Annotated in this window: 48 protein-coding genes (2 of these 48 running past the window's edge); 21 read left to right on the top strand and 27 right to left on the bottom strand. The window is 66.0% G+C overall.

Annotated features, from left to right (window positions below):
• A protein-coding gene (locus U0042_RS05165) for a DUF5666 domain-containing protein (protein ID WP_114813049.1) crosses the window boundary here: on the top strand, positions 1 to 446 show its 3' portion. 169 nt of this gene lie to the left of the window's left edge; the window shows 446 of its 615 coding nt (coding positions 170-615); its start codon lies beyond the left edge, outside the window; the stop codon is at positions 444 to 446.
• A gap of 271 nt (positions 447 to 717) precedes the next feature.
• Positions 718 to 1,974 carry a 3-(3-hydroxy-phenyl)propionate transporter MhpT gene (mhpT, locus tag U0042_RS05160; protein ID WP_114813047.1) on the top strand — a complete coding sequence of 419 codons (1,257 nt, stop codon included), beginning with the start codon at positions 718 to 720 and terminating at the stop codon, positions 1,972 to 1,974.
• A gap of 97 nt (positions 1,975 to 2,071) precedes the next feature.
• Here mhpT and U0042_RS05155 read toward each other — a convergent pair whose 3' ends face one another.
• The 4 genes from U0042_RS05155 to U0042_RS05140 all read right to left on the bottom strand — a co-directional run bounded on the left by U0042_RS05155 (position 2,072) and on the right by U0042_RS05140 (position 6,196).
• Positions 2,072 to 2,539 carry an MEKHLA domain-containing protein gene (locus U0042_RS05155; protein WP_114813045.1) on the bottom strand — a complete coding sequence of 156 codons (468 nt, stop codon included), beginning with the start codon at positions 2,537 to 2,539 and terminating at the stop codon, positions 2,072 to 2,074.
• Between the two features lie 231 nt (positions 2,540 to 2,770).
• Positions 2,771 to 3,574, bottom strand: a complete 804-nt coding sequence (locus tag U0042_RS05150) for a sulfite exporter TauE/SafE family protein (RefSeq protein ID WP_114813043.1) — start codon at positions 3,572 to 3,574, stop codon at positions 2,771 to 2,773.
• Between the two features lie 37 nt (positions 3,575 to 3,611).
• Entirely contained in the window at positions 3,612 to 5,267 is a 1,656-nt protein-coding gene (locus tag U0042_RS05145; RefSeq protein WP_114813041.1) for a TIGR01244 family sulfur transferase, read from the bottom strand.
• 47 nt (positions 5,268 to 5,314) lie between these two features.
• Positions 5,315 to 6,196: an MBL fold metallo-hydrolase gene (locus U0042_RS05140; protein WP_114813039.1), complete on the bottom strand. Its 882-nt coding sequence runs from the start codon at positions 6,194 to 6,196 to the stop codon at positions 5,315 to 5,317.
• 313 nt (positions 6,197 to 6,509) lie between these two features.
• Between U0042_RS05140 and U0042_RS05135 the strand changes: the two genes are divergently transcribed.
• Both U0042_RS05135 and acnB read left to right on the top strand, forming a co-directional pair.
• Positions 6,510 to 7,913 carry a sigma-54 interaction domain-containing protein gene (locus U0042_RS05135; protein ID WP_232833478.1) on the top strand — a complete coding sequence of 468 codons (1,404 nt, stop codon included), beginning with the start codon at positions 6,510 to 6,512 and terminating at the stop codon, positions 7,911 to 7,913.
• A gap of 207 nt (positions 7,914 to 8,120) precedes the next feature.
• Positions 8,121 to 10,706: a bifunctional aconitate hydratase 2/2-methylisocitrate dehydratase gene (acnB, locus tag U0042_RS05130; protein ID WP_114813037.1), complete on the top strand. Its 2,586-nt coding sequence runs from the start codon at positions 8,121 to 8,123 to the stop codon at positions 10,704 to 10,706.
• Positions 10,707 to 10,814: 108 nt separating this feature from the next.
• Here acnB and U0042_RS05125 read toward each other — a convergent pair whose 3' ends face one another.
• The 4 genes from U0042_RS05125 to U0042_RS05110 form a co-directional block, all read right to left on the bottom strand.
• Positions 10,815 to 11,009: a hypothetical protein gene (locus U0042_RS05125; protein ID WP_114813036.1), complete on the bottom strand. Its 195-nt coding sequence runs from the start codon at positions 11,007 to 11,009 to the stop codon at positions 10,815 to 10,817.
• Positions 11,010 to 11,777: an alpha/beta fold hydrolase gene (locus U0042_RS05120; RefSeq protein WP_232833480.1), complete on the bottom strand. Its 768-nt coding sequence runs from the start codon at positions 11,775 to 11,777 to the stop codon at positions 11,010 to 11,012.
• A 93-nt stretch (positions 11,778 to 11,870) separates the two neighbouring features.
• Positions 11,871 to 12,389, bottom strand: coding sequence for a cytochrome P460 family protein (locus U0042_RS05115; RefSeq protein WP_114813032.1), 519 nt, complete (start codon positions 12,387 to 12,389; stop codon positions 11,871 to 11,873).
• A gap of 67 nt (positions 12,390 to 12,456) precedes the next feature.
• Complete coding sequence (locus tag U0042_RS05110; protein WP_114813030.1) at positions 12,457 to 12,777, bottom strand: DUF4148 domain-containing protein; 321 nt, start codon at positions 12,775 to 12,777, stop codon at positions 12,457 to 12,459.
• A gap of 236 nt (positions 12,778 to 13,013) precedes the next feature.
• On the opposite strand from U0042_RS05110, the gene U0042_RS29950 reads away from it, so the two are divergent.
• Positions 13,014 to 13,250, top strand: a complete 237-nt coding sequence (locus tag U0042_RS29950) for an alpha-hydroxy-acid oxidizing protein (RefSeq protein ID WP_419150491.1) — start codon at positions 13,014 to 13,016, stop codon at positions 13,248 to 13,250.
• A gap of 149 nt (positions 13,251 to 13,399) precedes the next feature.
• Here the strand turns inward: U0042_RS29950 and U0042_RS05105 are convergent, their stop codons facing one another.
• Positions 13,400 to 14,983, bottom strand: a complete 1,584-nt coding sequence (locus U0042_RS05105) for a Na+/H+ antiporter (RefSeq protein WP_114813094.1) — start codon at positions 14,981 to 14,983, stop codon at positions 13,400 to 13,402.
• A 254-nt stretch (positions 14,984 to 15,237) separates the two neighbouring features.
• Here U0042_RS05105 and U0042_RS05100 point away from each other — a divergent pair, with 254 nt between their 5' ends.
• From U0042_RS05100 to U0042_RS05090, 3 genes are all read left to right on the top strand, one after another.
• Complete coding sequence (locus U0042_RS05100) at positions 15,238 to 15,924, top strand: hydrolase (protein ID WP_114813028.1); 687 nt, start codon at positions 15,238 to 15,240, stop codon at positions 15,922 to 15,924.
• 95 nt (positions 15,925 to 16,019) lie between these two features.
• Positions 16,020 to 16,934: a glyoxalase gene (locus U0042_RS05095; protein WP_114813026.1), complete on the top strand. Its 915-nt coding sequence runs from the start codon at positions 16,020 to 16,022 to the stop codon at positions 16,932 to 16,934.
• Entirely contained in the window at positions 16,931 to 18,418 is a 1,488-nt protein-coding gene (locus U0042_RS05090) for an alginate export family protein (protein WP_114813024.1), read from the top strand. The genes U0042_RS05095 and U0042_RS05090 overlap by 4 nt, the downstream gene beginning before the upstream one ends.
• A gap of 107 nt (positions 18,419 to 18,525) precedes the next feature.
• Here U0042_RS05090 and U0042_RS05085 read toward each other — a convergent pair whose 3' ends face one another.
• Positions 18,526 to 19,461 (bottom strand): LysR family transcriptional regulator, encoded by a 936-nt coding sequence (locus U0042_RS05085; protein ID WP_114813022.1) that lies wholly within the window; start codon positions 19,459 to 19,461, stop codon positions 18,526 to 18,528.
• Positions 19,462 to 19,647: 186 nt separating this feature from the next.
• Here U0042_RS05085 and U0042_RS05080 point away from each other — a divergent pair, with 186 nt between their 5' ends.
• From U0042_RS05080 to U0042_RS05060, 5 genes are all read left to right on the top strand, one after another.
• Complete coding sequence (locus U0042_RS05080; RefSeq protein WP_114813020.1) at positions 19,648 to 20,820, top strand: MFS transporter; 1,173 nt, start codon at positions 19,648 to 19,650, stop codon at positions 20,818 to 20,820.
• An 18-nt stretch (positions 20,821 to 20,838) separates the two neighbouring features.
• Positions 20,839 to 21,498, top strand: coding sequence for a glutathione S-transferase family protein (locus tag U0042_RS05075; protein WP_114813018.1), 660 nt, complete (start codon positions 20,839 to 20,841; stop codon positions 21,496 to 21,498).
• 27 nt (positions 21,499 to 21,525) lie between these two features.
• Positions 21,526 to 23,010 carry a carotenoid oxygenase family protein gene (locus U0042_RS05070; protein ID WP_114813016.1) on the top strand — a complete coding sequence of 495 codons (1,485 nt, stop codon included), beginning with the start codon at positions 21,526 to 21,528 and terminating at the stop codon, positions 23,008 to 23,010.
• Positions 23,011 to 23,172: 162 nt separating this feature from the next.
• The gene (locus tag U0042_RS05065) at positions 23,173 to 24,645 is read left to right on the top strand and encodes an aldehyde dehydrogenase family protein (RefSeq protein WP_114813014.1); all 1,473 of its coding nucleotides are present in this window, start codon (positions 23,173 to 23,175) and stop codon (positions 24,643 to 24,645) included.
• 85 nt (positions 24,646 to 24,730) lie between these two features.
• Positions 24,731 to 25,648 carry a SphA family protein gene (locus U0042_RS05060; RefSeq protein WP_114813012.1) on the top strand — a complete coding sequence of 306 codons (918 nt, stop codon included), beginning with the start codon at positions 24,731 to 24,733 and terminating at the stop codon, positions 25,646 to 25,648.
• Positions 25,649 to 25,815: 167 nt separating this feature from the next.
• Here U0042_RS05060 and U0042_RS05055 read toward each other — a convergent pair whose 3' ends face one another.
• The 6 genes from U0042_RS05055 to U0042_RS05030 form a co-directional block, all read right to left on the bottom strand.
• Complete coding sequence (locus U0042_RS05055) at positions 25,816 to 27,234, bottom strand: MFS transporter (protein WP_114813010.1); 1,419 nt, start codon at positions 27,232 to 27,234, stop codon at positions 25,816 to 25,818.
• A 106-nt stretch (positions 27,235 to 27,340) separates the two neighbouring features.
• Positions 27,341 to 28,957, bottom strand: a complete 1,617-nt coding sequence (locus U0042_RS05050) for a bifunctional 3-(3-hydroxy-phenyl)propionate/3-hydroxycinnamic acid hydroxylase (protein WP_419150490.1) — start codon at positions 28,955 to 28,957, stop codon at positions 27,341 to 27,343.
• A gap of 2 nt (positions 28,958 to 28,959) precedes the next feature.
• On the bottom strand, positions 28,960 to 29,841 hold the full coding sequence (locus tag U0042_RS05045; RefSeq protein WP_114813007.1) for a fumarylacetoacetate hydrolase family protein: 882 nt from the start codon (positions 29,839 to 29,841) through the stop codon (positions 28,960 to 28,962).
• A gap of 75 nt (positions 29,842 to 29,916) precedes the next feature.
• Positions 29,917 to 30,828, bottom strand: coding sequence for a VOC family protein (locus U0042_RS05040; protein ID WP_198665365.1), 912 nt, complete (start codon positions 30,826 to 30,828; stop codon positions 29,917 to 29,919).
• A 1-nt stretch (position 30,829) separates the two neighbouring features.
• Positions 30,830 to 31,858, bottom strand: a complete 1,029-nt coding sequence (locus U0042_RS05035; RefSeq protein WP_114813003.1) for an amidohydrolase family protein — start codon at positions 31,856 to 31,858, stop codon at positions 30,830 to 30,832.
• A gap of 11 nt (positions 31,859 to 31,869) precedes the next feature.
• Positions 31,870 to 32,295: a GlcG/HbpS family heme-binding protein gene (locus U0042_RS05030; protein WP_114813001.1), complete on the bottom strand. Its 426-nt coding sequence runs from the start codon at positions 32,293 to 32,295 to the stop codon at positions 31,870 to 31,872.
• A gap of 165 nt (positions 32,296 to 32,460) precedes the next feature.
• Between U0042_RS05030 and U0042_RS05025 the strand changes: the two genes are divergently transcribed.
• From U0042_RS05025 to U0042_RS05015, 3 genes are all read left to right on the top strand, one after another.
• A complete protein-coding gene (locus U0042_RS05025) occupies positions 32,461 to 33,195 on the top strand; it encodes a GntR family transcriptional regulator (RefSeq protein ID WP_114812999.1) in 735 nt (244 codons plus the stop codon).
• A gap of 209 nt (positions 33,196 to 33,404) precedes the next feature.
• Positions 33,405 to 34,508, top strand: a complete 1,104-nt coding sequence (locus U0042_RS05020; protein WP_114812996.1) for a porin — start codon at positions 33,405 to 33,407, stop codon at positions 34,506 to 34,508.
• 22 nt (positions 34,509 to 34,530) lie between these two features.
• Positions 34,531 to 35,709: a methyl-accepting chemotaxis protein gene (locus U0042_RS05015; protein ID WP_114812994.1), complete on the top strand. Its 1,179-nt coding sequence runs from the start codon at positions 34,531 to 34,533 to the stop codon at positions 35,707 to 35,709.
• Between the two features lie 44 nt (positions 35,710 to 35,753).
• On the opposite strand, the gene U0042_RS05010 is transcribed toward U0042_RS05015, so the two are convergent.
• Positions 35,754 to 37,031, bottom strand: a complete 1,278-nt coding sequence (locus U0042_RS05010; RefSeq protein ID WP_114812992.1) for an ATP-binding protein — start codon at positions 37,029 to 37,031, stop codon at positions 35,754 to 35,756.
• Positions 37,015 to 37,764 (bottom strand): response regulator, encoded by a 750-nt coding sequence (locus U0042_RS05005; RefSeq protein ID WP_114812990.1) that lies wholly within the window; start codon positions 37,762 to 37,764, stop codon positions 37,015 to 37,017. The genes U0042_RS05010 and U0042_RS05005 overlap by 17 nt, the downstream gene beginning before the upstream one ends.
• Positions 37,765 to 38,084: 320 nt before the next feature.
• Between U0042_RS05005 and U0042_RS05000 the strand changes: the two genes are divergently transcribed.
• Genes U0042_RS05000 through U0042_RS04990 form a run of 3 tightly spaced genes read left to right on the top strand, consistent with a single transcriptional unit; the run spans position 38,085 to position 43,999 of the window.
• Positions 38,085 to 39,359 (top strand): efflux RND transporter periplasmic adaptor subunit, encoded by a 1,275-nt coding sequence (locus tag U0042_RS05000; protein WP_114812988.1) that lies wholly within the window; start codon positions 38,085 to 38,087, stop codon positions 39,357 to 39,359.
• A gap of 12 nt (positions 39,360 to 39,371) precedes the next feature.
• Positions 39,372 to 42,575, top strand: coding sequence for an efflux RND transporter permease subunit (locus U0042_RS04995; protein WP_114812986.1), 3,204 nt, complete (start codon positions 39,372 to 39,374; stop codon positions 42,573 to 42,575).
• Positions 42,572 to 43,999, top strand: coding sequence for an efflux transporter outer membrane subunit (locus U0042_RS04990; RefSeq protein WP_114812984.1), 1,428 nt, complete (start codon positions 42,572 to 42,574; stop codon positions 43,997 to 43,999). Before U0042_RS04995 ends, U0042_RS04990 begins: the two co-directional genes overlap by 4 nt.
• Before the next feature lie 243 nt (positions 44,000 to 44,242).
• On the opposite strand, the gene U0042_RS04985 is transcribed toward U0042_RS04990, so the two are convergent.
• Entirely contained in the window at positions 44,243 to 45,934 is a 1,692-nt protein-coding gene (locus U0042_RS04985; protein ID WP_114812982.1) for a methyl-accepting chemotaxis protein, read from the bottom strand.
• A gap of 425 nt (positions 45,935 to 46,359) precedes the next feature.
• Here U0042_RS04985 and U0042_RS04980 point away from each other — a divergent pair, with 425 nt between their 5' ends.
• Complete coding sequence (locus U0042_RS04980) at positions 46,360 to 48,054, top strand: methyl-accepting chemotaxis protein (protein ID WP_114812980.1); 1,695 nt, start codon at positions 46,360 to 46,362, stop codon at positions 48,052 to 48,054.
• 96 nt (positions 48,055 to 48,150) lie between these two features.
• Here the strand turns inward: U0042_RS04980 and U0042_RS04975 are convergent, their stop codons facing one another.
• The 4 genes from U0042_RS04975 to U0042_RS04960 form a co-directional block, all read right to left on the bottom strand.
• Positions 48,151 to 48,708 (bottom strand): hypothetical protein, encoded by a 558-nt coding sequence (locus U0042_RS04975; RefSeq protein WP_114812978.1) that lies wholly within the window; start codon positions 48,706 to 48,708, stop codon positions 48,151 to 48,153.
• A gap of 22 nt (positions 48,709 to 48,730) precedes the next feature.
• Positions 48,731 to 49,450 (bottom strand): hypothetical protein, encoded by a 720-nt coding sequence (locus U0042_RS04970; RefSeq protein WP_327205035.1) that lies wholly within the window; start codon positions 49,448 to 49,450, stop codon positions 48,731 to 48,733.
• A 188-nt stretch (positions 49,451 to 49,638) separates the two neighbouring features.
• Entirely contained in the window at positions 49,639 to 51,006 is a 1,368-nt protein-coding gene (locus U0042_RS04965; protein ID WP_114812976.1) for a sigma-54-dependent transcriptional regulator, read from the bottom strand.
• On the bottom strand, positions 50,991 to 52,484 hold the full coding sequence (locus tag U0042_RS04960; protein ID WP_114812974.1) for a sensor histidine kinase: 1,494 nt from the start codon (positions 52,482 to 52,484) through the stop codon (positions 50,991 to 50,993). The genes U0042_RS04965 and U0042_RS04960 overlap by 16 nt, the downstream gene beginning before the upstream one ends.
• A 265-nt stretch (positions 52,485 to 52,749) precedes the next feature.
• On the opposite strand from U0042_RS04960, the gene U0042_RS04955 reads away from it, so the two are divergent.
• The gene (locus tag U0042_RS04955) at positions 52,750 to 54,042 is read left to right on the top strand and encodes an MFS transporter (RefSeq protein WP_114813091.1); all 1,293 of its coding nucleotides are present in this window, start codon (positions 52,750 to 52,752) and stop codon (positions 54,040 to 54,042) included.
• Between the two features lie 99 nt (positions 54,043 to 54,141).
• Here U0042_RS04955 and U0042_RS04950 read toward each other — a convergent pair whose 3' ends face one another.
• The 4 genes from U0042_RS04950 to U0042_RS04935 all read right to left on the bottom strand — a co-directional run.
• The gene (locus U0042_RS04950; RefSeq protein WP_114813089.1) at positions 54,142 to 54,825 is read right to left on the bottom strand and encodes an SDR family NAD(P)-dependent oxidoreductase; all 684 of its coding nucleotides are present in this window, start codon (positions 54,823 to 54,825) and stop codon (positions 54,142 to 54,144) included.
• A 39-nt stretch (positions 54,826 to 54,864) separates the two neighbouring features.
• Entirely contained in the window at positions 54,865 to 56,202 is a 1,338-nt protein-coding gene (locus U0042_RS04945; RefSeq protein WP_114812972.1) for an NAD(P)/FAD-dependent oxidoreductase, read from the bottom strand.
• Between the two features lie 27 nt (positions 56,203 to 56,229).
• A complete protein-coding gene (locus U0042_RS04940; RefSeq protein WP_114812970.1) occupies positions 56,230 to 57,030 on the bottom strand; it encodes an amino acid ABC transporter permease in 801 nt (266 codons plus the stop codon).
• 88 nt (positions 57,031 to 57,118) lie between these two features.
• A protein-coding gene (locus U0042_RS04935; RefSeq protein ID WP_114812968.1) for a substrate-binding periplasmic protein crosses the window boundary here: on the bottom strand, positions 57,119 to 57,671 show its 3' portion. 257 nt of this gene lie beyond the right edge of the window; only the last 553 of its 810 coding nucleotides appear in the window; its start codon lies off the right edge, out of view; it ends in the stop codon at positions 57,119 to 57,121.

Genomic DNA, 57,671 nt, shown 5'->3' with positions numbered 1-57,671 from the left:
ACCTGAAGGACGCCACGCGCGTCAACGCCTTGAAGGCCGTGCAACTCGCGGATATCAAGCCCGGCAGCTACGTCGGCGCGGCAGCGATGCCCGGCGAAGACGGCAAGCTCGTGGCGAAAGAAGTGCTCGTGTTCCCCGAAGCGGCGCGCGGCACCGGCGAGGGCCACTATGCGTGGGACCTTGGCGCAAATAGCTCGATGACCAACGCGAACGTCGACACCGTGGTGCAGGCCACGAGCGGTCGCGAACTCAAGCTTTCGTACAAGGGCGGCACCAACACCATCACCGTGCCGACCACCGCGCCCGTCGTGACGCTCATTCCCGCCACACGCGACGACCTGACCAAGGGCAAGCATGTATTCGTGATCGCCACGCAGGCAAAGGGCGGCGCCTACAGCGGCAATCAGATCGTCGTGGAGAAAGACGGCGTCGCGCCGCCGATGTAAATCGGGCGGCCCCAGACAATCGGCGTCAAAAAAGTCCACAGAATCAAGTATGTGCACGCGATGCACATTTCTCCGAAAAGGTTGAGCGCGCGGCGGGCCGCATCCTAGACTCGGCTCCAATCACGGGCTGCGGCAAAACGTCCGCCCCTCGGTGACGAGTCCCGGCTTGCAGCCGCGACTCCGCGCGCCGCACATCGCCCCTTGGCGGTAAGCGGCATCGCTCCCAACCAGCCGCCGGAAGAGCGGCTCACAACTAGATCTGGAGACTTTTATGACGTCGCGAAACCATCGTGCCGAAGAAGGCGGCACGCTCAGCAAGGCCACGATCGCCCTGTGTCTGGCGATTGCGTTGCTCGAAGGATTGGACCTGCAATCGGCGGGCGTGGCCGGGCCGCGCATGGCGAAGGAGTTTCATCTCGCCGTGGCGCAGATGGGCTGGGCCTTCAGCGCGGGCGCCATCGGGCTCTTGCCCGGCGCGGCACTGGGCGGCCGGCTTGCGGACCGCTTCGGGCGCAAGCGCGTGCTCATGTGGTCGGTGGCGCTGTTCGGATTGTTCTCGCTTGCCACCACGGCGGTCTGGAACTTCGAAAGTCTGCTCGTCGCGCGTCTCTTCACGGGCCTGGGCCTGGGTGCGGCCATGCCCAATCTGATCGCGCTGTGCTCGGAAGCCGCGGGTCCGCAGCAGCGCAGCACGGCGGTGGGCGCGATGTATTGCGGCATGCCGTTCGGCGCGGCCATTGCCGCCGTCATCGGCATGTTCGGTGCGGCGGACGCGAGCTGGCGCCACGTGTTCTACGTCGGCGGCCTTGGACCAATCATCATGGTGCCGCTGCTGGGCCTGTTCCTGCACGAGTCGCAGCAGTTCATCGCGACGAAGGCAGCGAAGGCGTCGGCGGCAACGAAGCAAGGCACGCCGGGCGTGACCGAAGCGCTCTGGCGCCATGGCCGCGCGCGAACCACGATCGCGCTGTGGATCAGCTACCTCGGCACCCTGATCGTGCTGTATTTCCTGATGAACTGGCTGCCCTCCATGGTGCTCGCGCGCGGCCTCTCGCGCGTGCAGTCGAACCTCGTGCTCATGATGTTCAACATCGGCGGCGGCGTAGGCGCGGTTGCCATCGCGACGATCATGGACCGCTTCGGCCGGCGCGGCACCGTGGTCGGCATGTACGTCGGCATCGTGGCGGCGCTCGTCGTGCTCGCGAACGCCGGCGGAGCCAGCTCCACGGCCGTGGGCGGGCTGCTCTGCGGCTTCTTCATCGTGGGCGGTCAGTCGGTGCTGTATGCGCTCGCGGGCCATGCCTACCCGACCGAGGTGCGCGGCACGGGCGTGGGCGCGGCCGTCGCGGTGGGCCGTCTCGGTTCGATTCTCGGACCGCTCGTGGCAGGGCAGCTTTTCGCGCTCGGTCAGAGCCCCTCGATGCTGGTGGGCGCGAGCATTCCGCTCGTGGCCATCGCAGCGGTCGCCGCGCTCAGCGTCGCGGGCTCGTTCGCGCAGCGCCGCGCGCTGGGTGCTCAGGGCGCGTGAAGTTCGTTTCGTGACCGGCGACGTGCGCAGTCGGATCATCGCGGACCGGCACGCGCGAACAGGCACGCGGCATTGCGCCGGTCGCCGAACGTACCGTCTACGCGCCCCCGTCCATGAGCCGCACGTCCGGGATCATCGCGGCCTGGCCGCGATAATTCCCGGCCGCATCGGTGAGTTGCCACACGGTCGCCTGTTCGATCCAGAAGCGCACGCCCGATTTGGTAATGCGCACGCCGCGATACCCGGACACGAAGCCGTCGCGGGTCACCTGGTCGAGGAAGGCCTGACGTTCGCTGCGTTCGACGGGCTCCGCCGAAAGACGCGAAGGCAGTGCCGTCAGTTCGTCCCAGTCGTAGCCGAAAATCGCCTGCGCACGCCGGTTGCCGTAGACGAACACCGGGTCCGGCGCCGTGTTGTGCGCAAGAATGCCGAACGGCGCTTCGCCATACAACCACGCGGCGCCTTCGGCAGCGCTCATGCCGTCGGGAACGAGGGATCGATTTAGAAGACGCCGGTAGCTGTCGGCGAGAAGGCGGAAGAAGTCTGCATCGGTGCTCAACGACATCGGGGAAGGCTCCTGCAATCGACTGCGTACGCGAACGGGGGCACGGCTCGGGGCACGTGATGCTATCGGACGTCGGCCCACAGGTCACCCAGTTGCAGCGCGTCCGGAATGGCCGCCGTCGAGTGTAGGGGAAAAGCCGTTTCCAGGTCGAAAAGCGGCACACGCACGGCCACAGGCCGTTGCCGCCTTTCAAGGCGCTTCTGCCTCCTCCCAGAAGCACGTTCGTGATGATCAGCCAAACGCGGCCTTCGCCGCCAGTCCCAGCGCCACCGCAATGAGGATGGCGGCAAAACCGAGCTGCACGTGACGCCCCGAGAGCCGATGCGACACGATGCGAGCCACCAGCATGCCGCCTGCCGTGGCGAGCGTGAACCACAACACCACGTCGAGCGGAAGCGGCCCGCCGTGCCGCATCGTCGTGACGACGCCGCCCCCGCCCACCAGCGTGATCACCATCAGCGAGGTGGCCACGATGCCGTGCATGGAGACGTCGGTAAGCTTGCGCATCATCGGCACGATGATGAAGCCGCCGCCTACGCCGAGCAGCCCCGTCATCACGCCGGTCACGGCGCCGACAGCGGCGAGCGCGGCACCGGTGGTCCATGACCATACGAGACGGCCGGTCGACGGATTCACGTGCGCCACGCACAGTGCCGACGCGGGCGCGTGCGAATTGCCGTGCGCCAGCGTGTGTCGAAGCAGACGGATCGCAACCACCAGCATCACGAGCGCGAACACCGCGAGCAGCAGACGTTGCGGCAGCACGTGGGCGAGTCGTGCGCCCACGGCCGTGGCCGGCACGCCGATCGCCGCCATGAAGAACGCGGCGCGATAGCGCACGAGCCCTTTGCGAAAGGCCTCCAGCGCGCCCACCGCCGCACTGCCCGCCACGGCGACGAGCGCCACGGGCGTCGCCTGCTGGATCGGCCAGCCCATGCCGAACACGAGCGCCGGCACCGCGAGAATGCCGCCGCCTGCGCCCGTGAGGCCCAGCACCGCGCCCACCATCGCGCCGAGGATCAACGAAATAACCATCAGGATTCCAAATCAAACGTAAGAAGAGCCCTGCCGCTCAGTCGGCGAGCCGCGGATGCGCGAGCCACTCGCGGCCCTTCAACATGCCGCGCCAGTAGAGCGGCGGCAGCAGGCGGTCCTTGAGCAGCCACGCGAGCCGCGACGGTTGCGTGCCGTCGATCAGCCACTTCGGGAACGTGGGCGCCACCTTGCCGCCGTAGAGGAATTCGGCCAGCACGATCTTGCCGCGCTCCACCGTGAGCGGACACGAGCCGTAGCCGTCGTAGTTCGCGAGCTCGCGCCGTCCGCGCAGCGCGGCCAGCACGTTGTGCGCGACGACGGGCGCCTGTTTGCGCGCCGCCGCCGCGGTCTTCGCGTTCGTTGTGTTGGTCGCGTCGCCGAGACCATAGATGTTGCCGTAGCGCTTGTGCCGCAGCGTGGCCGGGTCCACGTCCACCCAGCCCGCCGTGTCCGCAAGCGGGCTCGAGCGGATGAAGTCGGGCGCCTTTTGCGGCGGCACCACGTGAATCATGTCGAACGTCGTTTCGAAGCGCTCGGTCGCGCCGCCGGGCAGCGTGCGCGTGAACATCGCGCGCTTGCCCGGACCGTCGACGGCGCTCAGGTTGAAGCCGAAATTGAGCGCGATGTCGTAGCGCTCCACGTACTTCATCAACGCCGGCACGTAGTCGGCTACGCCGAACAGCACGGCGCCGGCATTGAAGAACTCGACCTCGATCTGCCCGAGCCGGCCCGTGCGCAACCAGTGATCGGAAGACATGTACATGGCCTTCTGCGGCGCGCCGGCACACTTGATCGGCATGGGCGGCTGCGTGAAGAGCGCGCGGCCGCGCTTCAACTGCTGCACGAGCTGCCACGTGTAGGGGGCAAGGTCGTAGCGGTAATTCGACGTGACGCCGTTGGTGCCGAGCGTCTGCGGCAAACCTTCGATCGCGTTCCAGTCGAGCTTCAGCCCCGCGCACACCACCAGTTGCCGATAGCGGATCTTGCGGCAACTCTCCAGCACCACGGCGTCGTTCTCGGGTTCGAATGCCGCAACGGCCGCCTCGATCCACTGCACCTTGTGTGGAAGCACGTCGACCATGCGGCGCGCGGTGGTCTCCGGCTTGAAGACGCCCGCGCCCACCATCGTCCAGCCGGGCTGGTAGTAGTGAATCGGCGCGGGGTCGATGATGGCGATGTCGAGATCCGCGTCGCGCGCGAGCAGGCTGGATGCCGTCGCCACCCCCGCCGCGCCGGCGCCGACAATTACCACGTCGTAGCACTTTTCGGCCCCCGCGCCGCTTTCTCCGAGGCGGGCGGCCACTGCGCCGAGGTCGTAGCCCGCCGCCTTGCCGGCCGCGACGATGTCGCCCGCCGCGTAGCCGGACGCGCCCGAAAGCGCCCAAAGCGAAGCCGAGCGCATGCCGCTGCGGCAATACGCGAGCACCGGCCCCGGCACCGTCCGCAGCAACTCGCCGAACTGCGCAGCCTCGCGGGCGCTGATCTTGCCCGACTCGACGGGCAGGTAGTACGCGGCGATGCCCTCCTTGCGCGCCGCCGCTTCGATCTCCACGAAAGTGGGCTGATCAGGTCCCTCGCCGTCGGGGCGGTTGCAGATCACCGTGCGGTATCCCGCCGCGCGCACCGCCGGCAGATCGGCCACGAGCACCTGCGGCGAAACGGCGACAGCGTCGCTGAGTTGTTTGATGTCCATGAATGTCTCTTCGCTATCTTCGTTAGTTAGCCGATGCCCGCCGCGCCTCACAACACGTTGAGCGGAATCTTGATGTACGACACGCCGTTGCTCTCCGGCTCGGGCAGATGGCCGGCGCGCATGTTGACCTGCACCGAAGGCAGGATCAGCACGGGCATGTCGAGCTTCGCGTCGCGCGCGTGGCGCATGTCGACGAACGCCTGTTCCGTGGTGCCTTCGTGCACGTGGATGTTGTGCTCGCGCTGCTCGGCCACCGTGCTTTCATAGCGCAGCGGGCGGCCGCCCGGCTGATAGTCGTGGCACATGTAGAGCCGCGTCTGCGGCGGCAGGCTCAGGATGCGATGGATCGAACGGAACAGCGTCGAGGCGTCGCCGCCCGGGAAGTCGCAGCGCGCGGTGCCGTAGTCGGGCATGAAGAGCGTGTCGCCCACGAACGCGGCGTGGTCGTCGCCGTCGCTCACGAGGTAGGTCATGCAGGCGGGCGTGTGACCCGGCGTGTGCAGCGCGCGCAGCTGCACGCGCCCCACTTCGAAGGTTTCGCCGTCGGCGAATAGCCGGTCGAACTGGGAGCCGTCGGTCGCGAAGCCGGGGCCGGCATTGAACAGCTTGCCGAACACCTGCTGCACCGTCCGGACCTGCTCGCCGATCGCGATCTGGCCGCCCAGCCGGGCCTTCAGATACGGAGCGGCGGACAGATGGTCCGCGTGCACGTGGGTCTCCAGCAGCCATTGCACGCGGGCGTCCAGCGCTTCGACCCGCGCGATGAGGCGGTCGGCCGAGTCGGTGCGCGTGCGGCCGGACTTCGGGTCGTAGTCGAGCACGCTGTCGATAAGCGCGCACTGCTTCGTCTCGCGGTCGAGCAGCAGGTAGCTGATGGTCCACGTGGCGGGGTCAAAGAATCCTTCGACAGCAAACGTGCTGTGGGTCATGGCGGGGGCTCCAGTTGACGGACGGGGTGCGGCACTTCGCCGGTGTCCGGCAAACTGCGCGAGAGCCAAGACAAGGTCCGTGCCAGGCGCCGGGCAGTATTTGCCGCGCGACATCAAGCCGCTGATTTATATGGAATTATTAGCGCGTCTTTTGCGCTGTTCGAGGTAGCGAAAGCCCTTGGGCGCGTCGCGGGCGGATTGTCACGATCGGTCAACGACTGCCAGATGGCAGTTGGTGGCGGAAAATGGCAGTCGATGGCAGACGTGACCGTTGCCGCGTATAGTGGCGCCCAGTCCGTTGCGGAGCGCCGCCATGCCTCATTCCCTCCCCACGTCGCCGTCCACGGTCCACGCGGATACGCCCGGCGCCAAGTCCAGCCCGCCGGAGATCGCGGCACTCGTCGGCTATCTGGAGTACGACACCCAGCCGGCCATCGTGCTCGACCCGGAGTACCGCATCCTCGCGGCCAACAGCGCCTACCAGAAGCAGTTCGGCATCGCCGGGCAGCCGCACGTGGGGCGGCGCTGCTACCAGGTCTCGCATCACTACGAGGTGCCCTGCGACCTCGCCGGCGAACACTGCCCGATGAAGCAGGCGGCCGCTACAGGGAGTGCCGACCGCGTCCTCCACGTTCACCACACGCCGCGAGGCCAGGAGCACGTGGACGTGGAGCTGCGGCCCATCTTCGACGCCCGCCGGCAGATCATCGCGTACGTGGAGCGTCTTTCGACCGTACGCAGCGCCTCGGCACGGCCGGATGCCGATGGCCTCGTCGGACGCGCCCCCGCTTTCAACGAGGCGATCTCGAAACTGCACCGGGTCGCGACCTCGATGCTGCCCGTGCTGCTGCTGGGCGAATCGGGCACGGGCAAGGAACTGTTCGCGCACGCGCTGCACGCGGCCAGCCCGCGCGCAAACCGGCCGTTCGTGGTGGTGGACTGCTCGGGCATTACCGAAACGCTGTTCGAGAGCGAGCTGTTCGGCTACGAGAAGGGGTCGTTCACGGGCGCGTCGGCGCGCAAACCGGGGCTCGTGGAAACCGCGCAGGGCGGCACGCTGTTCCTCGACGAAATCGGCGACGTGCCGCTCGCAATGCAGGTGAAGCTGCTGCGCCTCATCGAAACCGGCGCGTTCCGGCGCGTGGGCGGCGTCGAGACGCAACGCGCCGACTTCCGGCTCGTGGCGGCCACACACAAGCCGCTCGAGCAGATGCTGGCCGACGGCCAGTTTCGCTCCGACCTGTACTTTCGCATCAGCGCGTTCCCGATCCGGCTGCCGGCGCTGCGCGAGCGTGCCGAAGACATCCCGCTGCTCGCAGCGGCCATGCTGCGGCGTATCGCGTCCACGCGCGGCGCCGACGCCCGCGCCACGTCGGTCGCCACCTCGATCGCCCCCGAAGCGCTCGCCCTGCTGTGCGCCTACGCCTGGCCCGGCAATATCCGCGAGCTTCGCAACGTGCTGGAACGCGCCAATCTGCTGGCGGACCACGGCGTGATCCGCGCGGAGCATCTGCCCGACGCGATCCGCACGCCGGTCGCGCCGCCGCCATCGCAGGCGCCGGCTACGCCTGCTGTTTTTGCTCGCGGCAAGCTTTCCGACGCCGAACTCGCGCGCGTGGCCGCCGGGTTTAGCGGATCGCGCAGCGAACTGGCCGCGCATCTCGGCATCAGCGAACGCACGCTGTACCGCCGGCTCAAGTCGCTCGGCAGCGCCTGAAAGGCTCGCCACCGCGAGCGGCGGAGGCGACCGACCGCCATTCGAGCCGCGCTGCGCGCCAATTAGTCTTAATTAGTCTTATATAAGATATAAGATAATTGACGGTACGCCCCAGCGCGACTAAAATTGCCGTCGACACAGTGCCCCGGAAGCCCTCGGAGCCGCCTGGCAAGACTTCCCCTGAAACGTCCTATCAGCAGGTCCTCCATGCTTGAAAACTTTCGCGCTCACGCGGCCGCTCGCGCCGCGCTCGGTATCCCTCCCCTCCCGCTCACGGCCCAGCAGACCGCCGAACTGGTGGAACTGCTGACGAACCCGCCCGCGGGCGAAGAGCAAACGCTCGTCGACCTGATCACCCACCGCGTGCCGGCCGGCGTGGATGAGGCCGCCCGCGTGAAGGCCGGCTTTCTCGCCGCCGTGGCCAAGGGCGAAACCGCCTGCCCGCTGATCTCGCGCACGCGTGCCACCGAACTGCTCGGCACCATGCTGGGCGGCTACAACATCCAGCCGTTGATCGAGCTGCTTTCGGACGCCGAAGTGGGCACCGTCGCCGCCGACGCGCTGAAGAAAACCCTGCTGATGTTCGACCAGTTCCACGACGTCAAGGAACTGGCCGACAAGGGCAACGCCAACGCCCGTGCCGTGCTGCAAAGCTGGGCCGACGCCGAATGGTTCACGAGCCGTCCGGAAGTGCCGCAAAGCCTCACCATCACCGTCTTCAAGGTGCCGGGCGAAACCAACACGGACGACCTCTCGCCCGCGCCGGACGCCACCACCCGCCCCGACATCCCGCTGCACGCGCTCGCGATGCTGAAGAACGCCCGTCCCGGCATCACGCCGGAAGAAGACGGCAAGCGCGGCCCGGTCAAGTTCATCGAATCGCTGAAGGAAAAGGGTCACCTGGTCGCCTACGTGGGCGACGTGGTGGGCACCGGCTCGTCGCGCAAGTCGGCCACCAACTCCGTGCTGTGGTTCACGGGCGAAGACATTCCCTACGTGCCGAACAAGCGCTTCGGCGGCGTGTGCCTGGGCGGCAAGATTGCCCCGATCTTCTACAACACGATGGAAGACGCGGGCGCGCTGCCCATCGAACTCGACGTCTCGAAGATGGACATGGGCGACGTGGTCGAACTGCGCCCGTACGAAGGCAAGGCACTGAAGAACGGCGAAGTGATTGCCGAATTCCAGGTGAAGTCCGACGTGCTGTTCGACGAAGTGCGCGCCGGCGGCCGTATTCCGCTGATCATCGGTCGCGGCCTCACGGCCAAGGCGCGTGAAGCGCTGGGTCTGCCGCCCTCCACGCTGTTCCGCCTGCCGCATCAGCCGGCCGACAGCGGCAAGGGCTTCTCGCTCGCGCAGAAGATGGTGGGCCGCGCGTGCGGTCTGCCCGAAGGCCAGGGCGTGCGCCCCGGCACGTACTGCGAACCGAAGATGACCTCGGTGGGCTCGCAGGACACCACGGGCCCCATGACCCGCGACGAACTGAAGGATCTGGCGTGCCTCGGCTTCTCGGCCGACCTCGTCATGCAGTCGTTCTGCCACACCGCCGCTTATCCGAAGCCGGTGGACGTGAAGACGCACCAGACGCTGCCGAACTTCATCAGCACGCGCGGCGGCATCGCGCTGCGCCCGGGCGACGGCGTGATCCACTCGTGGCTGAACCGCATGCTGCTGCCCGACACCGTGGGCACGGGCGGCGATTCGCACACGCGCTTCCCGATCGGCATCAGCTTCCCGGCGGGCTCCGGCCTCGTCGCCTTCGCGGCCGCCACCGGCACGATGCCGCTCGACATGCCGGAATCGGTGCTGGTCCGCTTCAAGGGCAAGATGCAGCCGGGCGTGACGCTGCGCGACCTCGTCAACGCGATTCCGCTGTACGCCATCAAGCAAGGCATGCTGACGGTCGCCAAGCAAGGCAAGAAGAACATTTTCTCGGGCCGCATTCTCGAAATCGAAGGTCTGCCCGACTTGAAGGTCGAGCAGGCATTCGAACTGTCGGATGCATCGGCTGAGCGTTCGGCTGCGGGCTGCTCGGTGCGCCTGAACAAGGAACCGATCATCGAGTACCTCAACAGCAACATCACGCTGCTGAAGTGGATGATCGCGCAGGGCTACCAGGACGCGCGCAGCCTGCAACGCCGCATCAAGGCGATGGAGCAGTGGCTGGCCGACCCGAAACTGCTGCAACCGGATGCCGACGCCGAGTACGCGGCCGTGATCGAGATCGATCTCGCCGACGTCCATGAGCCGATCGTCGCGTGCCCGAACGACCCGGACGATGTGAAGACGCTGTCCGACGTCGCCGGCGCGAAGATCGACGAAGTGTTCATCGGTTCGTGCATGACCAACATCGGTCACTTCCGTGCCGCGTCGAAGCTGCTGGAAGGCAAGCGCGACATTCCCGTCAAGCTGTGGGTGGCCCCGCCCACCAAGATGGACCAGAAGCAGCTGACGGAAGAAGGTCACTACGGCGTGTTCGGCACGGCCGGCGCGCGCACCGAAATGCCGGGCTGCTCGCTGTGCATGGGCAACCAGGCACAGGTGCGTGAAGGCGCGACGGTCATGTCGACGTCGACCCGCAACTTCCCGAACCGTCTGGGCAAGAACACGAACGTGTACCTGGGTTCCGCGGAACTGGCGGCCATCTGCTCGCGCCTTGGCCGGATTCCGACCAAAGACGAGTACATGGCCGACATCGGCGTGATCAACGCCAATGGCGACAAGATCTACAAGTACATGAACTTCGACCAGATCGAAGACTTCAAGGAAGTGGCCGACACCGTGTCGATGTAAACGCGCTGCCGGGCTGCGACGTGTTGCTTGCGTCGTAGCGACACGAAAACGGCGCCGCGGGCTGAATGCCTGCGGCGCCGTTTTTTTGTGGTGTGCCCGAAGAACAGCTCAGCCGCCATGACGGGTTTCTCCGCCATTCATCTTCCGTTGAATGCGCACGCCGACCGTCCGCTGTCTGGTCGTTCGCATCGCGGCGGCCTGTTCATCTCGCTGGTCGGCATCGGGCATGAAGCGATCGAAATCGATGTCGCCGGTGCTGATCGATGGCGACGTCGCGATTGCCGACTCGATCGCTCCAATCAACTACTGCCCACGTTTAGCCGCTTCGATAATCGCGTTTGCAACAACTTGCGGATGGCTCACGAGCGAAACATGGCTGCCATGCACACGCGTGACGGTAGCGCCGATGTCCTTCGCCATGCGCTCCTGCAAAGCGGGCGCGATCATCTGGTCTTCGGTGCTCACCACGAAGGATGAAGGCCGGTCGCGCCACGCCGGATGCGTGACCTTCTCGTCGAGACAGCCCGAGTACCACGGCCCCTGCGTAGCGGCCACGACGCGTTGCGCGGCAGCCGGCAGGTCGGGCGCGAAGAACTGACGGACGGCCTTGTCCGAGAGCGTCAGATAGCCCGCGGAATCCTTATGCAGCTCACTGGCCCAGGGCGGCGCCGGCAAGTCCTTTGTTATGTCGGCAATGGACTGATTCGCGTCCGGAGCGAAGGCCGACACGTAGACGAGTGCCTTCACCTTGTCGTCGTTGCCGGCCTCGCTGATAACCACGCCCGCCCACGAATGTCCGACCAGCACGACCGGGCCCGGTTGCTGATCGATCACGCGTCGGGTCGCGGCCACGTCGTCGGCAAGCGAACTCAGCGGGTTTTGCACGGCCACCACGCGGAGGCCCTTCGCCTCCAGAATCGGAATCACGCCGCGCCAGCTGGACCCGTCGGCAAACGCGCCGTGGGTCAGCACGACGGTGGTGCGGCTCGCGTCATTCGCTCCTTCGGCATGCGCCGCCGGCCCCGCGGCCACTGCGCCAATCACCAGCATGGACTTCAGAAGACCACTCAAGAATCTGGACATCATTTCGTATCTCGTTTTTGGGTTTGGAGAATGGGCTGACCTGCCGCGGCGGCCCTTTCGCGAGGCCTTGCGTTCCTGCCGTCACGGCGCAAAACGCGTGAACACGTAGTCGCGATCCTTCACGCGCGCCGCATGGCACGCGAAGCACGTCTCATGCTGCGCCTTGTCCACCGGCATGCCGTTGATGAACCGTCCGAACCCCCATCCGCCCGTGGACGCATAGCGCTTCGAATCCTTCACCATGACCTGCACCGTCGTGGGCTGGCCGGGCACGGTGGCGGGGGCGAACGCGTCGGACTGCTTTTTCCGGTAGGCGAGCTTCACCAGAATCGTCCCGTCCGGAAACGGCAGGGTGGCGTTCCTGACGGCCTTCATCGCCGTCTCGTTGCCGAGCACCACGCGCAACTCGTCGAGCGGCGCGGCTTCCGCGGCGGGCGCGATCATCTGCCATTCGCGATACCCCTTCGGAACCGTCACGCCGTAGATGGGCGACGCCGCCGCTGCCGTCTGCGCGTCCGCGGCGGTGGCGCCATCGCTCGCGAGTACCGCGAGCCCTAGCACGCACGCCACGTGCAACGTACCGATGCTGCGCAATGTCATCCTGCCCTCCTCGATTGCAGATGCTGGCCCGCGCCGACACGCCCTTCATTGGGCGAGCGCACGCGATTCACGAGTGGGCGTAGAGCGGGCCGAGACCCGGAATCGCGTCTTGCGCAGCGCTGGCATGCGAACCCGACGACGACGTGCCGTTCAGCGCGGGGCCATACGCGGACGCGGCATCGTGGTTCCGGGCACTCACGCGCGCCTCGGCGGCCTGAACGTTCTCGGGGTAGCGGGTGTAGTCCAGAGCGGGGTTGTAGCCCGCCTTTTCGAGTTGAACGAGTTCCGCGCGCACCAGGGCACGCGTGAGCGGCGCGTTGGACTGCGCAAACGAAACGGCCGGAACGGCGACGACAGCGGCAACGATCAGCGATTGGACGAGCTTCATGGTGTGCACCTGTGGGTAGGGAGTTGAGCCTGACTACACCGACGCGATGGCCGGCATCCGGCCGGCGGGAAGTCGGGTTGGAAACATCGACCGCCGGCATGGGTGTATTTGAATGGCGCGACGTATCCGGCTTGTTTCCGTGACGCCGCGTTTATGTATGCGTTCTTGTCTTCATTCGCGGCAGATACACGACGATACGAAACGGCGCTGAGCCACGACGCCCGCGCACGGTCGCGATGCGGGTCATGCTCGACAGCGGCGTGAGACGCGGCACGGACGTGCCCAAGGCCCTCGCGCCGGGCGCGCATTTCGTGTTGGTGGGGGCGGCCCGACATGGCGGGGCCTGCGGTGGGCGGCGAGGCGAGCGTGCGGTACGCGCTGCACTTGCTGCGCCGGGAAATCAACGTGGACCTGGCACTGGCGGGAGGCGCGCGGGTCGAGAATGCCGGCCGCGAGTGCGTGGTGCGTGGTGAGGAGTTCGTAGTGCGGGGTTCGTGGTGCGAATGGAGTGATATTCCCCCAGCCGTGCCGTGCGATTTCGACGACGGCCGGCACCACTCGCGTCGTCAGGCCGCGCAAGACGTCCTGACCGCAACGGCGGCAAGAACGACAACGCCCGCCATCACGGTTCAAGCAGCCGCAGCAACCTCAGCTCTTCAAGATCGAGCTCGGACTCGATGCGGTGGAGCACCGCGTCGTCCACTTTGCCGGCGCGGTGCAGGGCGAGCAAGGTCTCGCGCGAAACGCCCACCAGCTCCAGCTCGACGCGCAGGAACCGCGCCCGATGTTCGATGCGCTCCTCACCCGAGGTGTGCGCGTTCTCGTTCGCCGTCACGCGCACGCGATATTCGGCCTGCAGGCGTTCGAGCATCGCGGGGTCGATGCCGTCTTCGCGCTTGCCGATGTCCGCCAGCGCCGCGAGCGAGGCGCCGAAGGTGCGCGCCCGCGTCTCGTGTTCGGACATCGTGTGGCGTGCGGGCGGACGCAGCTTCAGCAGCCGGATCAACGTGGCGAGGCTGCCGCCCTGCACGACGAGCGTGGTGATGATCAGCAGGAAGGTGCTGAAAATGATCACGTCGCGGCCCGGGAAGTGGTCGGGCAACGCGAGCGCGGCCGCCAGGCTCACGACGCCGCGCATGCCCGCCCATCCCATCACGGCCGCTTCGCCGAACGTCCAGGCGCGGCCGCCCGTGCGGTTCGCGCGCAGACGGCCCGGCAGCCAGATCGCGCCGAACACCCACACGAGGCGCGCGACGATGGCCGCCGCCGTGGCCGGCAACGCGACGCGCAGGCCCGCCATGACCACCGCGCCTTCGTGGTTCACGCTCGCGAGAATGCCGTGCAGCGCGAGCCCGATCAGCACGAACACCAGTGCCTCGAGCACGAACACGATGGCGTCCCACGTGGCCTTGGCCTTGATCCGCATATCGGCGCTGAACACGCGATGCTGGCGCACGCCCAACACGAGTCCGCAGGTCACGACCGAGAGCACGCCCGATCCGCCGATGGCTTCCGCCACGCCGTAGCTGGCCCACGCCATCATGAAGGTGAGTACGATGCCGAGCTTCGCATCGACCAGGCGCACGAGCAGCGCGCACATCGCCTGACCACACACGAGGCCCACCGCGATACCGAGCAGGATGAGTCTGAAGAAAAGCCCTGTGCCGCTTGCGACCGTGATCGTGGTGGCGGCCAGCGCCGCTGAAACGGCCATCTGGTAGAGCAGCAGACCGGACGCGTCGTTGACGAGGCTCTCGCCTTCGAGCACGGCTACGAGCCTGGGCGGCAGCGGATAGCGCTGCAAGATGGCCTTCGCGGCGACGGCATCCGGCGGCGAGACGATTGCGCCCAGCGTGAGGCACGCGGCCCAGGGCAAGCCGGCATTGAACGCGTGCACGGCGAACGCGACCGCAACGGTGGTGAAGGTGACGGCGCCCAGCACGAGCGAGACGATGGTGGCGAGTTCGCCGCGAAACTCTTTCCACGCCGTATAGAACGAACTGGACATCAGCAGCGGCGGCAACACGGCGACGAGCAGGAGGTCCGGGTCCATGCCCGTCACGCCCTTGCCGGCCACGGCGATCACGCAGCCGCCCAGCAGCAGCACCACCGCGGGCGGAATCGACACGCGCTCGGCAAGCCAGGTCAGCGCGCTCGCGCCGGCAATCAACAACAGCAGGTAATGGAACAGCTCGACGTTGGTCATGCGCAGCGTGCCGGATGGTGCGAGGGTGCCCGAAAGGGTATCGCGTTTCAAGAACCTGAAAGGCCCCATTAAGATTAATTAAGAGCGGATTTCCTGAATCAGATTAATTAACTTTTTTTATCTGTCGGGCCCGCGATTTTGCGTGTCCAATAAGTGCGGCTGTACGGCCACTCTCCCGGCGTATCACACATGAGGCTCCGCCCGTTCATTCGGCGCGGGGGCTTCCTTTCACCCGTTCACAGGACATTTGCACCATGAGCAATCCCAACCTTGAAGTACTGACTCCCCAAAACAGCCAGCTGATCATTATCGACCAGCAGCCGCAAATGGCTTTCGGCGTGCAGTCCATCGACCGCCAGGTGCTGAAGAACAACGTGGTCGGTCTCGCGAAGGCGGCCAAGGTGTTCAACATTCCCACCACGATCACGACGGTCGAGTCGCAAAGCTTTTCGGGCTACACCTATCCCGAACTGCTCGACGTGTTCCCTGACCACAAGCTGCTCGAGCGCACCTCGATGAACTCGTGGGACGACCAGAAAGTGCGCGACGCGCTGGCCGCGAACGGCCGCAAGAAGGTCGTCGTGGCCGGCCTGTGGACGGAGGTGTGCAACACCACGTTCGCACTGTGCGCCATGCTCGAAGGCAACTACGAAATCTACATGGTGGCCGACGCTTCGGGCGGCACCTCGAAGGACGCGCACGACTTCGCGATGCAGCGCATGATCCAGGCCGGCGTCGTGCCCGTCACCTGGCAGCAGGTAATGCTCGAGTGGCAGCGTGACTGGGCGCGCCGCGAGACCTACGACGCGGTCATGGCCATCGCCAAGGAACACTCGGGCGCGTACGGCATGGGCGTCGACTACGCGTACACGATGGTCCACAAGGCAGCGCAGCGCACCTCGGTGCCGCACGAAATCCTGGCCGCCGTGCCCGCGAAGTAATCGCGGCCGTCGTTGTCCCCGCAGGCCGATGGGACGCGTTCGGCGCGAGCGCGTCCCACGGCTTCGCGCCTGCATTCAACCAGGGAAACTCCGTTATGAAAGCCATTCGCCGCGCACTCGCTGCGCTGATGATCGCGGGCGGGCTCGCCGCCGCGCCCGTCTCGTTCGCGAAACCGCCCGTGATGCCCGCCACGCCGCCCGCCGTTGCGGTCGGCCCGCAGTACGACACCACGCATGTCTACGTCGCGCCCGAAGACTTCGACCGCTTCACGGACAGCTTCGTCGCGACCTTCGGCGGCAGCAAGTCGAAGCAGGGCGTATTTCAGGTCACGCCCACGCCCAGCCAGACCATGTCGCAACTCGTCTTCACGCCCTCCGGCACGATCTCCGTGTTCGGCTTCAAGACGCCGATACCGTATCCGTTCGGCGCGGAGCGCACCGGCTATCTCGTGACCGACATGGACGCCGCGGTCAAGTCGGCGCGTGCGCTCGGCGCCGACGTGATCGTCGATACCTTCCCCGACCCCATCGGCCGCGACGCGATCGTGACCTGGCCGGGCGGCCTCAACATGCAGCTCTACTGGCACAACCGGGTTCCGCACTACGACGCGCTGCAGACGGTGCCCGAGAATCGGGTCTACGTGTCGCCGCAAAGCCTCAACAAGCTGGTACACGACTTCGTGAAGTTCTCGCACGGCAAGGTGGTGTCCGACGAGGCGAAAGCGCCCGGCATCGAGATCGGCCGGCCTGACGACACGTATCGCCGCGTGCGCATCGAGTCGGGCTTCGGCAAGATGACCGTGCTCGCCACCGACGGCCACCTGCCCTACCCGTTCGGCCGCGAAACCACCGGCTATGAAGTGGCCAATCTCGACGCCACGCTGGAGAAGGCGAAAGCCGCGGGCGTGAGCGTGCTCGTGCCGCCGTTCACCGCGGACGGGCGCACGGCGGCCATCGTGCAGTTCCCGGGCGGCTACATCGCAGAAATTCACGCCGACGCCGCGAAATGAAGCCTGCCCACGCGGTTCTCGCCTCCGCCGCACGCCGGCGCGTCGTGTTGCCGGCGTTCGTCGGCGGCCTGTTGCTGACGGGTGCCGACGCGGCGCTCGCCGATACCGCCACGGTGCCCGCCGCCGACGCCACGAACGCCGCCAGCGGCGCTACGCCCACTGCGACATGCAGCGCCAAACGTCCGGTCGTCCTGTTCAATCGCTGGCAGGAAGACTGGTCGGTGCTCGCGAATCCGTGCGTGCCGCGCGAGCCGCTGGACGCACTCAAGTACATGCCGTTCGGCGGCATTCCGTCTTCGTATCTTTCGCTCGGCGTCAATCTGCGCGAGCGCATGGAGACCAACAACGCACGCCTCTTCGGCATCGGCAAGGCGCAGTCGGACACGTATCTGATCCAGCGCGTCGAAGTGCATGCCGACGCACGCGTCGGCGAGCACTGGCAGTTCTTCGCCCAGCTGGAAGACGCGCGCGCGTGGGCCAAGGATTCCGTCACGCCGGTGGACAAGAACCCGCTCGATCTCGAGCAGGCGTTCGTCACTTATACCGGCGCGTTGGGCGGCGGCATCGTCAAGTTCCGTGTGGGCCGGCAGGAAATGGCGTTCGACTTGCAGCGTTTCATTTCGGTGCGCGACGGCCCGAACGTGCGCCAGGCCTTCGACGCCGTGTGGGCCGACTACGAATACCAGAAGTGGCGATTCATTGCCTATGCGACGCAACCGGTTCAGTACCGCGACGCCACCGCGTTCGACGACGTATCGAACCGCGACCTCACGTTCAGCGGCGTGCGCTTCGAGCGCCAGTCGGTGGGACCGGGCGACCTGTCGGGCTACTGGTCGCGCTACAACCGCACCAACGCGCAGTTTCTGGACGCGCGCGGCCCCGAGCGTCGCGACGTCTGGGACATGCGGTACACGGGCACGCACGGCCGCTTCGACTGGGACGTGGAAGGCATGTTGCAGACGGGAACGGTGGGCAACAACACGATCGGCGCGTGGGCGATCGGCTCCATCGCGGGGTACAAGCTCGACCTGCCGTGGTCGCCGCGCATCGGCTTGCAGATCGACGCGGCTTCGGGCGACAGGCACCCGCACGACGGCCGCGTGGAAACGTTCAACCCGCTCTTTCCCAACGGCTATTACTTCACGCTGGCGAGCTACACCGGTTACTCGAACCTGATCCACGTGAAGCCCTCCATCACGCTCAAGCCGACCGCGAACCTCGCGCTGCTCGGCGCGCTCGGCTTCCAGTGGCGCGAGACGACGGGCGACGCCGTGTACCAGCAAGGCAGCCAGGTGGTGCCCGGCACCGCGGGCAAAGGCAGCCTGTGGACGGGCATGTACGTTCAGCTGCGCGCGGACTGGACGATCGCGGCCAACCTCATCGGCTCCATTGAAGCCGTGCACTTCCAGGTGGGCAACACGGTACGCGAAGCGGGCGGGCACAACGCGGACTATGCGGGGGTGGAGCTCAAGTACGGGTGGTAGGGCGCCCCTCGTCCCGACGGGTTGCCGGCCCATGGCCGAACCGGTGCGTAGCGGCTGCGCAGTGCCTCTATGCAACGCCTCTATGCACCGCCGCTACGCACTTACCTCTACGCACCGGCCTCGCCGCGCGGCACCGGCAACGTGGCGGCCAACTCGGCGATACGTTTTCTCAGCCAGCCATGCGCCGGGTCCTGGTCCAGGTGATGTGGCCAGACCATCGTTTCGATCACGCGCGGCATATCGACCGGCACGTCTCGCACCACGACGGGCAGATGCTGCGCAAAGTGCACGGCCATGCGCCGGTGCAGCGTCGCCACGCGCTGCGTGCCCACCACCAGATAACCCAGCGTGCTGAAGTTGTCGACTGTCGCTTCGATGCGCCGTTGCTGTCCGTAGCGCGGCAGGAACCAGTCTTCGAACGTCATGCTGCGCGCGTCGCCGAATCGCACGGCCACGTGCCCAAGCCCCACGTAGTCGTCGAAACTCAAGGGCCGGTCCGCGAGCGCGTGCTTCGACCAGAGCAGACACGCGTGCTCGTCCTCGAATAGCGCCTGCTGCGCAAAGGGCAGCGGACGCGCGTATTGCGCCGGCATGATCAGCAGATCGACCGTGGCCTGCTCCATCGCACTTTCCAGCGAAGGCGGCGGGTTGCGGATATCCAGGATCATGCCGGGCGCTTCAACGGCCAGCGCCTGCATCAGGCCGGCCAGCAGCACGGTCGTGACGTAGTCCGACGCGCCCACACGGAAGCGGCATTGCGTCTGCGCCGGATCGAATCCGGTGCGGTATGCAATCGTTTCTCGCGCCTGCCGCAGCGTGTCGCGCACCGGCTGCAAAAGCGTCTGCGCGAGCGGACTCAATACGAGCCGGCGTCCCACCGGCATCAACAGCGCGTCGCCGAAATGATCGCGCAGCCGGCCCAATGCGGCGCTGGCCGCGGACTGCCCCACGTGCATGCGGGCCGCCGCGCGCGTGACGTTGCGTTCCTCCAGCAGCGCCTCCAGCGCGATAAGCAAATTGAGGTCGAATCGATCGAGGCGCATGAAACACCCGTAGGTGGAGTAACGGAGAGCCTCCAAAGGTATCGATAGCGTTGATGCAAATCAACGATAAGAAGTGTTTTTCTTTGTAGCTGTGCCTTCCTAACATCGTGCTCCAGTACCCATCCGGTCACGGCGCCGGACAACAACAAGACCGCTTCCAGACAGCGGTCAACCCTGGAGACGAGCATGAGCACCCCCGACACGCCCGCAGGCCGGGCCGTCCTGACCCTGGCCCACGTCATCGGCATGATCGACATGGTGGCGTTGCCGCTGTGGGTCGGCGCCCTGATGCAGCACCATCGCTTCCATCCGGCCCAGGCAGGGCTCACCGTCACCCTGTTCATGCTCGGCGCGCTCATTGCCAGCGTCGTCAGCGCGCGCCTCTTCAACCGCGTTGCCCATCGCCTCGCGACGAGTGGCGGCTTTGGTCTCGCGGCCGCGAGCTTCGCGCTGGCAAGCTACTGGCCGATGGCGCCGGAAAGCTTCGCGGCCGTTGCGCTCTGCCACGCCAGCGCGGGCTTCGGCGTGGGGACGGCGCTGTCGTTCACGCACGGCTGCATCGGGCGCAGTGCCAATCCTCATCGCATGTTCGGTCTCGTGAACGCGGCCATGGGGCTTTTCGCCCTGCTGTTTCTCGGTGTCGTGCCGGGCTGGATCGCAAGTGAGGGCTCCACGTTCCTCTTCGAAATCTTTGCGGCCCTGATGGCTTTCGTGGCGCTGGTCTCGTTCGTCGCTTTTCCGAAAGTGCCTCGTGCCGACGCGGCGACTGCGCACGAATCGTCCACCCAGGTACCGGCTGCTGCGCGCCTGCTGATCGGCGTGGTGATCTGTCTGACGCTCACCCAGGCGATGGTGTTCAGCTTCATGGAGCGCATCGGCATCGCGCACGGCTTTGGCGCAGAGAAGGTTCACGGCGTGCTGATCGTGATGGGACTCGTCAACCTGCTGCCGGGGTTGCTCGCGGCCTGGTGGCAACGGCGCATCTCGTCGGTAGCGGTGGGCGCGGCCGGCCCCATGGTGCAGGCCGCACTCGCGCTCGCGCTGTCGAACAGCGCCACGTTCTGGCCGTATGCCGTCGCGTCGTCGCTGTTCGTGTCGGTCGTGATCTTCACGCATACCTTCCTGTTCGGCCTCATGAACCGGCTGGACAGCACGGGCCGCGCAGCCGCGGCCACCCCTGCGATGACGATGGCGGGCTCCTGCATCGGGCCTGCATTGGGCGGCGTCGTGGTGCAGACCGCCGGCTACGCCGGTCTTGGCGCGGTGGCATGCGCCATGGCGCTGCTGGCCGTCGCGCTGATGTCGCAAGTGCGCAGCCAGATGCGCCACCGCGCAACGCTCGCGGGCGCGCAAGCCTGAACGACAGGGAGACGACGAATGCTCACGCTCTACGGCGCGATGGCCTCGCGCGCGCATCGCTCGATCTGGATGCTCAAGGAACTGGGCGTTGCCTTCCGGCACGAGCCGGTCGACTTCCTCGACGGCAACACCCGCACGCCGGAATTTCTCGCCATCAATCCCAACGGCCGCGTACCGGTGCTGCGCGACGACGACTTCGTCGTCTACGAGTCGATGGCGATCAACCTCTACCTCGCCCGCCGCTACGGCGACGACCTGGGCCCCCGGGACTGGCGCGAAGACGCGCTCGCCACGCAGTGGAGCTTCTGGGTCGTCACCGAAGTGGAGAAGCCGTTGCTGCTGGCGAGCGCCAACCGCGCGTTGTTCGCGCCCGAAGGGCGGCGCGAGACGGAAGCGCAGATCGCGCTGCGCAAGCTGGCGCGCCCATGGACCGTGCTCGATCAGCACTTGAGCCGCCAACCCTGGCTGTTGGGCGAGCGCTTCACCGTGGCGGATCTCAACGTCGCCACCGTCATGGACCTCGCCCCGCAATGCGCGATCTCGCTCGACCCGTGGCCGCGGCTACAAGCGTGGCACCAACGCTGCCTCGCGCGCCCGGCCGCATCCGACTGGCGCGACGTGACCTTCAGCGTACCGCGTCCGGCGGACGCGCTCGGCATGCTCGCGATGTTCGTCTGATTGATCCATCACCACAGAGAGCCATTCATGGATTCCACTACGCTTAACCCCGGCCTGCAGTTTCCGGACGATGTCGTGTTCCGCGGTTACGCGGCCCCTGTGCGCATCGAAGCCGACGTGCACGATCTGGAAGTCGTCGGCCAGATTCCGGCCGCCCTGAACGGAGCGTACTTCCGCAACAGCGCCGACCATTGCTATCCGCCACTGCTCGGCAAGGACATCTTTCTCAACGGCGACGGCATGGTGCACTGCGTACGCTTCGAGAACGGGCACGCGGATCTGAAGACGCGCTACGTGCGCACGGAAAAATTCCGGCGCGAGCGGCAGGCGCGGCGCGCATTGTTCGGCGCCTATCGCAACGCCTTTACCGACTCGCCCGAAGTGGCCGGCTGCGACAACAACACGGCCAATACCTCGATGCTCTGGCATCACGGCAAGCTCTACGCGTTGAAGGAGTCGGGGCGTCCGTACGAACTCGATCCCATGACGCTCGAAACGCTCGGCGAGCGCGACTTCAACGGCGCACTCAAGAGCCGCACGTTCACTGCGCACCCCAAGCTGGACCCCGAAACTGGCGAGTGCATCGCGTTCGGCTACAACACAGAAGGCGTGCCGGACCCGTGGATCGAGATCTACACGATCGACCCCGAAGGCACGCTGACCCGCACCGAGCGCTTCGAGGCGCCCTATTGCTCGATGGTTCACGACATGCTCGTGTCGCGCCACTACATCGCCTTCGTCGTCTGTCCGATGACGAGCGAACTCGAGCGCATTCAACGCGGCGAGCCCTACTGGCACTGGGACAACACGCGCACCACATGGGTCGCGGTGATCCCGCGCCGCGAAGGCGTTGCGCAGATGCGCTGGTTCAGGAGCGCACGGCCCGTCTTTCAGACGCACACCTTCAACGCCTGGGAAGAGGACGGCCCGCACGGCACACGCCTGCATCTCGAACACTTCATTACGGAGTCGGGATGGCTCAGCCAGTTTCCGGATCTGCATGACCCGTCGGCCGAAGAGAAGCCGCCATTCGGAGAGCGCTGGACCCTGGAACTCGGCCTCCCGCACGACGGTTTCGAAGTGCGGCGGTTCATCCAGCATGTAGGCGAAATGCCGGCCATCGACCCACGCTACGCCATGAAGCGCACGCGGCATTACTGGTTCGGAACCTCCAACACCGACCTGGGGCCGATGCTGCCGTGGGGCCCCAAAGGGCCGCCGTTCACGTGCCTCGCGCATCTCGACAACGAGACCGGCAAGCTGGACTTCTGGTATGCCGGCGCGGACTCGTCCCCCGAAGAGCCGCACTTCGTGCCGCGCAGCGCCGATGCGGCCGAAGGCGACGGGTGGCTGCTCAGCATGGTGGGCCGCCGCGCGGAAAACCGCACTGACCTCGTGATTCTGGATGCGCTGCGCTTGAGCGCCGGTCCCGTCGCCGTCGTGAAATTCCCGTGCCGCGTGCACGAGGGATTCCACGGCCAATGGGTCAACGCAAGCGCCCTCGCCCGGTAACGCATCGACGAACGCGAGGTCGGCCGCCGGCCTCGTGATCGTTCGCCGCCCCTCTGGAACGCGCAGCACCGTCTGCGCGTGGGCCACGCGCACGCCTTTTTTTCTTGCACGCAGAGCGCGGCGGCGACCTCGTCCACATACCAACCAGAACGATCAAAGCCCATGCCCACTACAGTCGAACTCACCCTCGGCGGCCACAAAAGGCCCGCCTGCAACGGCGCGACCTTCGAGCGCCGCAATCCGCTGGACGGTACCGTCGCGACCGTGGCCGCCGCGGCCACGCCGGAAGACGCCATCGCCGCCGTGCAATGCGCCGCCGACGCCTTGCCCGCATGGTCGGCCTCAAGCCCGGCCGAGCGCCGCGCCCTGCTGCTCGACGCGGCCGCAGCGCTGCGCGCCCGTGCCCCCGCGTTCGCCGCCGCGATGGCCGCCGAAACGGGCGCCACAGCGCTGTGGGCCGCGTTCAACGTGCACCTGGCCGCCGACATGATGCAGGAGGCCGCCGCCCTCACCACGCGCATCGAAGGGCAGCTCATCCCTTCGAACCTGCCCGGCAATCTCGCGCTCGCCGTGCGCCAGCCCGCAGGCGTGGTGCTGGGCATCGCCCCATGGAATGCGCCCGTCATTCTCGGCGTGCGCGCCATTGCCGTACCGCTCGCCTGCGGCAACACCGTTGTGCTCAAGGCAAGCGAGTTGTGCCCGGCCAGCCACGGCCTGATCGTTCAGGCGTTGGAGGAAGCCGGTCTGCCGCCAGGCGTGGTGAACTTCGTGAGCAACGCGCCGCAGGACGCAGCGGCCGTCGTGGAAGCCATGATCGGCCACCCCGCCGTGCGCCGCGTGAACTTCACCGGTTCCACGCGCGTCGGCCGTCTGATTGCCCTCACCTGCGCCCGTTACCTGAAACCGGCTGTGCTGGAACTGGGCGGCAAGGCGCCGGCTCTCGTGCTGGACGACGCGGATCTGGACGATGCCGTGGCCGCGGTCGCCTTCGGCGCGTTCGCCAATTCCGGGCAGATCTGCATGTCCACGGAACGCATCGTCGTGGACGAGACCATTGCGGACGCCTTCGTGGCGCGGCTCGCCGCGAAAGCGGCGTCGTTGCCTGCGGGCGACCCGCGCGATGCGCACGACACGCACCACGGCGCGCTCGTGCTGGGCTCCGTCGTGGACATGGCAACGGTGCATCGGTGCAATGCGCTAATCGACGATGCCCTTGCGAAGGGCGCGACCCTCCTCTGCGGCGGCAAGGCCGACACGGTGCTGATGCCCGCCACGCTGCTCGATCGCGTCACGCCCGCGATGGCGATTTACCACGAAGAGACCTTTGCGCCGGTCAAGGCCATCGTGCGGGTGGCGGGCGAAGAAGCGGCCATCGCGTGCGCGAACGACACCGCATTCGGCTTGTCGTCGGCCGTGTTCACGCGCGACGTCGCGCGCGGCTGGCGCGTGGCCCGGCGCATTCAGACAGGCATTTGCCACGTCAACGGCGCCTCGGTTCACGACGAAGCGCAGATGCCGTTCGGGGGCGTCAAAGACTCCGGCTGGGGACGCTTCGGCGGCCAGGCCGGCATCGATGCCTTCACCGACCTGCGTTGGCTCACGCTGCAGACCGCGCCGCGCCACTACCCCTTCTGAAGCCGTTTCACCCGCCGGGCGCGCGTCCATTCGCAACGCCGCCCGGGTCATTACATCAACAAGACTGGACTGTCGAGGAGACGACATGAATACGAGAACGACTGCCGCCATTGCGGCAGGCACCATCGCGGCTGCCGGTTTCGCGGGCAAGGCGCACGCTTTCGAGGGCAACGTGGCGCCCTATCCGGCCGGCGCGGCGGGCACCAACATCGGCTCGATGCCGCCCATACCGGGCATCTTCGCGCTGGAGCAGTTCAACTACAGCTTCGCAAACGGGCTTTACGGAAACGACGGCAAGAAGCTGCCGGTTCCGTTTCATTCATCGGCGTTCTCGGAAACGACGCGCGTGCTGGTGGCGTATCCGCTGACGGTATTGGGCGCGAACGTGTACTCGCAGCTCGTCGTGCCGGTGGTCTGGCTTCATACCAACGTAGCGGGCAACCCGTCGACGCAAAGCGGCCTCTCCAACATCACCGTGTCGCCGGTGATCCTGAAGTGGGACGTCACGCCCCACTTCGCGATCTCGCCCGGCCTCGACTTCGCCTTCGAAACGGGCTCGTACAGCCCGACGAAGACGAGCGTGTCGCAAGGGTATCTGTCGATCCAGCCCGTGCTCTCCCTCCGCTACAACGTGCCGAACGGTATCGATGTCGGGCTGTCCAGCCGCCTCATGATCAACCAGAAAAACGGCGATACCGGCTACCGCTCGGGCACGGGCTACGCCGGCGAATTTCAGGCGGGATGGAACTTCGGCAAGTGGAAGCTGGGCGTGGTGGGCGCCTACGTGAACCAGTTCGGCGACGACGAGCTCAACGGCGTGACCGTCGCCACGGCCGGCAACCGGTATCGGAGTTTTGCCGTCGGCCCGTCCATCGCATACGACGGCCGCTGGTACAACATCAGCATGAACTATCAGCAGGGCGTGTATGCGGCCAATACGTCGAAGAGCAGCAACGTCTGGCTAAATCTCGCCTTTCCGCTGTGGGCGCCGCATCGTCCATGACGATGCGGCCGGCCAGGCATCGGTTCGGGCTGGCTGCCGGCCGGCCCGTCGAAGCGGACGGGCCGCCTCGCGTCGCATGAAGGAAGGCCGCCTCGTTGAACTAACCCGGGGCGGCCTGTCGTTATGCAGCGGCGTGTGCGGACTAATGCGGCATGCCGCGGCGCGCTTCAGCCCGCCACGCCGGGATCGTGTCGCGCGCCCGTTGCGACCGGCTCGCCGCTGCGCTGCGTGTCGAGCGTGTCGGCTGCGTGGCCCGCTTCGGCAACCGGCAGCGCGGCGATCTCGGTGCGGCCCAGCGCGATCACACCTGCCGCCAGCACCAGCGCGCCGGTGAACAGCGCGAAGGTCCACATGGGATCAGGATTGATCGACGCGGCCACGCCCACGATGACGGGTCCGAGTATGCCGCCCACGCGGTTCAGTCCAACCGCTACGCCCATGCCCGTACCGCGAATCTCCGTGCGGTAGCACATGGCCTGGTAGTTGTTCATGACCGCCTGTGCGCCGAACACGAAGAAGCCCGCGCCCGCCACGAGCAGCAGGGCCACCGGCTTGCCGAGTGCCACGGAAAGCGCCGCCATAAAGGCGCCCGCGGCAAGGTAGCCCACCACCATCGCGCGGATGCGGCTGTGCAGGCGGTCGGCGAGCCAGCCCATCGAAATGCCGCCGAATACGGAGGCGACCATCACGAGCGTGCCGTACCCGAACGCCGACGATACCGCGCCGCCGCCCGCCACCACGAGCGACGGCAGCCAGCCCGTCAGCCCGTGAATGCAGAAGAGGCTCAGCGCGCCCGCCATCCAGTGCACCAGCGTGTTGTGGCGATACTCGCGCGAAAGCAGATCGGTCATGGAACCGGCGCGCGAGGCGGGCTTCATCGGCTGGATCGCCGCGTCGCGATAGACCTCGGCGCGCTCGGGCCGCACGGCGGCGAGCAGCGCGCGCACGTCGTCCATGCGACCGCGCAACGTCAGAAACTGCGCCGATTCGGGCAGCCACCGCGACGCCGCAAGCGCCACGAACGCCGAGAGCACGCCCACGAAATAGAGCGACTGCCAGCCGAAATGCGGCGTGAGCGTGATGCCCGCGATACCGGCAAAAATGCCGCCCGCCGAAAAGCCGAACTGGAACACCCACGTCGCAAAGGCGTTGGCATTGCGCCGCGGTGCCCATTCGTTGATGCAGGTGAGCGCGAGCGGCGTGACCATGCCGAGCGCGGTGCCCATGACGAGGCGCGCCAGCGCGAAAGCCACGGCCGAATGCACGAGCGTCGCGAGCACGGCGCTGGCCGCCGTCAGCATCCAGAGCGCACCGAGCATCACCTTGCGTCGGCCGATGCGGTCGGCGATGAGACCTTGCAGCACCGAGCCGATCGAGAGCCCGACGATACCGCTCGACAGCATCATGCCGATCATCGCGGGCGTGGGCTGCCAGGCGTGGCGCACGAGCGGGATCACATAGGCCGCGTTGAAGAGATCGTAGCCGTCGAAGAACATGATGAACGCGACGAGTACGGCAAAGCGCAGATGGAAGGTGCCGATGCGCGCTTGCGCCAGCTCCTCCCTCACATTGATGGACGTTGCCAAGATTGTCTCCGTGTTGTGTCGTTTCGGCGCCGCCTCTTGAGGGCGGCTTCGCCGGTGGGTGCATGCGGGACGCGCGCGCTGCGCGCCGCGCCCCGCATGCAAGGTGTCAGCCGTGCAGCGCCGCCTCCAGTTGCTCGAGCGATGCAGCGAGCGTCGCCGCATCGCTCGCTACGCCATAAACGTAGTGATCGGGACGCACGATCGCCGCGCTGCATTCGTTGCGTCTGAACCAGGCCGCGAGTACGCCGTCCACTTCCACGATGCGGTGCGCGCCGGGCCATGTCGCCGCGCGGTTCGCGTCGCCGTCCGACGCGAGTTCGACGAGTTGCGCGCCGATGCGCTGCGCGGCATCGCGCGCCGCGTGCGAAACCGGCTGGCCGCCCAGCGTGACGATGCGCCAGTGGCCGCCCACCACGGTGTCGAGCAGGGCCGCCTCGCTGCTGTCGGTGCCGCCTTCGGTGCCGCTGTCGGTGCCATCAACCCGCACGCGCGGCTGCGGAAACAGCGTGCCGTTGGCGGCATGCGCGGCGCTCGCAAGCAAACCCGCTTCGAGCTTCGGCACGATGTCCTGGCGCGCAATCGTCCTGATCTGGCCGCCCGCTTCACGCAAGAGGCGTGCATCGCGCTCGCGGGCTGCAGCAACGTCGCGCTCGCAGATCACCTTGCCGAGTTCCTTGATGCGCGTGGTGAGCTGCCGCACGTGCAGGCCGCGCTCCGCGGCGTAGCTGTCGAGCAGCGCGGGCTGCGCCGTGCCGTTCATCACAGCGTCGAGCTTCCAGACGAGATTCACCACGTCGCGAATGCCCTGGCACATCCCCTGACCAATGAACGGCGGCTGCTGATGCGCCGCGTCGCCGGCAATGAAAATGCGCCCACGCCGCCATTCCTGCGCAACGAGCGCATGAAAGCGATAACTCGCGGCGCGCCACAGTTGACCGTCTTCGGGCGAAAGCCAGCGCGACAGCAGCTTCCACACCTGTGCCTCGGTCTGCATCTCGCGCGGGTCTTCGCCGGGCATCAGCATGATTTCCCACCGACGGTGTGCGCCCGGCCCGACGACATAGGTGCACGGCCGCGACGGCTCGCAATACTGCACCGCCACCTTCGGCAGCTTCGCAAGGCCGCTTTCGTTCACGCGCACATCCACCACGAGCCACGGCTCGTCGAACACGAGGTCTTCGTAGGCAATGCCCAATTGCGTGCGCACCGTGCTCGATGCGCCGTCGCAGCCGATGAGGTAATCGCACGTGACGGCGCGCGTCGCGCCCGTGTCGTCTTTCAGTTGAACGCTCACGCCGTGCGCGGTTTGCTCGAAGCTCACCAGTTCCGTGCCGAGCGCCACCTCGACCGATTCATACGCGCTCGCATGCTCGCGCAACGCCGCTTCCACCGGAGGCTGCGTGAACACCATGGTGGGCATGTAGCCGAGGGGCCAGGGCTTGGGCACCGTGTCGATGCGTTTGATGAGCTGGCCGTCCACGCCGTAGTACTCCGAAGGCGGAAACACGGCGATGTGTTCGGCAATGCGATCCACCACGCCAAGGCCCTGGAACACGCGCATGATCTCGTGATCCACGGCGATGGCGCGCGGCTTGTCGTACACCTCGCGCGCGCGGTCCACGCACAGCACCTTGCGCCCAAGCTGCCCAAGCAAAGCGGTTGCCACGGCGCCGGACGGCCCGAAGCCGACCACGATCACTTCGTAATGGTTACTCGTCGCCATCGTCACGCACCCGCTTCGTCCTGCACCGTGTTGCGCAGACGGCCCACGCGTTCGATGTCCACTTCCACCACATCGCCATGCCTGAGCCACACCGAAGGGTCACGCGCCCAGCCCACGCCGGCGGGTGTGCCCATCGCCACCACGTCGCCGGGTTCGAGCGTCAGGCACTCGGTCAGCAGTTCGATGGTTTCGGCCACGCCCCAGATCATGTCGCTCGTGTTGGCCTGCTGCATCACCTGTCCGTTGAGAATGAGGCGCAACGTGAGGCCTTCGGCACCGGGCGGCAGATCGTCGGCCGTGACGAGCCACGGACCGAAGGCGCCCGTGCCGTCGAAGTTCTTGCCGATGGTCCACTGCGTCGTGCGCTTCTGATAGTCGCGCACCGAAACGTCGTTGAAGCACGCGTAGCCGAATACGTAGTCGAGCGCGTTTTCGCGCTTCACGTGGCGCGCCCGCTTGCCGATCACGATCATCAGTTCGGCTTCGTAATCGAGCTTTTCCGATACGCGCGGACGGATCACCGGGTCTTCGTGCGCGATCAACGAAGAGGCACCGCGAAAGAAGATGAGCGGATAAACGGGCTTCAGATTGCCGCCCTCTTTCGCGTGGTCGTAGTAATTGTGGCCGAGGCACACGATCTTGCCCGGCTCGGGCACGACGGGCGCCAGATCCAGCGACGCGTACGGCGCGCGATGCTCGCCGCTTGCGATAGCGCGCTGCGCGGCCGCGTTCAGGTCAACGCCGGCCTTCAGCGCCGCACGCAGATCCGCCGGCACCGAGGCGTCGGCCTTGTTGAGATCGACGACATGCTCGCCGTCCAGAACGCCCAGGCGGGTGGTGTCGCCCGGCGTGGCGACGCGCGATCGGAAAGTAACCAGTTTCATGATGTATTCGGGTAATCGGATGGATCAGTCGGTTGAAGGGAAACGTTCGTTCAGTTCAGCGCGTGCGGTTGCCGCTCAGTTTTCATCGGCTTGCGGCGCGCGAAAGAAGATGGTTTTCTGCGCGGTCTTGAGGCGCTCGGAGGGCGCGCGTCCCACGCCCCATTGATCGATGCGCCCAGGCGGCCACTTCCAGTCGTCCGGCCCGCCCGTGCGGTAGGTGTCGTCCACCTGCAGCACCTCGGCTGTGTACTCGATGACGAAATCGGCGGGGCCGAGGAAATACGCGAACACGTTGTTGCCCGGCCCGTGGCGCCCCACGCCCCACTCCACGGGATAGCCCGCGTCGTTCATGCGGCCGCCGCCGCGCATCACGGAATCGAGGTCCGGCATCAGGAAGGCGATGTGATTAAGCGAGTTCTCCTGCGCATCCGCAAGCGCGATGCAGTGGTGGTCGCTCGAACAGCGCATGAAGGCCATGATGCGCGTGCGGTCCGACAGCGTGAACCCCAGAGCGTTTTCGAAGAACGCCTGCGCCGCCACCACGTTCTCGCTGTTGAGCACGACGTGCGTGATCTTGATGGGGCGGTCCTTCACGCTTTGCGTGTCTGCGTGGCTGCGGTCGCCCGCAATGAAGCGCAGCACGCGCCCTTGCGGGTCGAGCGCTTCGAGCTGCGTGCCGCCGCCCGGCATCGTGGTAGGCGCCGGCCCGGACACCACGGTGCCGCCATGCCGCACGATGGATTGCGCGAGCGTATCGAGATGCGCCACGTCGGCCACGCTGAACTCGATGGCGCGCACGTCGGCACGTTCGCTTTGAGCAAGCGTGAGGATGTGATGTGCCGCGCCTGTCCCGCGGAAATAGACCTTTCCCGGGCGCCGCGTGAGTTCGGCGAGATGCCAGGTGTCCGCGTAAAAGCGGGCGGCCAGTTCGAGATCCGGCACGCCGATCTCGATTCCTCTGAGGCCGGTGACAAGGCGCTGCGTCATGTCATGCTCCATTCCTGATGCCCAGAAATTGCTGGGCGTTGCGATAGATGAGCCGTTCCGCGGCATCGGGCTCCAGCGCGAGTGCGGCCACGCGGCTCACGGGGTCGTGCTCGCGGAACGCGAACGGGTAGTCGGTGCCCAGCATCACGCGCGTGTCGCCGAAAGTCTCGACGAGATGGCGCAGCGTGGCCGGATCGAACACGAGCGAGTCGTACCAGAGGCTGCGGGCCTGCTCGCGCGGCGCCGCCTCAAGCGATTCGCGCAGCGGCGCGAAGACGCGGCTTGCCTGTTCCAGACGGGGCAGCAGCGAAGCGAGCGTACCGCCGCCGTGACTGAAGGCAATACGAAGATTCGGATACCGAACTATGAGGTTAGACGTAATGGCCGACGCGGCCGCGAGCCCTATGTCCGACGGAAAGGCGAGCGCCTGCACGAGTTGCGCCGGGCCGACAAGGCGCTCCTTGCCGGCGGGGCGGATCGCATGCACGAACACCGCCGCGCCAAGTGCTTCGCAGGCTGCGAAGAACGCGTCGAACTGCGGCGCACCGACGGGCGCGCCATTGATGTTGCTGCCGATCTCGACGCCCGCAAAGCCCGGCATGGCCATCAGCCGTTCGAGTTCGCGGATCGCCATGTCCACGTCCTGCAGCGGTACGGCGCCGAGCCCGACGAGGCGCCCCGCGCTCGCGTCGGCCATGCCGGCGATCGTGTCGTTGAGGTACTGCAACAGCGGCAACGCGTCGGTGGGCGCCATCCAGTAGGAGAGCAGTTCGGGCATCGGCGAGATGGCCTGGACAGCCACGTTCTGCCCGTCCATGTCGGCGAGACGTTTGTCGGTGTCCCAGCACAGGTCGGACACCGTCCGGTAGACCTTGCCGTCGATCATCACGTGGCGATGGCACGCGTGCGCCGGTTGCATCGAGGGCCAGTCGCGCGGCGCGCTCGCGCCCAGATAGCGCGGAAATTCGGCGGGCACGACGTGCGCGTGGATGTCGATGCCGTGGCACGCGCAGCGGTAAGCGGCTTGCATGGGCGTTCGTCTTAACGATGCGAGAGGCCCGCCGCGCGCAGGCCTTCGATGCAGATGGCTTCGTCTTCGTCGCCCGTGCCGCCGCTCGCGCCGATGGCGCCGACCGTCTGCCCGTTCGCCGCCACGATCACGACCGCGCCCGTCTGCGCAATGAATTTGCCGCCGCTTGCGGGCGCGATGGCGTTGAAGAACACCGGGTTGGCATTGGCGCGGTCGTGCAGCGTGCGCGACGCGACGCCCATGCCGAAGGCCGCGGCGGCCTTGCCGTGCGCGATGTCCACGCGAAGCGGCGTGGCGCCGTCCTCGCGTGCGACGAGCTTCACCTGACCGGCTTCGTCCAGCACCACGAGCGCCATGGGCCGCAGTCCGTCGCGGCGAGCCGCCTGCAGCGCCGCCGCAACGACGCGATTGGCCTGGTCCAGCGTCAATGTCTCCATTCCGTATGCCTCCAGCGAGTCGACTTGCTGCGGATCATAATATATACAAAACACGTATGTCGACGTTTTTATGTATTTTTGCAGGGAAAACCCCAGAACAGCCAGATCGTACCGGAACGGCCTAGGGATCAGATATACTTTGCGCCAGACGAAACCTCTGAAGGTGTGAAGTTGTCACGCACAGCGATCCCTACCGTAACGCCCGCCGGCGCAGGCGGCGCCAATACCAGCGCCGCCACGCTCGCCACCAATCTGTACGACCGCATCCGCGCCGACCTGCTCGACGGCAAGCTGGAGCCGGGGCGCCGGCTGCAGATCGAGTTCCTTTGCGAGCAGTACCAGGCCGGCCAGACGCCCGTGCGCGAGGCGCTCAACCGCCTGACGTCGGACGGGCTCGTCGAACGGCGCGACCAGCGTGGCTTCGCGGTAGCGGGCATCAGCGCAAGCGACCTCCAGGAAATCACGAAAACGCGCTGCTGGCTGGAGGAAGTGGCGTTGCGCGAAGCCTTCGCAAGCCGTTCCGTGGAATGGGAGGAAGCGGTGGTGCTGGCCTATCACCGGCTCTCCAAGGTACCGCGCTCGCTCAGCGAGACCGAATACAAGGAGAACCCGGAATGGGAGCGCCGCCACCGGGAATTCCATCGCGCGCTGATCGGCGGGTGCCAGTCACGCTGGCTCATCAGCTTCTGCGACCAGCTTGCCGACCAGCTCTACCGCTACCGGCAACTTTCCGTGCGGCGTGTCTTTCCAAAGCGCCATGAAGGCGCCGAGCACAAGGCCATGCTCGATGCGGTCGTAGCAGGCGACGCCGCGCTCGCCATCAAGCTCCTCACCACGCACTACCAGCAGACGGCGGACATCATCCTCGCGGACGCCGATCTGTTCCCGCCTTCCCGCTGACCGATCCCTTCCCGTACTGGCTTGCCGGACGCCCGAGGCGCGTAGCCTTGGGGCGCGCCGTGGCTGTTCGCACGTCAACCGTCGATCAAATATACAACCTGGTGTTTTCTATAGTTTTGTATATTTTATGTTGACTATGCTCGCTTCATACACAAAACTCCTGCCTTCAGAGAGTGCCGCATCCCGACGGCGCCGTTTCAGGAGACGACATGAAGCCACAACTTGCCCCCCTCGCCACCGCCGCGCTCGCGGCCGCCGCCACGCTGGGCGCGACCAGCGCCCACGCACAATCCGCCGTCACGCTCTACGGCATCATCGATACGGCGATCCAGGCCGCCAACGCCGGCGGCAAGACCGTCGTGCGCGAAGCGACGAGTTCCGTCGCGCCCTCGCGCTGGGGCTTGCTCGGCAAGGAGAACATCGGCGGCGGCTACAACGTGATCTTCAAGCTGGAGAACGGCTTCAATTCGAATTCGGGCGCCATGGCGAACAGCACGACGCTCTTCAACCGCGAGGCGTGGGTGGGCGTGCAGGGTCCGTTCGGCCAGATCCAGGCCGGCAACAACTACACGCCGCTGTTCCTGACCTACGTGACGTACTCGCTCGGCGAACTCAATGCGCTCGCCTGGGGTAACGCCGCCAACAATTACGTCTTCGTGCCCTCGGCACGCATGGCCAACTCGTTGCGCTACACGTCGCCGGAGATGGCCGGCTTCACGCTGCGCGCGCTCTATGCGCGCGGCGCGAACGGATCGGGCGGTGTGCCGCCTTCGCTCGGCGACACGCTCTCGGCAAGCGTGACCTTCAAGGCCGGCGCGTTTTCCGCGGACCTCGACTATCTGCAGCAGCGCTTCGCGCCCAGCGCCACGCTGAGCGCAACGACACCTGTCGGCACGGGACGCTTCTACCTGATGGGCGTGTCGTACGACTTCGGCATGGCGAAAACCGCTGCGCTCTATCAGATGCACCGCAACGCCACCGGCGTGAGCAGCTCGATTTCAAGCGCCTACGCCACGCCCAATCACGACTTCTACGAAGTGAACGCCCTGATTCGTCACCTGGGGGGCGGCTCGCTGCTCGCGAGTTTCGGCCAGTACTGGCTGCGCTCGGGCGGCGACGGGCATGCGCTCTCGTGGGCCTTGCGCTACGACTACCCGCTCTCGAAACGCACCGGCCTCTACGCCGGCGTAGCGGGCGTGCGCAATCACGGCACGACGGCGTTCACCGTGGCCGACGCTGCGGGGCCCGGCATCGCGGTGAGCGCCGGCAAGAACATCACGACCGAGATCGTCGGCATGGTGCACAAATTCTGACGCACGCGAAGCGAGGATCCAGATGATGTACGTCCGCATTCCCGCCGCGCTCACGCTCGTCGTTGGCGCGGCATTCGCGATGTCGCTGACCGTTGCCGCCGGCGGCGCGGCCTGCGCCTACGCGTACACGACGCTCGCCGACGCGGCCGCCGCCAACGTGCCGCCCGGCGATGCGCTCGCAACCTACCTCGCCGGCGTGCATCGTCTCGAAGCGGTCGCGTTCGGCGGGTTCGCGGCGCTCGCCCTGGCGAGCGGTCTGCTCGCGTTCGCCGGGCGGCGCTGGCTTGGCGCGAAGGTCGTCCGGCCGCTCGACCACGCCATGCAGACCGTGCACGCCATAGCGCTCGGCGAGTTGCGCGACGCCATCGTCGTCGACGAGCGCACCCAGGCGCGGCGCCTCTTCGTCGCGCTCCAGCAGATGCAGCAAGGGCTCGTCGGCACGCTGACGACCGTGACGCGCGAAGCGGCGGCCGTCGACGATTGCGCGGGGCGTCTGCACGCCCAGAACGTGCGCCTGTCGAGCGGCGCCGAATCGCAGGCGGCCGCCATCCAGCAGACCGCGGCGACGACGCAGCAGATCAGCGAAGGCGTGCAGCGCAGCGCGCAGGTGGCCGAAGAGACCAACCGGCTCGCGGGTGAGGCATCGGAACTGGCCCAGGCGAGCCGCGCGCGCGTGCGCACCGTGATCGACGCAATGGATTCCATCGCACGCGATTCGCAGCAGATCAGCGCGGTGGTGTCCGTCGTCAACGAACTCGCGTTCCAGACCAACATCCTCGCGCTCAATGCCGCCGTGGAGGCCGCGCGTGCCGGCCATCAAGGCAAGGGCTTCGCCGTGGTGGCCGGCGAAGTGCGCAGCCTCGCGCAACGCAGCGCCGCGGCGGCGCAGGAAATCGAAGCGCTGATCGGCAGCGCGCGCGGCACGATTGCCAATGGCGCGCAGTTATGCACCGACGTGGGCAGCGCCATGGACGAAGTGGTGAGCGCCGCGCACGAAGTGGCGCAACTCAGCGACGCCATGAGCCGCTCGGCAAGCGAGCAAAGCCATGGCGTGCAGCAACTCAACGCGGCCATCAAGGACATCGACGCGGTCACGCAGCAGAACGCCGGCATGGTGCAGCACCTGGTGAACACCACCGAGGACCTCAACGAACGCGCCCGCGCGCTCGCCGAAGCGGTGGGCGCGTGGAGGCTCGACTAGACACCGCAGGCACGCAAACGGGTGACGACACCGCATACCGCGCGTCATCGCGCGGCACTGTGCTTCGGAAACCTCATCGCGATGACGAGCCCGCCGTCGGCCGCGTTGGAAATCTGCAGCGTGCCGCCGTGATGGCGAACGAGGCGGCGCACGATGGCGAGGCCGAGGCCGCTGTGCGCGGTGCCGCCGCGCGCGGGGTCGAGCCGGACAAACGGACGCAGCACGCGGTCGAGGTCAGGCTCGGACACGCCGGGTCCGTGGTCACGCACCACGAGTTCGTAGTGCGCGTCATGCGCTCGCGTGGCGATCTCCACGGGCGGCTCGCCGTACGTCAGCGCATTTTCGACGAGGTTCGACAGAATGCGGTCGATGTCCACGGTGGGCAGCATGAAGTCCGGCCCGGCGCGCAGATCCAGCGTCACGAGCGCATCGGCGTCGGCTGCGCCGCCGGGACACAGCGCGTCGGTGTAGTCGCGGCGGCAGTGCGCATCCACGCTCGTCTGCGGCGAGCCTTCAGGGCTCTCGCGCGCAAAGTCCAGAAATTGCGTGATGACGCGCGACATGGATTCCGTGTCGCGCAGAAAGCCGTCGCGATCGCCCGGATCGGTCAGCAGGTCAGCACGCACCTGCATGCGCGTGAGCGGCGTACGCAGGTCGTGCGCGATGCTCGCGAGCATCACGGCGCGCTCGCGCTCGGCCTCGGCCAGTTCGCGCGTCATGTCGTTGAAGTCGTCGATCAGCTCGCGCACTTCGCGCGGTCCGCGCTTGCGCACGAGCCTCGCGTGATGGCCCGTGCGATGCTCGCGCGCCGCGGCGGCAAGGTCGCGCACCGTCCCGTTGAATCGCCACGCGAGCGCGACGGCGATCACGACGGCAAACGCCAGCGTCAACGCCAGAGAGCCGGTGAAGCGGTAGAGCGGCACCTCCGCCTGCGGCAGCACGATGCCGCGCGTGCTGCCCGCGGGAAGCACGCGCAGCGTGCCTTCGCCGTCCATTGCCACATGGGTGCCCGGCGGCAGCACATGCCGCAGTTGCCGTTCGATGGGCCCGATCGTGTCGCCGCGAAAGCGCTGCGCCTCGGCGGCCGGCACTTGCTTCAGGTCCACGAACGAAATACCGAGGATGTTCGCCACGGACCGTTCGCCGCCGGCGTGCTGCTCGCTCAGGCTGGCGGCAGCCTCCACGACGCGCGAAATATGGGAGGCGACAAGGCTTGCGCGGGTTTGCTCGATCAGCAGCAGCGACGTGAGGTGAACCAGCACCAGCAGGCCCACCATCGTGATGACGAGCCGGCCGAACATCGAATCAAACGGATTCTTCATCGGCCGGGCTGTCGGGAATGAACATGTAGCCGATGCCGCGCATGGTTTGCAGGCGTCGGGGGTTGGACGGGTCGTCTTCGATCAGGCGGCGCAGGCGCCATACCGGCACGTCGATGCCGCGCTCCGTTACTTCGGCATCCGGACCATGGAGCAGCTCGATGAGCCGCGTGCGCGAAAGCGTTTCCATGGGATGCGAGGCGAGCGCTTCGAGCAGCGCGTACTCGCCGCCCGTGAGCTTCACGGGTTCGCCTTCGCACAGCAACGTGCGCGTCGAGAAATCGAGTTCGAAACGGCCGAACCGGCACGGGGCGCGCTTCTCCTGCACCACCGTGGTTTGCGGCTTACCCTGGCGGCGCAGCACCGCATGAATGCGCGCAAGCAGTTCCTGCGGCATGAACGGCTTGCCCAGATAGTCGTCCGCCCCGAGTTCCAGACCGAGCACGCGGTCCACGCCGTCGGCGCGCGCCGTCAGCATGATGACCGGAATCGTGTCGCCGCTCGCGCGCAGTTTCTTGAGCGCGGTGAGGCCATCCACGCCCGGCATCATGAGGTCCAGCACGATGATGGACGGCCGCTCGCGCTCCAGCCGCCGCGCGAGATTCGTGGCGTCGTGCAGAACGGAGAACGCGATGCCGCGCTGCTGGAAGAACTTGCGCAGCAGGTCGCGCAGTTCGGCGTCGTCGTCGACGAGCAGAACCTGCAGGGCGGAGTCGGGGATATGAGGTGCGTGCACTTCGGGCGTTCAGAGCGAGGTGATGACGAGGTAATCGTAGCCCGGAGAAGGCGCGATTGGCTTTCGGAATATTACTGAGATTCGCGCCCGCCCGAGGTAAATGCCGCGCGGCCTGGTGTTTCGTACGCCGAAAGCACGCCTCCGTCTATTTCATCTGTCTTGGCGTGTCACTGAACAGTAAGTTTCCGTAAGCACGAAAAAAAGCGCCATCGGTAGCGTTACGCCTTGCCCAGCACCGGTCCTGCTGAGGTGCCACTGAAGCATCCGGTGCCGTCCCGTTCTCGCATCGCGAGCCATCGCGATGTCCAAACAGGTCAAAGATGAAGACGCCAATCCTCCCGAACCACGCGCACCACCGCATGACGTGCAGGCCGCGCCGGCTGTTTGCCGCACTCTCGATACTCGCGATAGTCGGCATCGCCGGCTGCAACAGGCAAACGGGCGCGCCGCCCGGCGGCTTCGCCGCGCAAACCGCGCAGGTGGGCGTGCTCACGCTCGCGCCGCAGCACATCGTCGAAACCACCGAACTCTCCGGCCGCCTTTCCTCGCAGAAAGTCTCCGACGTGCGCCCGCAGGTGAGCGGCATCATCCTCAAGCGCCTGTTCGTGGAAGGCGGCGACGTGAAGGCGGGCCAGGTGCTGTACCAGATCGATCCGGCCACCTACCAGGCCGCCTACGACCAGGCGCGCGGCACGCTCGAAAACGCGCGCGCCACGCTGGCCTCGGCGAAGACGAAGGCCGACCGCTACACGGAACTCGTGAAGATCAACGCCGTGAGCAAGCAGGACTACGACGATGCCGTCGCCGCCGTTCGCGAAGACGCCGCGAGCGTCACGGCCGACGAAGCCGCGCTCGAATCCGCGCGTGTGAACCTCGAATACACGCGCGTGCGGGCGCCTATTTCCGGGCGCATCGGCGCATCGACGGTGACGGAAGGCGCGCTCGTCACCTCGGACCAGACCACCGCGCTCGCCACGATCCAGGCGTATGACCAGATGTACCTCGACGTCACGCGGCCCAGCGTCGAATGGCTGAAGCTGCGCAAGGCCTTCGCTTCCGGGCGCCTGAAGAAGACCGGCACCGACAGCGCCGCCGTCACGCTCGTGATGGAAGACGGCACCGAATACGCCCACGCCGGCACGTTGCAATTCTCCGGCGTCACGGTGGATGCCACCACCGGTTCGGTCACGCTGCGCAGCACCTTCCCGAATCCCGAGCGCGAATTGCTGCCCGGCATGTTCGTGCGCGCCCGTCTGGAAGAAGGCGAGAACGACAACGCGATACTCGTGCCGCAGATGGCCGTGACGCGCGCGTCGGACGGCACGGCGAGCGTCTACGTAGTGGACGCGGCCGGCAAGGCGCAGCAGGTGCAAGTGGTGGCCGACAACGCATTCCGCGACCAATGGATCGTCACGTCGGGCCTGCACGCAGGCGACCGCGTGATCGTGAGCGGCCTGCAGAGTGTGCGGGCGGGCGCGCCGGTCAAGGTGGCCGACGATACGCCGCAGACGCAGGCGAACGCGGCATCCGCGGCGTCCGATGCAGCCGGTGCATCCGCGACAGACACGGCCTCGGCCGTGTCGGCACAACGCTAGGCGGAGAACGGCATGGCAGAGTTCTTCATCAAGCGGCCCATTCTCGCGTGGGTCATGGCCATCGTCATCATGCTGGTGGGTGCGGCGGCGGTCACGAGTCTTCCCGTCGCGCAGTACCCCACCATCGCGCCGCCCTCGGTGCAGATAACGGCCACCTACCCCGGCGCCTCCGCCGACACCGTCGCGGCAACCGTCACGCAGGTGATCGAGCAGAAGCTGAGCGGCATCGACAACGTGCTGTACATGTCGTCTACGAGCAGTTCCGCGGGGCAGGCCACCATTACGTTGACGTTCACTCCCGGCACGAATCCCGACATCGCGCAGGTGCAGGTGCAGAACAAGGTGACGCAGGCCACGCCCACCCTGCCGGCGACCGTGCAGGAGCAAGGCGTGCAGGTGGCGAAGGCGTCGACGAACTTCCTCATGATCGTCGCGCTCTCGTCGCCGGGCGGCACGTGGAATTCGGTGGATCTGGGCAACATCATCGCCACGCAGATCGAAGACCCGCTCGCGCAGCTGAACGGCGTGGGCGACGTGACGCTGTTCGGCGCGCAGCACGCCATGCGCATCTGGCTCAACCCCGTGAAGCTGCACAGCTTCGGACTCACGACCTCGGACGTGACCACGGCTATCACGAACCAGAACGTCGAACTTTCCTCGGGGCAGGTAGGCGGGTCGCCGGCAACGGATTCGCAGGCCATCAACGCGACCATCCGCTCGTCGAGCCTGCTTACCACCGCCGACCAGTTCGCCAACATCCTGCTGCGCGTGAACAGCGACGGCTCGCGCGTGCTGCTGAAGGACGTGGCGCGCGTGGAGGTGGGCGGCGACAGCTACGACACGTCGTCGCGGCTGAACGGCAAGCCGGCATCCGCGCTCGCCATCAAGCTCGCCACCGGCGCCAACGCGCTGGAAGCAGCCAACGCCGTGCGCGCGAAGCTCGCCGAAATCCAGCCGCAATTGCCGAAGGACGTCGCGATCAGTTACCCGTACGACACCACGCCGTTCGTGCGCATCTCGATCGAAGAGGTCGTGAAGACGCTGTTCGAAGCGGTCGTGCTGGTGTTCCTCGTGATGTACCTGTTCCTGCAGAACGTACGCGCCACGCTGATTCCCACCATCGTGGTGCCCGTTGCGCTGCTCGGCACGTTCGGCGTGATGTCGATGATCGGTTTCTCGATCAACGTGCTCTCGATGTTCGCGATGGTGCTCGCCATCGGTCTGCTCGTGGACGACGCCATCGTGGTGGTGGAAAACGTCGAGCGCATCATGAGCGAGGAGAAGCTCGGCCCGAAGGAAGCCACGCACAAGGCGATGGGGCAGATTACCGGCGCGCTGATCGGCGTGACCACTGTGCTCACGGCGGTCTTTATTCCGATGGCGTTCTTCGCGGGCTCCACGGGCGCGATCTACCGGCAGTTCTCCATCACCATCGTCTCGGCGATGCTGCTGTCGGTCATGCTCGCGCTCACGCTCACGCCGGCCCTGTGCGCCACGCTGCTCAAGCGCGCCGACGTGGAGCACCACGAAAAGCGCGGCTTCTTCGGCTGGTTCAACCGCTGGTTCGCAAAGAGCAACGCGGGCTACAGTTCCTCCCTCACCCGCGTGGTCGCGCGGCCCGCGCGCTACATGCTGCTCTACGGCGTGATCGCCGGCATCGTCGCGTTGCTCTACGTCACGCTGCCCTCCTCGTTCCTGCCCGACGAAGACCAGGGCTACTTCATCGTGTCGATCAGCGCGCCCGCGGGCACGCCGGCCTCGCGTACGCTGAAGACGGTGGAGGCGGTGGAGCAGTACGTGCTGAAAGACGAACCGGGCGTCAAGCAGATCATCGCCATCAACGGCTTCAGCTTCAACGGGGAAGGACAAAACAACGCCATTGCGTTCGTGACGCTGAAGGACTGGAGCGTGCGCGGTTCCCGCGACAGCGCGCAGGCCATCATCGCGCGCGCCAACCAGCATTTCGCCGCGAATCGCGATGCGCGCATCTTCGTGCTGAATCCGCCCGCCATTCAGGAACTGGGCACGCAAAGCGGTCTCGACTTCGAGATAGAAGACCGCGGCGGCGCAGGCCACGACAAGCTGCTCGCGGTGCGCAACCAGTTTCTCGGCATGGCGTCGAAGGAACCGACGCTCGCGATGGTGCGCCCCTCCGGCCTTGAAGACACGCCGCAGTTGCAGGTGGACATCGACCGCGAAAAAGCCAACGCGCTGGGACTCTCCATCTCCGACGTCAACGACACGTTGCAGACCGCGTTCGGTTCGTCCTACGTGAACAACTACATCGACACGGGGCGTGTGCAGAAGGTCTATGTGCAGTCCGACGCGCCGTATCGCATGATGCCGACCGACCTCGGCAACTGGTATGTGAAGGCGAGCAGCAGTTCGTCGTCTTCGTCGTCCTCTTCGAGCAGCACGACCACCACGACCACGAGCACCACAGGCTACGACTCCACGATGGTGCCGTTCTCGTCGTTCGCAAAGAGCCGCTGGACGTTCGGGCCGCCGCAGATCGAGCGTTACAACCGGCAGCTCGCCATGGGCATTTCGGCCGCCACGCGGCCCGGCGTGAGTACCGGCGAGGCCATGAACGCGGTGGAGCAGCTCGCGCACAAACTGCCGCCCGGCTTCGCTCTGGAATGGACGGGACAGTCCTACCAGGAGAAGCAGGCCGGCTCGCAGGCCACGACGCTCTACGCGATCTCGCTCGTCGTCGTGTTCCTGTGCCTCGCGGGTCTCTATGAAAGCTGGTCGATTCCGCTCGCGGTGCTGCTCGTCGTGCCGCTCGGCGTGCTCGGCGCGCTGCTTGCCGCGCACGGACGCGGCCTCTCGAACGACATCTACTTCAAGGTAGGGCTGCTGACCACGGTTGGCCTCTCCACGAAGAACGCCATTCTGATCGTCGAGTTCGCGAAGGACTTGCAGGCACAGGGACACAGCCTCGTGGATGCCGTGCTCGAAGCGGCCCACATGCGTCTGCGACCTATCCTCATGACCTCGCTCGCGTTCGTGTTCGGCGTGCTGCCGCTCGTCATCAGCACGGGTGCCGGCGCCGGCGCACGCCACGCCATCGGCACAGGTGTGACGGGCGGCATGATCGCGGCCACGGTGCTCGCCATCTTCTTCGTACCGGTCTTCTTCGTCGTGGTGCGCAGACTGTTCAAGGAACACGGTCACACCACGGACTCCGCTGACATCAACGAGGGCAACGCATGAAACGCACCCTGATCGCCCTTCTTTGTGCGGCCGCCCTGGCAGGCTGCACGCTGGACCCGACGTACCAGCGTCCGGCCGCGCCGGTCGACAGCACGTGGTCCACCGTCCCCGCGCCTGCGCAGCAGAAGGCCGCGCAGACCACCGCCGCGGCACCGCTGGGTGCCGACCTCGGCTGGCGCGACTTCTTCAAAGACCCGCGCCTGCAAAAGCTGATCGAACTCGCGCTCGCCAACAACCGCGACATGCGCGTGGCCGCGCTCAACGTGGCGCAGTACGAAGCGCAGTACCGCATTGCGCGCGCGAACATCGGGCCCACCATCAGCGCATCCGGCTCGGTCACGCGCGAACGCGTGGAGGGCTCCACGAGCGCCTACAGTTCGAGCAGCGCGAGCGTGGGGCTCACGTCGTGGGAAGTCGACTTTTTCGGTCGCCTGCGCAGCCTCAAGCGTCAGGCACTGGAGCAGTACCTCGCCACCGACGCCGCGCGCACCAGCACGCAGATCAGCCTGATCGCGACGGTCGCCACGGACTATCTGCAACTGCTCTCCGACGAAGCTTCATTGCAGATCACGCAGAACACCGTGGACGCCGACCAGCACACCTACGACCTCACGGTCAGCATGATGAAGATGGGCAGTTCGTCGCTGCAGGACGTGCGCCAGGCCGAAAACTCGCTGGCCAGCGCGCGCTCGAGCCTCGCCTCGTACACGCGTGCGGTGGCGCAGGACCGCAACAACCTCGTGGCCGAAATTGGCGCACCGCTGCCCGACGATCTGCCGCAAGGCCCTTCGCTGATGGAAAGCGAGGCCACGCTTGCGGACATCGGCGAAGGCGTGCCGTCGGACCTGCTCACGCGCCGGCCCGACATCGTCGAAGCCGAGCACACGCTGAAGGCCGCCAACGCGAACATCGGCGCCGCGCGCGCCGCGTTCTTTCCGAAGATCGAGCTGACGGCTTCCGCGGGCACCACGAGCGGCAGCCTCTCGAACCTCTTCAAGGCGGGCACGGGCGCGTGGACGTTTGCGCCGTCCATCTCGGTGCCCATCTTCGACTTCGGCTACAACCGCGCCTCGCTGGACGTGGCGAAGGTCGAGAAGGACATCGACATCGCGAACTACGAGAAGGCCATCCAGACGGCGTTCAAGGAAGTGTCGAATGCGCTTGCGGGGCGCACGACGTACGTCACGCAGGTGGCCGCGGACCGCGACTACGTGAACTCGGCGCAGCAGTACTACGACCTCGCGCAGGCCCGCTATCGCAGCGGCACCGACAGCTTCCTCACCCTGCTCGACGCGCAGCGCACGCTCTACACCGCGCAACAGCAACTGGTCACGGACATGCTCGCCAAGCAGTCCAACCTCATCACGCTGTACAAGGTGCTGGGCGGCGGCTGGTCGGAAACGGGCGCGGTGGCGCAGCGGTAGGCTTCTTGAAGCGCAACGTCACGGTTGCGCCGGCCTTGATCAGCGCAGCGCAGGCTCAAGGCCAATGCCGACGTAGCCGCCCGTGACGATGGCGGTCTTGCCGTTTAGGTCGGCTGGCACAGAGACCGCGTGCCAGGCCTGGCCGCTGTTCCTTCTGTTCTTTCTATTCGCCCGAAGCGAGCTTCATGATGTGCTGGGCCCGCAATACAACGGGCCCGGTCGAGCCTGCACGATGGCACAGAACTAGAACGTCGCCCAGTCGGCACTGCCCGTCTTCGCAGCCTCGACTTTTCGCGGCATCGCCGGAATGCGCCGCTGTGCCGCCCGCTTTTCGGTCCGCACGGGAACGGGCGCAGCCATGGACACCGTATGGGTCGCCACCTTGAATATCGATACGGTCTCGCGCAGGCTTTTAGCCTGGTCCGCCATCGATTGAGCCGCCGCCGTTGCCTGTTCGACCAGCGCCGCGTTCTGCTGCGTGACCTCGTCCATCTGGGCGACGGCCACGTTGACCTGCTCGATACCCGTGGTCTGCTCGGCCGACGCCGACGCGATTTCGCCCATGATGTCGGTGACACGGCTGACTGAGCGGACCACCTCGTTCATCGTCTTTCCCGCGTCCTGAACCAGTTTCGCGCCGTTTGCCACGTGGGAAACGGAAGTTTCGATGAGCTCCTTGATTTCCTTTGCCGCCACCGCGCTACGCTGGGCCAGTGTGCGAACTTCTCCCGCCACCACAGCAAAGCCGCGTCCCTGCTCGCCCGCGCGCGCCGCTTCCACTGCCGCGTTAAGCGCGAGGATATTGGTCTGGAAAGCGATGCCTTCGATCACCGTGATGATCTCGGCGACCTTCTGCGAGCTCGACGAAATGTCGTCCATCGTGCTGACCACCTGCTGTACCACGCTGCCCCCGGCCTGCGCCGTTTCAGAGGCCGTCGCTGCCAGCGTGCTTCCCTGACGGGCATTGTCGGTGTTCTGCCGTACGGTAGAGGTGAGTTCTTCCATGCTCGCAGCCGTCTCTTCCAGCGACGCAGCCTGCTCTTCTGTGCGCTGGGACAGATCGACATTACCCTGTGCCACTTCGTTGGCAGCGACCGAAATGGACTCGGCGGAAGTCTTGATGCCCTGAACGATCGATGTCAGTCTTGCGCGCATCGCTTCGAGCGACACCATCAGGCTACTGGTATCGCCCTGAGCCACACGAAGATCGACCAGCAGATTGCCGTCGGCGATCTGTGCCGCTGCGTGCTGCGCGAGCGCGGGCTCGCCGCCCAGCTGGCGAAGAATGCTGCGCGCAATCGCCAGTGCAACAGCAATCGCGAGCAACAGGGAAATCGTGACGACAATCGCGATCAGCAATCGAACGTGCGAGTAGACAGCCACAGCGTCCTTCTGTGCCTGCGCATTCAATTCGTCCTCGAAGTTCGCAAGCTCCACTGCGTGGGCTAGCCATCTGCGCTGTGGAGGCCGTGCATTCTGCAACAGCTCTTTGGTCGCCCCGGCCTGGTCGTTCGCCGCGCCCAGTTCTATTGCCCGGCGCATGGGCGGCAGCGTCGCTGCTTCGTCCGCCTTCAGCGCGGCAACGAGCCCCCGCTCGCGGTCTGTCGTGGACGGTTCGTCGGCGAACATGCGGGTCAGCTTCGCGTATGCGTCCGCATAGATCTGCTCCTGCTTTCTGATCCGCTCCTGCTCCCGGGCGATGTCCTGCGGATCGGTAATCAGCGCCAGATTTCGCATGGCAATCGCACGATCCTGAATGGAGGAGCGCAGATCGTTGGCAAGACGCGTTTCTGTGTTGTTTACGCGCGCGATGACATCGAGCTGGTCGTTCAACGCCCATAGCCCGTAGAACGCGATTGCCGCGGTCGTTACCAGCAACGTTGCCAGAAAGCCGAATCCGGCAAGCAGGCGGGTGGACACCTTCAGGTTTTTCATTCGCTGCTCCCTTGCAGACGAGATCGTTACTGCTTGTTTACGACCTGCCTGCCGCTTGCTTAAGCGTTTTTTTTGAGGGTTTTCACGTAGCGCGGATTCGATCGAGCGTTAGCGATGCATATCGATTCCTGTCCCATTCCAGGGAGCGGGTGCGGGCGACTGCGCTGTTACCGGAGCCCCGAAACGCAGTCCCGCAAAAAGCATTGAAGCAACGACGGAGGCTGACGTAATCACGATAGTCACATGGACGTGCGTATCGTTGAACGCCCATCCAGCATCACCGCGCCCCTTTTTTCAGTGGCGGTCGGCTCAGATGGCAAACGGTAGAACCGGCGATACACGCGTCTGTCGTCGCTACGCACGTGTGACTCGCATATCGAGCGCTTGTATTGAAATCGTGAAGCACCAAAGGACGGGGAGAGATCATGAAACTACTCAATAACCTGGGCATCGGGGCCCGCCTCACCATGGGGTTCGGGATTCTTCTCGCCCTGCTGCTCGCAATGGGAGGCGTTGCCTCGCTGCAGGTATCGAACGTCTATCGTGGCACGCAGGCTCTGGCCGAAGACTGGCTGCCCAGCGTACAGACACTGGGAGACATCAGGGCGGCGGCCAATGGTGTACGAAGAGCGACGCTTCGCTCGCTGCTGGAGTCCGAGGCGGCCCACAAGAACGCCCAACGACAAGCGCATGATGAACAGCTGACACTCTTACGCACGGAGCTCGTCCAGTATGAAAAGATGGTGAGTTCGCCGGAGGAGCAGCGCCTCTTCGAGGCGATCAAGCAAAGTCTCGCGGACTATCTCACGATGGACGACACGCTGTTGCAGTTGTCCGACCAGGGCGCCGCCGGGTTTGACCGTGCGAGAACGCTTGCCACGAAAGATTCGGCCGCGGCATTTACGAAGCTGGCGGACTTTATTGGACAGGACGTCGCGCTCAACCAGAAAGGTGCGCAGGAAGCGGCAACCTCTGCCGGTGCGAGTTACCGGCAGTCGCTTGCCGCAACGGGTATCGTGATCGCATGCGCGGTTGCGCTCGGCATCGCCTGTGCCGCGCTGATCTCGAGGTCGATCACCCGACCGATCAGGCAGGCAGTCGGTGTCGCAGAAGCCGTGGCGGCGGGCAATCTGACTTCCGAAATCGACGTGTATGGACGCGACGAGATAGCGCGATTGCTCACCGCCATGAGCCATATGAACGACAAGCTCAACGAAATCGTGACCCAGGTGCGCAGCGGCAGCGAGAACGTGGCAACCGGCGCGGCGCAGATCGCGTCGGGCAACGCAGACCTCAGTCAACGCACCGAGGAACAGGCTGCGTCTCTGGAAGAGACCGCGGCGACCATGGAAGAGATCACCGCAACCATCAGACGTAACACGGAAAGCGCGCAGCAAGGCAATGCCGTGGCACGCGAGGCATCGGAAGTGGCTGCCCGCGGCGGAGATCTGGTTGGCAAGGTCGTGTCCGCCATGCAAGACATCTCGTCCAGTTCGGACCGCGTGGCCAACATCATTTCGGTCATCGAGGGCGTCGCGTTCCAGACCAACATCCTTGCCCTCAACGCGGCCGTGGAGGCCGCACGTGCCGGTGAGCAAGGCAGAGGTTTCGCTGTTGTGGCATCTGAAGTGCGCACGCTCGCACAGCGCAGCGCGAGTGCGTCGAGAGAGATCAAGCAGCTCATCGAGGCGTCGGTTCAGACGGTGGACGCAGGCAAATCGCTTGTCGATGCAGCGGGTCAGACGATGACGGACGTGGTGCAGTCGGTGCGTCGTGTCAACGACATCATGGCGGAAATTTCCGCTGCATCCGAAGAGCAGTCTCGCGGGGTCGAGCAGATCAACCAAGCCATCACGCAGATGGACGAAGTCACGCAGCAGAATGCCGCGCTGGTGGAAGAGGCGGCCGCGGCATCACGCTCGCTGGAGGAACAGAGCCTTCAGTTGAAGGACTCGGTGTCGGTATTCCGCGTCAAGTCACAGTCGGGTAATCAACATGTCCGGCCAACTGGGCGCGCAGCGCCTTCCGTCGTACGGGGCGGCGGCAAACTCGCTGTTTCAGCGTCGCTCGCCCAACGGCTCCCGGCGCCGGCCCATTCCGCGGAATGGGAAAAGTTCTGATGGTGGAGGAATGCCGGGGCGTATGAACGGGCGTGTCGGCCCGGCGCCCATCCCTCGGTCGTTCAGCGACCGAGGGATGGGCTATTGCGACGCCGATCACTCGTCTACAAGCTCGGCGATCTCATGCACGTTCACCGTGCGACCCAGCCGGCTCTTCACGCCGTCACCCCATGCCTGCACATGGACGCCCGGCGTGAGATAGACCGCAAGTTCGGCCGCGGCATGCGGCGGCATTCTGAGCGAAGTGCCGTCATCCAGCAGCGCGCCGCGCAGTTCCCCCTTCGGGCCGAACAGCGGCAACACAACCTCGCCCTGTACGTCCATCGGCTTTGTCTGCATCGCGGGCGCATGCCCCTGTGCGTCACGAGGATGCGGCGGACCTTCGTCGACGATCTCGATTGCGTTCTTTGTGGTCAGCGAAATTGCCGCCACCAGGTCGGCGGCGCGAGGCTTTACGCCGCGTACCCGCACGGTGTCGCCGATCACGACATGCCGCGCGACACGCTTCGACAAATGCGGCGGGAAATGAACCTGCTGCCGGGTCCGGTCACTGCGTTCGAGAATGAAGCCGTCGACTTCGCCGCGCGGATTGAGCAGGAATTGCGAGACCTTGCCGCGTGTTTCGGGCAGGCAGGCGGGATCGATCCAATGCATGGAGATTTCCTTTCGAAGTGCGTTATTGCGGCAAGGTGCCGTAAAGCGTAGTCAGCTTGCCCGGCGTGCCGAAGGCGGTGGCCTGCATCGCCTGACCATAACGGTTGCGGGTGCCATAGCCCTGTGCGGCGACCATCGTTCCAGGACGCAGCAGATCGGCAAACTGCATGGCAACGGGCGGGGTCAGCTTGATCACGGTGCCGTCGGTGAGCAGCATGCCGTCGGCTTCGCCGCGCGGAGCCGTCGTCACGCGCAGCACACGGCCGATTACATCGAGTCTGACGAGACCCGCGCCTGCCAGTTCCCTCGGAAAACGCGGCGTCGCAAGCGGCGGCGGTTGATCGACAACCGCGCGGCCACGCTTCGCGTTCTCGATTCGTTGGGCCTGCACGGTGCCTCCCGGCAGCGCAAAGCCGGTCACCGTAACGCTGTCGCCGGGCACGACTGCCGCGGTAACCTCGGCGCCAAGATGCGGCGGAAAGTGGACGAGCGCGTTGTCGGCAAGCAGTAGCCCGTCGACATCACCTTCGGGATTGATCACATACCGCTGCACGACGCCGTTGACGGTGACAAGGGCGGCAACGCGATCGTCCAGCGGGCGCGGAGGCAGCCCCGCACCTGGACCCGGATCGGCAACGGGCGCGGACGGCGGACGTTGCGCAACGTCCGGCCGCGGCGGTAAATCCTGTGCGGCACTGACCGCTGTGGCGGCGAGCAATACGCACGCGGCGACGATGTGCAACGTCGAGTGAAAGGCCTTCATGGCGCAGCTCCTTTTGCAGTCCTGTGCAGCAGAGAAACGCAAGCGTTGTGCCATGCCGACAAGTCTTGTCGGGCGGGGCCTGCGCCGATGCATGCCTGTGGAACTGTCCGGGTGCTGGACGCACGGTGTCGTTCGAATGGACACCCGTTGAGGAGTCAACCCAGGACTCAGCCCAGTTTGTACGCGGCCATCTTCGTATAAAGCGACTGGCGGCTGATGCCGAGGCGACGCGCGGCTTCGGCGCGATTACCCGCGGCAAGTTGCAACGCACGTTCGATCGAAGCGCGTTCCAGTCGCTCGATCGCCTCGGGGAGCGGCAGATCGAGCAATGCGCCCGGAAGGTCGTCGGCTGCCACCTGGCGCGCGGCCAGAAACGCGAGATCGTCGTCGGTGGCAAGCGGGCCGCGAGCGAGTGCGGCGACACGCTCCATCGCGTTCTTCAACTCGCGCACGTTGCCCGGCCACGCATGCGCGAGAAGACGCCGTTCGGCGCTTGCGCCCAGCGTGCGCGAGATGCCGGAGCGGCGCGCCGCGAGCGCCAGAAAATGCGTGGCGAGCGTGATGATGTCGTCGGGGCGTTCGCGCAGCGGCGGCAAATGAATCGGGATCACGTTGAGCCGGTAGAACAGATCCTCGCGAAACCGGCCTGCTGCAACTTCGGCGCCGAGATCGCGATGCGTCGCTGCGACGATCCGTACGTCGATCGGCACGCTCGTGTTGCTGCCGAGCGGCGTCAGCTCTCGCTCCTGAATCACGCGCAATAACTTCGCCTGCATCGGCAACGGCAGATCGCCGATCTCGTCGAGAAACAGCGTGCCGGCGTTCGCCTCGACGAAGCGGCCGACGCGTTGCATGTGCGCCCCCGTGAACGCCCCTTTCGCGTGACCGAAGAGTTCGCTCTCGAGCAGGTCGGCGGGAATCGCCGCGCAATTGATCGCCACAAAAGCCCCGCGGCGCCGCGCCGACGCGTCGTGCAGGACGCGCGCCGCGACCTCCTTACCGGTGCCCGTTTCGCCGCTGATCAGCACGGTCGAATCCGTGGCAGCAGCACGGCCCATCTGCTTTTGCGCTTCGCGTAACGCCGCGCTGGTGCCGAGCAGGCGAGGCGCGGTGTCGTCGCCCAGCGTGTCTTCGGGCGCCGGCTGGACGTCTGCGGACGGGCCTTGATTCGAGGCTTCGATCTTGCGCAGCAATTCGGCGATCACGCCCCGTCCGACCGGTTTGGTCAGGTGTTCGAACGCGCCCAGACGCATGGCGTGAATGGTGTTGTCGCTGGTCGCGAATGCGGTCAGCACGACAACCGGCAAGGTCTTGCGCTCAGGCATTGCGCGCAACTGTTCGAGCAGTTCGATGCCGCTCATGTCGGCCATCCTGAAGTCGAGGAACGCGCAATCGATGTGCGCGCTGCTGCCGAGACACTCGAGCGCCTCGCGGCCCCCTGTTGCCTCGATGACGGTATGCCCCAGATCGCCGAGGGTTTCGGCAAGGCTTTCGCGGAACGCGTCGTCGTCGTCGACGATCAGGATGTGTGGCATGGCAGTTCGATCACAAAACAGGCGCCGTGCGGGCGCGCGGCATAGAAGGCGCGGCCGCCATGCGCCACGGCGATTTCCCGCACCACGGCGAGACCCAAACCGGAGCCGGAGGCGTGACCGGTCACAAAGGGCTCGAAGATGTGCTCGCGCTCGGCGAGCGGCACGCCCGGCCCGTCGTCGGCGACTTCGATGCTCAAGATATCCGCGTGCTGCGCCGCGCGCAACGTAACGTGGCCGCCGGCGGGTGTATGACGTAGGGCATTGAGAATCAGATTGTCGATGGCACGGGCGAGTTGAGCCGCATCGAAACACGCTTCGTCCGGCAAGTCGTTGCTTTGCGCGAGGGCGAGCGCAATGCCGGCCCGCGACGCGGCATCCCGATGCAGTTCAATACGCGCAGCCAGCCATTCACGCAGCGCAACCGGCTGCGCATCGATGCGGACAGGCTGCGTCAGTGCAAGCAAGCCGGACAACTGCATTTCCACTCGCTGAATCTGCTCGAGAATCGACACCAGCGCGTGGTGCTTGCGCTGCGCGTCCCCGGCCAGCGCGTTTTCCGCTTTGAGTCGCATCGCGCCGATCGGATTGCGGATCTCGTGAGCGATTTGCGCGGCCAGCCGGCCGAGTGCGGCGAACCGCTCGGCGCCTGCGAGCTTCCTGTCGAGATCGCTCGCCTGCCGCTGCAGTGCGGTGGTGCGCGCACCGTATGCATTGAGCGCGGCAACGATCTTGTCCAGGTCCGGCTCGCCTGTGAGCGCGATCGGCGTGAAAGGCGCATGCAGGTCCGTTGCTTCGCTCAGGCTCTGCTCGACGCGCGCAAGATCGCTGCGCCAGCGGCGCAGCAGCGTTCCCAAGGCAATCGCGCTCCCGACGATCACAGCGAGCAGCAGGGCAAGCGCGGTGACGAGCGTCTTGCCGTGCGGACCGAGCGGCGGACGCACGCGCGTGAGCGTCCACGCAAACAATCCGGCGCGATGCGGCACGGGACAGGCCGAAACGATGACCGCGTCCTGCTGTCCTTCGACATACTCGGACGCCGCATGCCCGCTCGTCGCCGCGCGCAGCGTGCGCAGAATCAGCGGCGTCTCGGCTTGCGGAATATCGCGCTTGATGCCGCTGCCCTCGTAGGTTGGAAACGCGTAGGCGTCGAAAATGCCGCGTTCGCTGTCTGCCGCACGCCAGAAGCCGCCTTCGACGCCCGGCATCTGCGCGAGCACGACGTCAAGGATCGCGTGCATCAGGTCCCTGTTCGAGGCACTTTGCGCGTCGGCGGTCCGGTCGATCGAAAGGTCGTAGCGCGAGGCAACCGCCTCGCACCCGGCCAGTGTCTGTTGACGCGCGACGCCGATCTGCCGCTCCAGGTTGCCTTGCGCCATGAACCAGACGAGCCCGATCAGGAGCGCGCACATCACGGCTACCAGCACCCAGAAAACCGCGAGTTGGCTGGCGAACGAGAAACGCCGTTGAGCTGCGGACATAAGCGTGCGAGGAAGGAGAGGGTTTCAAGCTTAGCAAAAGCGGGGCAACCACGACGCAGGCGCGAAGCCGCCCGCGCGGACATCGCAGAGGTCGCGGCGCTCACAGACACCGGCTGCTGTCGGTTGTTCGGACAACCGCTGTCCAGTAATCCGACACCTGCCGTCGTACGGCCCGCTGCAAAGTCTGCCCGACGTGGCACGCGCGTATGGCACATGGGTTGCATAAGCACCGGCTCCTCGCCTGAACATCGGAACCTTGGGCATCGTGAAGACCCGTCGCGCACTCGAAGCACTGAACTTCTTCATGGCGGATGTCCAGGCCGGCATCGGCCCGTTTCTCGGCGTGTTTCTACAAGCGCGCGGTTGGGGCACGGACATGATCGGCATCGTGATGAGCATGGGCGGCATCGCGGGGATGCTGGCGACGTCTCCGGCCGGCGCGCTGGTGGACGGCACCCGTCACAAGCGCGCACTGATCGTGATCGCGGGCGTCATGACCGTGCTGGCGTCAGGACTGCTGTGGGCCTCTCACGATTACCGGATGGTGGTGGCGTCGCAGGTCGTCACCGCGATCACGGGAGCCGCTATCGGACCGGCAATGGCAGGCATAACGTTGGGGGTCGTGCGGCAATCCGGCTTTGACCGGCAGTTCGGGCGTAACCAGGTCGCCAATCACGCGGGCAACGTCGTGGCCGCAGTGCTGTCGGGCTGGTTGGGCTGGCGATACGGTTTCGGCGCGGTGTTCGCGTTGAGCGCAGCCTTCGGCGTGCTGGCCATCGTGGCTGCCATGATGATTCGCAGCGACGCCATCGACCATCAGGTTGCCAGAGGCCTGACGTCGGCAGAGTCGCACCCTGGTCGCGCCGGCGGCCACGTCAGCGGACTTCGGATCTTGCTGCAGTGCCGTCCCCTGCTGGTGCTCGCGGCGGCCCTCGCGTTGTTTCACCTTGGCAACGCCGCGATGTTGCCGCTTTACGGACTCGCGATCGTCGCGGCGCATCAGGGCGACCCGAGTGCGTTGACCGCGCAAACCATCGTGATCGCCCAGGCGGTGATGGTCGTCGCGGCCATGCTCGCTAACCGCCTGATCCGGCGGTACGGCTACTGGTGGGTCATTCTGCTCACGTTCCTCGCGCTGCCGGTGCGCGGGCTGATTGCGGCCTCGTTGATCCAGGCGTGGGGCGTGGTCCCGGTGCAGGCGCTGGATGGCATCGGCGCCGGCCTGCAGAGCGTCGCCGTGCCGGCGCTGGTCGTGCGCCTGCTGCACGGCACCGGACATGTCAATGCCGGGCAAGGTGTGGTGATGACCGTGCAGGCGGCAGGCGCAGCATTGAGTCCGGCGCTGGGCGGGTTGCTCGCTCAACACTTCGGCTATCCCGTGGCCTTCATGGCGCTCGGTGCGATTTCAACCGGATCGCTGGCGCTGTGGCTTTACTGCGGCGCAGGACTCAGGCATGCCTGCCGCGCGCACGGCGGTGTGGATCGCGATGGGGTCGACGCGCCGCCGTCTGCTTCTTGTGCAGAGCAGCTTATCGAAACGCATGAGCGAGACACATGAGCGAAGCGCATGAGCGAGGCGCCCGAACGATAGAACGCGGGACTGATTGATCGCCCGCACGCGCGTTGAATTGCCGTCTGGCTCCAGCGCCCAGGCACGCTAAAGCGTCTCCTCATACCGGCAATTGACGAGCAGTTCCGCAACGCTCGCGGTGTTCGGCAGTTCGATCGCGTTGACCACGAGCAGCGCCAGATCCTGCGGTTGCGTCATCGCGTCGGGCGGAAGATCGGCGATGCCCGACGCCATATCGGTATTCACGAAGCCGGGACACACGGCCGTTGCGCGCACGCCGTCGTCCCAACCCGCGCGGCGCACCGCGTGCGTCAACGCGACCATCGCGTGCTTCGACATCTGGTAGCCGACGTTCAGGTTCTTGACGCGCTTGCCCGACAACGACGCAAGCTGCACGAAGCGTCCGCGCCCCGAACGCCGCAGATGCGGCAACGCCGCCTGAACAAGACGAAAGGGAGCGTGCACGTTGATGTCGAAAGTCTCCGCGAGCAGCGCATCGTTGCCGTTGTCGAAGTCGATCATCTTGCAGATGCCCGCATTGCTGACGAGCACATCGAGCCGACCGTATCGATCGATCGTCGCATCGACCCAGTTGCGTGCCGCCTGCGGGTCACGCGCTTCATAGGCGTGAATGAACGCATCGGCCATGCCCTCGACCGCGCGCGGCTCGCGCATGCCGAGCGAAAGCGCATAGCCTCGCCGCGCCAGCTCGCTTGCAATCGCGCTGCCGATACCGCGCGAAGCGCCTGACACCATCGCTACCTTTTGCATGCTCGAATCCTTGCGAAGCGTCTCGTTCATGCGGCCGCATCAAAAGCCCGCATCGATCGTGATTTTCGAACCGTCGCTGAACCGGCTCAGCCTGAACGCGTGTGTATCGACGAGAGGTTTGTCGTTATGCACGATATCTGCCATCAGCCTCCCCGCGCCAGGCCCGATACCGAAACCATGCCCCGAAAAGCCCGTACCGATGAACAGACCCGGCACCTTCGCGACGTCCGAGATGACGGGAATCGCATCCGGCGTGACGTCGATATAGCCGGCCCAACGCTGCGCGATCCGCGCGCCGGCCAGTTGCGGAAACGTGGCGACGAACGCCTGCAAACCCTTGTCGACATACGGAACGACAGGATCGGGATCGAGCGTGCGGATGGATTCGAACACCGTCGGCGCGTCCAGCGGCCAGCGGCGCGGGCGTTTCAGTTCGTCGAAGAAGCGCTTGCCGACGCTGATCTGCAATGCGCCCATCTGGCTTTTCAGCGCCTCGATGTATTTGAAGAACAGGCGGAACGAATCGGGCGTGAGGTCCGCATGCGTGCGCAGCCCATAGGCGACCGTATAGCCGCCGTCCAGACGCTTTCGAAACGCGAACTCCTCGTTGTTGGCGCTGCACGTCGGGCCGCCTTCCAGAGGCTCGGTACGCAGCACCGAGGCACGCGTGAGCAGTTGCGGCAGTTCGATGCCGAGATTGCCGCAGAAATAGCGTGTCCATGCGCCGCCAGCGACAACGGCGGCATCGCAGCGAATGGTGCCGTGCTCGGTGACGACGGCGCTTACGCGTCCGCGGCTCGTTTCGATGCCGCGCACCGCGCAGGGCGTGAGGATGCTGACACCGCGCTTTCTCAGCGCATTCGCGATGGCGGGCGCGGCCTTTTGCGGCTCGGCGCGCGCGTCGCCGGGCGTGAATATGCCGCCTTTGAACGAACGCGCCGCGCCGGGCAGCAACGCGGCGATGTCGCGGGTATCGACCTCGCGCGTATCGAACGCATCGCCGCCAATCTCGCGCGCACGCCGCAGCCAGTCGCGATGACGTTCCAGCGTCGCGTCGTCGTTCGATACGTAGAGAATGCCGCACTCGTTGAAGCCGGTTTGTATGCCGAGCTTCTCGTCGAGCGTGCGCCAGATCTTCAGGCTTTCGATGCTCAGCAGCAGTTCGCGCGGATCGCGGCGCGTGACGCGCACCCAACCCCAGTTGCGGCTCGACTGCTCGCCGGCGATGTAGCCTTTCTCGCACAACGCGACGCTCAATCCCTTTTCGCTGAGCGCGAGCGCCGTGCACACGCCGATGATGCCGCCGCCTATCACGACGACGTCGGCACATTCCGGCAGCTTGATATCGTCGGCGACGATGTCGACTTTCGGTCCCATGTTTTGATTGATGTGTGTGAGGGTTCGTTATCCGCAGCGATGTTCGGCGGCGGGCGCCTGCGATTGCAACGCCTCTTCGCGGCGCAGGCTGCGCAGTACGCGCGCAGATTGGCGGCCGCGACGCGCGCCGGGATTGCTGAAGCGATTGGTCCAACGGTCGATGTGATTGATCGCATGCGTAAGCGGCACAGTGATCAGCAGATACACGAGACCCGCTGCCACCAGCGGCGACAGATTAGCCGTATTGACGGCCGCGTTCTGGCCGATCGTGAACAGATCACGCTGCGACGTCAGCAGACCGAGGAAATACACGAGGCTCGAGTCCTTGACGATAGCGATGAACTGGTTCGCGAGCGCGGGCAAAATGCGCCGCACGCCTTGCGGCACGATGACGTGACGCATGCCGCTCCAGTACGTCATGCCGAGCGCCTGGCACGCGTACATCTGGCCGCGCCCCACGCTCTGGATGCCGGAGCGGAAAATCTCCGCGATATACGCCGACGAGATCAGCGCGAGCGCGACGATGGCGAGCGGATACGGATTCGGCCCGAACAGCGACAACCCGATGGGCGCGAGTCCCTGGCCCACCACGAGAATCACCAGCGCGGCGGGCAGCCCGCGAAACACGTCGATGAAGACCTGGGCAGGCCAGGTCAGCCAGCGCGTATTCGACACCGTCATTAGCGCCAGCACCATGCCCGCCAGAATGCCGAGCACCGTCGAAAACAGCGAGAGGATCAGCGTGTTCACGAGGCCCGTGCCAAGCAGGCCAGGCAGCGAATCGAGCAAAAGCGGCCAGTCGAGAAAGTTTTGCAAGAAGGCATCCATCTGCGCTCTCCTGAAGCGTGTACGACGTTGAGAAGCGACCGCATTTACCCGTTCGCCCGTTGCGTACCGCGTTGGCGTGAAGGGTTGCCTACTTCATCGCGTACGGCGGAAGATCGGTGGGCTTCGGATAACCCGGATGGAACTGCAGATATAACTTCATCCATGTGCCGTCGGCGACGAGTTCGCCGATCGCCTTGTTGAGCGCGGCTTCGAGCTTCGTATTGCCCTTGCGCACGGGAAAGCCTGCGGGCAGATTGACGGCGGAGATATCGAGCTTGTCGGCAATATTCGCTTGCGGATACTTGCTTTGCAGACCTTCGACGAGCGTCTTGTCGACGAAATAGCCGTCGATGTACTTATTGCGCAATGCAAGGAACCCAGCGTTCAGGTTAGGAAAGCGCACGATCTGTGCGCCGGGCAGATAGCTGGCCGAATAAGTGTCTTCGATCGTGCCTTGCACGACGCCGATACGCTTGTCTTTCACGGAAGCCACATCCGCGCTGATCGCGCTGCCGGGTAGCGTGGCGACGGAAAGCAGGCCCGTCAGATAGCCGTCGGAGAAATCCACCATCTTGAGGCGATCCTTCGTAATCGAGATCGAGCCCGCTGCGAGATCGATCTGCTGGTTCGCGACGCTCGGC

The sequence above is a fragment of the Paraburkholderia kururiensis genome (assembly GCF_034424375.1).
In the GTDB taxonomy this organism is placed as follows: Bacteria; Pseudomonadota; Gammaproteobacteria; order Burkholderiales; family Burkholderiaceae; genus Paraburkholderia; species Paraburkholderia kururiensis_A.
The sequence above is the reverse complement of the archived record's forward strand: the minus strand, read 5'-3'. Positions and strand labels throughout refer to the sequence as shown.

Bases quoted from the DNA above. Each gene is read 5' to 3' on its own strand.
- mhpT (WP_114813047.1), top strand. From the start codon at position 718: ATGACGTCGCGAAACCATCGTGCCGAAGAAGGCGGCACGCTCAGCAAG.
- U0042_RS05155 (WP_114813045.1), bottom strand. From the start codon at position 2,539: ATGTCGTTGAGCACCGATGCAGACTTCTTCCGCCTTCTCGCCGACAGC.
- U0042_RS05150 (WP_114813043.1), bottom strand. From the start codon at position 3,574: ATGGTTATTTCGTTGATCCTCGGCGCGATGGTGGGCGCGGTGCTGGGC.
- U0042_RS05145 (WP_114813041.1), bottom strand. From the start codon at position 5,267: ATGGACATCAAACAACTCAGCGACGCTGTCGCCGTTTCGCCGCAGGTG.
- U0042_RS05140 (WP_114813039.1), bottom strand. From the start codon at position 6,196: ATGACCCACAGCACGTTTGCTGTCGAAGGATTCTTTGACCCCGCCACG.
- U0042_RS05135 (WP_232833478.1), top strand. From the start codon at position 6,510: ATGCCTCATTCCCTCCCCACGTCGCCGTCCACGGTCCACGCGGATACG.
- acnB (WP_114813037.1), top strand. From the start codon at position 8,121: ATGCTTGAAAACTTTCGCGCTCACGCGGCCGCTCGCGCCGCGCTCGGT.
- U0042_RS05115 (WP_114813032.1), bottom strand. From the start codon at position 12,389: ATGACATTGCGCAGCATCGGTACGTTGCACGTGGCGTGCGTGCTAGGG.
- U0042_RS05110 (WP_114813030.1), bottom strand. From the start codon at position 12,777: ATGAAGCTCGTCCAATCGCTGATCGTTGCCGCTGTCGTCGCCGTTCCG.
- U0042_RS29950 (WP_419150491.1), top strand. From the start codon at position 13,014: ATGCGGGTCATGCTCGACAGCGGCGTGAGACGCGGCACGGACGTGCCC.
- U0042_RS05105 (WP_114813094.1), bottom strand. From the start codon at position 14,983: ATGACCAACGTCGAGCTGTTCCATTACCTGCTGTTGTTGATTGCCGGC.
- U0042_RS05100 (WP_114813028.1), top strand. From the start codon at position 15,238: ATGAGCAATCCCAACCTTGAAGTACTGACTCCCCAAAACAGCCAGCTG.
- U0042_RS05095 (WP_114813026.1), top strand. From the start codon at position 16,020: ATGAAAGCCATTCGCCGCGCACTCGCTGCGCTGATGATCGCGGGCGGG.
- U0042_RS05090 (WP_114813024.1), top strand. From the start codon at position 16,931: ATGAAGCCTGCCCACGCGGTTCTCGCCTCCGCCGCACGCCGGCGCGTC.
- U0042_RS05085 (WP_114813022.1), bottom strand. From the start codon at position 19,461: ATGCGCCTCGATCGATTCGACCTCAATTTGCTTATCGCGCTGGAGGCG.
- U0042_RS05080 (WP_114813020.1), top strand. From the start codon at position 19,648: ATGAGCACCCCCGACACGCCCGCAGGCCGGGCCGTCCTGACCCTGGCC.
- U0042_RS05075 (WP_114813018.1), top strand. From the start codon at position 20,839: ATGCTCACGCTCTACGGCGCGATGGCCTCGCGCGCGCATCGCTCGATC.
- U0042_RS05070 (WP_114813016.1), top strand. From the start codon at position 21,526: ATGGATTCCACTACGCTTAACCCCGGCCTGCAGTTTCCGGACGATGTC.
- U0042_RS05065 (WP_114813014.1), top strand. From the start codon at position 23,173: ATGCCCACTACAGTCGAACTCACCCTCGGCGGCCACAAAAGGCCCGCC.
- U0042_RS05060 (WP_114813012.1), top strand. From the start codon at position 24,731: ATGAATACGAGAACGACTGCCGCCATTGCGGCAGGCACCATCGCGGCT.
- U0042_RS05050 (WP_419150490.1), bottom strand. From the start codon at position 28,957: ATGGCGACGAGTAACCATTACGAAGTGATCGTGGTCGGCTTCGGGCCG.
- U0042_RS05045 (WP_114813007.1), bottom strand. From the start codon at position 29,841: ATGAAACTGGTTACTTTCCGATCGCGCGTCGCCACGCCGGGCGACACC.
- U0042_RS05040 (WP_198665365.1), bottom strand. From the start codon at position 30,828: ATGACGCAGCGCCTTGTCACCGGCCTCAGAGGAATCGAGATCGGCGTG.
- U0042_RS05035 (WP_114813003.1), bottom strand. From the start codon at position 31,858: ATGCAAGCCGCTTACCGCTGCGCGTGCCACGGCATCGACATCCACGCG.
- U0042_RS05030 (WP_114813001.1), bottom strand. From the start codon at position 32,295: ATGGAGACATTGACGCTGGACCAGGCCAATCGCGTCGTTGCGGCGGCG.
- U0042_RS05020 (WP_114812996.1), top strand. From the start codon at position 33,405: ATGAAGCCACAACTTGCCCCCCTCGCCACCGCCGCGCTCGCGGCCGCC.
- U0042_RS05015 (WP_114812994.1), top strand. From the start codon at position 34,531: ATGATGTACGTCCGCATTCCCGCCGCGCTCACGCTCGTCGTTGGCGCG.
- U0042_RS05010 (WP_114812992.1), bottom strand. From the start codon at position 37,031: ATGAAGAATCCGTTTGATTCGATGTTCGGCCGGCTCGTCATCACGATG.
- U0042_RS05000 (WP_114812988.1), top strand. From the start codon at position 38,085: ATGAAGACGCCAATCCTCCCGAACCACGCGCACCACCGCATGACGTGC.
- U0042_RS04995 (WP_114812986.1), top strand. From the start codon at position 39,372: ATGGCAGAGTTCTTCATCAAGCGGCCCATTCTCGCGTGGGTCATGGCC.
- U0042_RS04990 (WP_114812984.1), top strand. From the start codon at position 42,572: ATGAAACGCACCCTGATCGCCCTTCTTTGTGCGGCCGCCCTGGCAGGC.
- U0042_RS04985 (WP_114812982.1), bottom strand. From the start codon at position 45,934: ATGAAAAACCTGAAGGTGTCCACCCGCCTGCTTGCCGGATTCGGCTTT.
- U0042_RS04980 (WP_114812980.1), top strand. From the start codon at position 46,360: ATGAAACTACTCAATAACCTGGGCATCGGGGCCCGCCTCACCATGGGG.
- U0042_RS04975 (WP_114812978.1), bottom strand. From the start codon at position 48,708: ATGCATTGGATCGATCCCGCCTGCCTGCCCGAAACACGCGGCAAGGTC.
- U0042_RS04965 (WP_114812976.1), bottom strand. From the start codon at position 51,006: ATGCCACACATCCTGATCGTCGACGACGACGACGCGTTCCGCGAAAGC.
- U0042_RS04960 (WP_114812974.1), bottom strand. From the start codon at position 52,484: ATGTCCGCAGCTCAACGGCGTTTCTCGTTCGCCAGCCAACTCGCGGTT.
- U0042_RS04950 (WP_114813089.1), bottom strand. From the start codon at position 54,825: ATGCAAAAGGTAGCGATGGTGTCAGGCGCTTCGCGCGGTATCGGCAGC.
- U0042_RS04945 (WP_114812972.1), bottom strand. From the start codon at position 56,202: ATGGGACCGAAAGTCGACATCGTCGCCGACGATATCAAGCTGCCGGAA.
- U0042_RS04940 (WP_114812970.1), bottom strand. From the start codon at position 57,030: ATGGATGCCTTCTTGCAAAACTTTCTCGACTGGCCGCTTTTGCTCGAT.